Genomic DNA, 49368 nt, shown 5'->3' on the forward strand with positions numbered 1-49368 from the left:
GATGGCGACGGCTTTCGCGCCGAAATCGTCAATCGCGGCGCGAAACCCGTCATTCCAAACAAATCCAACCGGGTAACCCTCCACAGCTTCAGCAAGCGCCTCTATAAAGGGCGCAATGTTATCGAGCGCTGTTTCTGCCGGCTCAAGGATTTCAGGCGTGTTGCTACTCGCTACGACAAACTTGCCAGAAACTTCTTGGCCGCCGTCCACCTCGCCGCTCTCGTCGCTTATTGGATCAATTGAGTCTGAACCCTAGAAGACTGGCTGACCAACGAGCTGATGCTTGCGATTGCACAAGAGAATAATTTGGCCGAGACGGCGTTTGTCAAGGCCCGATCCGATGGGGCGTGGGATCTGCGCTGGTTCGCTCCGGCTCACGAAGTCGACTTCTGCGGCCACGCCACTCTTGCGACAGCGCACGTGCTATTCACTGCAGCCGGAGCCGCCTCGCCTCTTATCTTTCACACCCGGGTCGGCGAATTGCGGGTGGCGCGCAGTTCGCTCGGTTATCGGCTCGACGTTCCGCGTTTGCAGCCAGAGCCGCTGGAGGAGGTTCCTGAAGAAATCAAAGGCATTTTCGAGGCCGCTCCCATCCGGCTCTTCCGCAACTTTGAGAACATCTTCGCCGACCTAGGCAATGCGGACGCCGTGATTCGCTTCATCCCCGATCTGACCGGTATTGCCCGCCTTGGGACGGTCGGCCTAGTCGTGACCGGGCGGGCATCCGACGGCGGGCGGGCGGATTTCTTTTCACGCTATTTCGCCCCCGGTGCTGGCATTCCTGAGGATCCCGTCACCGGGTCAATCCATGCTACGCTCGTTCCGTACTGGGCCAAGCAATTAGGGCGCGAAAGGCTCACCGCCTATCAGGCATCGGCACGCGGCGGCTGGATCGATTGCGAACTCGCTGCAGACCGGGTGTTTCTAGGAGGCAATGCCGTGACTTTTATGGAGGCCAATATTTCTCTGCCTGGCGATTTCAACAAGTAGTGCGGCCAGCGGCAGATTTGTCCCTGAACGCGTGGGGCGGCCGAAGCCGGCCCAGGATCACAGCGGCAGTCACTGCAAGCGCTGCCAACTCCGGTTGTGTGGCCCATCCCGACCGTGAGCGCAGCGTTTCATCTGGGCAGCGGAGAACGGCATGCAGGGAGCGCGTTTAAGGCCGGCATCTCCATCTGCTCGGTCGCGGAGTACAGTCGATCCGCATCGTGCCGGAGTTAGAGAGAGCCGAGCTACGGGATCGACAGCTGGATTTTTAGCCACGACAGGTAGGCCGCGTGATTGAAGTGATCAGGAGTGCGCTTAAAGCCCCCAAAAGCGGCTTGGCGGCCATACCTCGGGGCGAGGGTGAGGAGCGACACGCTCGACATCGCTACAGGTGCAAGGCCGAACTTGAGCGTTTCGCGCAGTTCGTCACGAGCCGCGTCGCCTACGGCGTGAACAAGCCGGTCATGGTCAGCTAGCGCCTGTCGCGCCCATGCAGGAATGTTTTCGCCTCGGCCGAAAACCCATGGAAGCCCGATTGGTGCCGAAGCACGATCGCGACACCAAAATGCTTCTCAATCTGCTGGACCCGCCTGAGACAGCGCCGGCTGGCTGATCAGTAATCCCTTTGCCGCCCTGCCAAAATGCCGCTCCCTCGCTAAAACGAGGAGATAGTGCAAATGCTTGATCTGAAGGTTTGTCTTCAATACCCATGTCGCCCCTAAGTAGCTCAAACGGCTAAACTAACCGCAACTCCAACGAACAAGGCTTCTGCCTGAATAGTAGCGCGGAGATCTCACCCGACCAGCGATTACCGAACGCGCAAGTAGGGTGATCCTACTGTCACGCTCGACCTTCTCCGCCCGCGCGGTCGTCGATGTAGCGCCGAAGCGCCGCGGCGGCGTTCAACATGTGCGCGCGCATTCGGCGAGCGGCCGTATCGCCATCGCCCTCTGCAATCGCCTGCATGATAGAATCATGCTCGTCCCGGGACTTGCGGATACGATCGCCCTGCCGCAATTGCGTGCGGCGGAAGGCGCTGAGACGCGCACGGACCTCCTGCGCCTGCTCGGCCATGAACGCGTTGTGCGTTGCGCTATAGATGCCTTCGTGGAACAGCCGGTTAAACGCATCGTAGGCATCCACGTCGTTGGCGTCGACCATTGCCAGCGAGCTGTCGTGGAGCTCGATCAGATCGCTGCGCTCCAGCGGTGTCATGCGATAGGTCGCGAGCCTGACGCACATGGCTTCCACCTCTGCGCTGGTCTCAAACATGTCCATGATGCGTTCGGGTGTCATCCGTGCCACGACGAGCCCGCGACGGCCCCGCACCTCGACGAGCCCGCTGACGACAAGCTGCCGGAGGGCTTCCCGCACCGGCGTGCGGGAAGCCCCAAAGCGATCGGCAAGCTGCTGCTCTTCCAGCGCCGAACCGGCAGCCAGCGCACCGGAGGCAATCTCGTCGGTGAGCGCATTACGGATGCGATCGGAGAGAAGGCCGCTATCTTCTTCTGCCTCAGCCGCAACTTTAAACAGACCTGCCATTCAGCTTCCTATGATTGCGCGCACCGTGAAGTAGAGAATGGACGGTGCGACGAGGCATCCCAACCCGGTATGAAACGTTGCTGTTAATGCGCCGTAAGGCACTAGACGCCGATCTGTTGCCGCCAGGCCTCCGGAAACGCCGCTGACCGTACCCATCAAGCCGCCAAACACCATTGCGCTGCGCGGATTGTTGAGGCCGATCATCTTCGCAACAAAGGGCGTACCGATCATCACGATCACCGCCTTGAATACACCGGTCGCGATCGAGAGCGCAATGACCGGCGATGAGGCGCCAATCGCCGCTCCCGTGACCGGTCCGACGATGTAGGTGACCGCGCCGGCGCCGATCGTCGTCAGCGATTCGGCGTCAGTGTAGCCAAAGGCTGCGGCGACGAGAACGCCCAGAATGAACGGAACGACCGTCCCCAATCCGAGCGCGACCGCACCGATCAGTCCGGCCTTGCGCGCATGGACGACGTCGACCTCGAAGGCGGTGGCGACGATGGCGAAATCCCGCAGCATCGCGCCTCCCATCAGTCCGATCCCGGTTAGCGCCGGCAGGTCGGCGAGGCCCTTTTCACCGCCGGTGGCGAGGCCTCCGAAAAACGCGAGCAACAGCCCGAGCATGATCGCGATCGCCGAGGCGTGAATGCGCCCGAAGGTGAGATATTTCGAGATCGCTCCGGAGATCCACATCAGGATGCCCACCGCGGCGAACGCCGTGATCAGCGAGTTTGCGGCAAGAACGTGGGATATCATGGTCATCCGATCCTCCCGGACTTGAAGTGGGGCACATTCGCCTCGATCGCCTCGCGCGCCTCGATCTCGTCCATCGTCTCGACACGGCCGCTGACTCGACTGATCAAAGCGACCTGGGCGAAACACACCGCCACCGCGCCGATCCCCGCAATGACAACGATGGGGCCGCCTTTTGCCGCAGCGACGACGTTCTGCTGCGCGGCCATGGCGACCACGATGGGAATATAGAAGCTGCCCCAGAACTCGACGCCCGTCTTCAGCCCGTGGCTGAGGAGACCGTGGCGTAGCAGCCATAGCCGGGCGGCGATCAAGAACATCATCGCAATGCCGACGCCGCCGACATTGGCCTTCACACCGAGGACGACGCCGAGCAGGTCGCCGAGCAGGACCCCGAGCAGCGTGCAGATCGCGAGCAGAGCTACGCCGGAAATGGTCACGGGCGCCTCCTGGCTGTGAACGGGGCGCTGACCCCCAGAGATCGAAGCTGTGTATGCACTCGCATCGAAAATTCCCTCCTGTGTATGCGACTGTCTATCGCTTAGCATCGTGCGTATACATTAATTGACATTGGAAGGCAATACGCATACACTCTGACTCATGGAAGCCAACCTCGCATGCCAAGGAGCCGAAATGAGTAGTTGGGGTATGCAAAAGGCCGCCCTGGGAGAGCGCTTGGCGGCCGGCCGGAAGCACGCGAAGGGAAAGGTCGTCCCGATCCCGAGCCTGCCCGCATTTTTGAATGCGGTGATCCGGTCAGGAGACCGGGTGTGCCTGGAGGGTGACAATCAGAAGCAGGCTGACATCCTCGCCTCGGCGCTCGCGAACCTTGACCCCGAAGACGTCCGTGACCTCCACATGGTCCAGTCCGGGGTGGTCCTGCCATCCCACCTCGACATCTTCGACAAGGGCATCGCTCGGCGGCTCGACTTCTCCTATTCAGGTCCGCAGTCGGCGCGGATCGCGCGGATGCTATTCGGGGGAAAGATCGAGCTCGGTGCCGTCCATACCTATCTCGAGTTGTTCGCCCGCTACTTCATCGATCTGACGCCGAACGTCGCCTTGATCGCGGCCGTCAGCGCCGACAGGGACGGCAACCTCTATACGGGGCCAAATACCGAGGACACTCCGACCGTCGTCGAGGCGACGAGCTACAAGAACGGCCTCGTCGTGGCGCAGGTCACGGAGATCGTCGACAAGGTGCCGCGCGTCGACATTCCCGGCGACCTCGTGCATTTCGTGGTCGAAGCCGGCCGCCCCTTCTATGTCGAGCCGCTCTTCACCCGCGATCCCGCCGCCATCACCGAGACCCAGATCCTGACGGCGATGCTCGCCATCAAGGGCATCTATGCGCCCTACGGCGTGCGCCGGCTCAATCACGGCATCGGCTTCAACACCGCCGCAATCGAGCTCTTGCTGCCGACTTACGGCGAGAAGCTTGGCCTCAAGGGCAAGGTCTGCACCCATTTCGCGCTCAACCCGCATCCGACGATGATTCCGGCGATCGAATCCGGCTGGGTCGAGCAGATCCACTGCTTCGGATCGGAGGTCGGCATGGAGGATTATGTTGCGGCGCGCTCCGATATCTTCTTCACGGGTCCCGACGGCTCGCTGCGATCCAACCGCGCCTTCTGTCAGACGGCGGGCCTCTATGCCTGCGACATGTTCATTGGATCGACGTTGCAGATCGACCTCGAAGGCCACAGCTCGACGGTGACGACGAGCCGCATCGCGGGATTCGGCGGCGCGCCCAACATGGGCTCCGATCCGCGCGGGCGCCGTCACCCGAGCGAACCCTGGCTCAAAGCGGGTGCCGAGGCCGACCCCGCCTCCAATGCTGCCCTGCGCCGAGGCCGCAAGCTCGTGGTGCAGATCGGTGAGACATTCGGTGACGGCAATGTCCCGCTCTTCGTCGAGCAACTCGATGCGCTAGAGCTGGCGCGCAAGCTCGACCTCGATCTGGCACCGGTGATGGTCTACTCCGACGACGTCACCCACATCGTCACCGAGGAAGGCATCGCCAACCTGCTGATGTGCCGCAGCAAGGACGAGCGCGAGCAGGCGATCCGCGGCGTTGCCGGCTACACCGACATCGGGCGCGCGCGCGATGCAAAGCTCGTGGAGCAGCTCCGGCAACGCGGCGTGATCCGCCGTCCCGAGGATCTCGGCATCGATCCGCTTGACGCCGACCGGCGCCTGCTGGCGGCCCGCTCGATCAAGGACCTCATGCTGGCTTCCGGCGGTCTCTACCGCCCGCCCAGCCGCTTCCGCAACTGGTGAGGAGTTTCGCATGGAAAAGCTCAGCTTCAGACTGACTGCACCGAACCGCGCCGGCGGCACCCGCGCGCAGGCGATCGTCGGCGTGGTCGCCTCCGGCAATCTCGAAGTGCTGCTGGAACGGACCTCGCTGGCCGACAGCTGCACGATCGACATCGCAACCGCAGCTCACGGCTTTGGCCCCGTGTGGGACGCCGTGGTCCGCGATTTCGTCGCCCGCCGCTCTGCCGGGGGCTTGCGCATCTCCATCAATGACGGCGGAGCCCGACCTGACACGGTCGCGCTGCGGCTCGCGCAAGGCATCCGCAAGATCGAGGAGCCGGAACGATGACGGTGGCCACAGTCAATACGGTTTCGCTGAGCTGGTATGAGGCGAGCGCCCGGCAACGCATAGAAGCGCTGGTCGATGCCGGCAGCTTTGCCGAATTCATCGGTCCCGAGCAGCGCGAGATGAGCCCGCATCTGGCGATCTTCGACCTGCCGGAGCAGTTCGACGACGGCATCGTCATCGGCCGCGGTCGCCTGGATGGCTCGCCGGTGTTCGTCGCCGCACAGGAAGGACGCTTCATGGGCGGCGCCTTCGGTGAGGTCCACGGCGCCAAGCTCAACGGCCTCCTGCGCGCAGCTCGCACGCTCAAGCAAGATCTGCTGATCCTGTTCGACACCGGCGGCGTGCGGCTCCAGGAGGCCAATGCCGGCGAGCTTGCGATCGCCGAGATCATGCGCGCGATCATCGAGGCACGCCGCGGCGGCATCCACGTCGTCGGCCTGATCGGGGGGCGCGCCGGCTGCTATGGCGGCGGCAGCCTGATCGCGGGCACCTGCTCGCGGCTGATCATCTCCGAACAGGGGCGGCTCAGCGTCAGCGGCCCCGAGGTGATCGAAACCAACAAGGGGATCGAGGAATTCGACTCGCGCGACCGCGCGCTGGTCTGGCGCACGATGGGCGGCAAGCACCGCTATCTCATCGGCGGTGCCGATATCTTCGTCGACGACGAAGCGACGGCGTTTCGCGAGGCGGCCATTGACGCGATCAAAATAGCCAGACGATGCGACGCCGAGATTCTCGAGGCCGAGCAGAAGCGCCTCGAACGACGGCTGCAGCGCTTTGGCGAGGCTGAGGACGCCGTCGATATCTGGGAGACGCTCGGCATCGGGCAGCCGACCGAGATTCCCGCACTTCCGACCGGCGCATTTCTTCGCGCGGCAGCCAACAGGGAGAATGCCGATGACGCTCGATGACATCCTGGCCGGCCTATTCCCGAACGGCCGCAAGATCAAAACGACCGGCGCGATGATCGCGGGGGAGGCGACGCTGCCTGACGGCGGACCAATCCACGTGCTCGGCATCACGCAGGGGCAGCCGCTCGGCGTGGACGAAGCCATCGTGCTCGCGGGGCGGCTGGTCGAGATCGTCCAAACGAAGGACCGTGCGCCGATCCTGTTCCTGGTGGATTCCGCCAGCCAGCGCATGAGCAAGCGCGACGAACTGCTGGGCCTCAGCGAATATCTGTCGCATCTCGCCAAGGCCCTGCTGCTGGCGGAAGCCGAAGGACACCGCACCGTCGGCCTGCTCTATGGCGGCAGCGCCGCCGGCGCATTCATCGCCACCGCGCTTGCGGCCGGCACGCTGGTGGCGCTGCCCGGCGCGCATCCCGCGGTGATGGATCTGCCGTCGATGGCCCGGGTCACCAAGCTTCCGATCGACGTCTTGAAAGCCAAGGCCGAAGCCACGCCGGTGTTCGCGCCCGGGCTCGACAACATGGTGCAGACTGGCGGCATTCACGCCGTCTGGGATGAACATGCGCCGCTGGCGCCGCAGCTTGCGTCCGTGCTGCAACGACCGCACGGACAGGACGATCGCGGCCAGATCGGTGCCCAACGTGGCGGCCGGCGGAAAGCGGCCGAACTCGCCGAGCGCGTTGTCGTCTCAGCCACTTCACATCAAGGAGCGCCAAATGGGTGAAGCTCTCGCGCGCCACAGCATGGTCAAGGTCACAGCCGCCGGCTGGACGGCCGTGATGAAGCGTTATCCGGAACTCGCCAGCGAGCCGATCGTCGCAGGCTGGGCGCACGTCGGCCGTCCTCTCGTCGTTCGCCGACCGGCTTGCAGCGATACTGCAGGCCTCGTTCCGCTCGGACTGCCGCTGCCGCCGAGCCATGGTAAACGTCGTATTGCGGTCTCGCTGGCCGCAGCCGATATCGTCGCGTTCGCTCAGCCTCCGTTGCTGGCCGACGCCGTGGCCGCGGCGCCGCCCGCTTGGCGCGAGACGATCGAGAAACTCGTCCAACTCCTGCCGGAGACCCGCGCCTATGGCAGCCTTGCGTGGCAGCACCTCACCGGCCTGCCCTATCTTTCGGAGGGCTCGGACCTCGATCTGCTGTGGCCTCTCTCGTCGGCCGACAAGACAGGAATTCTGTTGTCCGACATCGCGCGGATCGCAAAGCAGTCGCCGATGCGGCTGGACGGTGAGATCACAGGTCCCGCCGGCGGGGTTCAATGGCGCGAACTGACCGGCACTGACGAAGACGAAGTGCTTGTGAAGAGCCCGGCAGGAGTGACCACCACGACTCGCGCGGCCTTCCTCACAGGTCATGTCTCATGACCATTGCGCTCAGATGGCAATCACAGCCGGGCGGCGCGCTTGATGCCGAGCAGCTCGGTCATCTTGCTTCGCTATGCCTGAAGCTGGAAGTAAAAACCTATCCGAAGCCCGGGCTTGTCAGCCATGTCGACAACGGTGCGCATCGCGACATGGACGCCGGGCTGTTGTGCCTGAGCGCTGAGACCTTGATGCCTTTCTTCAGCGATCTCGCCCTCGCGGGCGCCGCAGGTGCGGGCATGAACCGGCTGCGCGCCATCGGGGTTGCCGCGGAGCGCGCGATGATGGCTGCGACCTCCGGCGTCAACACCCATCGCGGCGCGATTTTCGGACTTGGCCTGCTCTGCGCCGCGGCCGGCTATCGGAGTGCCGTCGGCATTCGCAAATCTCTTGGCCGGCTGGTTTCGGAGCGTTGGGGCGAGGACATCCTATCTGGCCCGGTATCGCTGCGCAGCCACGGCGCTGTGGCCGCGCGGCGCTATGGCGCCGGGGGCGCCAGGGGGGAAGCCGCCGACGGTTTCCCGTCTGTCTACGACATCGCCCTACCCGCGCTGCAGGCAGCGCGCGAGCTTGCACCTCATGACGAGGAAGCCGCTCGCGTTCAGACGTGCATGAGCTTGATTACTAGCGTCACCGACACCAACCTCCTGCATCGAGGCGGGCTCGAGGGACTGTGCTTCGCGCAAGCCAGCGCGTCAGCGTTCCTTTCCGCCGGCGGTGTTGGATCACCGGAATGGCGCAGGCGTGCCGCCGACATTCACCAAGCGTTCCTGACCCGCAATCTCAGTCCCGGCGGCTCCGCAGACCTGCTGGCCATGGCGCTATTCGTCGATGGGATAGATCGCGGATGTTAGCACTGCTCTGCGGCGGACAAGGTGCGCTTTCGGGCAAGATCTTTGATCTTGTCGCGGACCAGCCTGCCGCGGAGTCAATCTTCGCCGCGGCGACGGCTTGGCTCGGTGAGGACCCGCGGGAATTCGTTCGGACGCGCACCCCCGAGCAACTGTCCGAGAATTATGCCAGCCAGATCCTGACCGTCACATCGGCTCTCGCGACCCACGCCTGCATCGCTGACCTGTTGGCCGAAGAGACCGCTGTCACCGGGTATAGCGTCGGCGAGATGGCGGCCTGGAGTATCGCGGGAATCTGGACTGCCGAAGAAGCGTTGCGGCTCACCAATATTCGTGCCCGGCTGATGGAGAACGCAGCGGGGCCCACCGGTCGCCTGGGTTACATCCGGGGGCTCGACCGGGCTACGATCGAACCTCTGCTTGCAAAGCACCGCTGCGAGATCGCGATCAGGAATCCGGACCTTCTTTTCGTGATCGGAGGCGTGGAGCGGGAGGTCATTGCGCTCTGCGACGAGGCTGCCCGGAAAGGAGTGCGAACGGGGCTTCTGGCCGTCAAAATCGCGTCGCATACGACAAGGCTCGCGCAGGCCTGCCAACCTCTGCAACAGGCACTCGATGTCAGCAGGGACGCGGCTGTCGCAAACCATCGCGTCTTACTTGCCGGCGGTGACGGCGAACGCATCTTCTCGGTCGCGGGCGCGACGGTGAAGCTGGCAAACCAGGTCGCCCATCCTATTGATTGGGCGGCAACCCTGGACGCGCTTACAGAGCTGGGCGTCACCGAGGTACTAGACCTCGGGCCCGGACACGCGCTGGCGGAGATGATGCTAGCATCTCAGCCGGACACGCGCTGCTACGCCGCCGACGGCTTTCGCACGATCGAGGGCCTACGTAACTGGGTTGCTGCCGTATAGCAGGAGATCCGGAAGCGAGCCACGCTTGCGTGCGTTGCAAAGCAGGCCGGATCCACATGGGCCCGAACAGGACTACCAACCGATCGTCGCACGGGTACGGTACCTCCGACAGAAGATCCTGGTTGTTTTCTGCCCACCTCATCGCCTCAGCCCCCAGAGCACGATGCAAGAGCTGGCCAGCATCAGGATGCCAACCCACACGAAGCCGGTCGTCACCAGCATCTCTTGCCAGGCCGGCGCACCTCGACCCGCGGCTGTGATGGGTGAGAGTGCGGCTGTGCCGGTCACAGCGGCGAGCGTTGTCGTCGCCCAATTGCCGTATGTCCCCGCCACCAGCGCTGCAAACGTGCCGCGCTCAAGCGCGGCGGATAGTCCAACCTGCGTCCAACAGCACCCCAGCCCCAAAGGAAAGTCCCGTTCATGACGCCCTAGAGGTGCGCCGCAAGCCCACCCTCCTGTTCGAGAAGCTTTGTTCGGCCAAGCTGGTCAGCAACCCCAATAGGAACAGAACCATCCCGTGCCACAGCAGCCAACGTCCGATTGTCTGCACGCTTCGCCGTCTGCGATTTCGGGTTCCGGTATTTAACCTGCAGCCCCGACATCAAGCTTAATTCGCGACTTAGGTTGCCCCGGCCTCCGGCGACGCTAGGCTGAACACCGGACATTGCCCCCGTCCGGGTCCATCAATGGCGAAGTCGGCGCGCCATCACATTCGGCGCGTCGGTTTCGCGTTTTTGCTATGGATAGCGCGAGCCCCGTTTTGACGAATGATCCGGATGATCACCCGCTCGATTTAGTCGAGAGACGAGGACAGATCACGGCGTTGCGCTCGCAACACTCTGACAATCGTCTCGTCACATCGCGATTGAACCGCTTCCTCGTCGAGATTCTTAGAGCCACAAGATGCGGCGCACACTCGACATCTTCGGTCTGAATCCGCTCGGATGCTGCGAGCTGTCGAGGAAATGGTCTCACGCGGCCGATCCACGAAGCGGCCGAACGTAGTTAGGCCGCGGTTCAAGTAACACTAACGCAGGGACGATCTTGCGTCGATCGGGCCCAGCGCCCATGCTGGATGCAGTCGCGAAGTGGTCCGCGTCTCGCGTAACGGCGCCTTCGCGGCGAGGGGTCGCCGCAGTCACAAGCGACGGCCCCGCCCATGATCAGCTCTAGTGACCGCGCCGCACTGCTCGGGGCACAAACGGCAGTCTCGGAGAAAACGACTTCGCGATCGCGAGAACTGCGGCTTCGTCAGTTTCGAGTGCGATCTTCTGGGCGAGCATCACATCGCCAACTGCCAACGCCCGTTCGGGGAGGAAGCACCACCCCACCTTAGGCTCCAGTTGTTCATCCAGCTCCAAAACATTACTCATCGTGCCCTGATAAATTCGGTATCGACGGCCAGTAAGAGAACCAGCGACTTCAAAAAAGCCATTGGCATCAAATTGCGCGCGCTGTTCCGGAGATAACCATTCCCGCAAAAGACGACGTGCACGCGCTTCCGGGCCATTTTGCTCGTTGAAGCTCCGATAAAGGGCACGCAGGGCACGTAGACGCGCGCCCTGGGCGACGTTACGTCCGAACAAAAACATCTTTGATGCTGGACGGTTCTAACCGCCGACTAAGTGCGGATAGAACAGCGTTTCATCCGCTGTTGGATCAAATGACCGTATCAGCTTGAGATCGCCGGCCGGCGTCCGAGTGGCAGCGGTAAATCCCTGGGCGGTGAACTTCTTGAAGCGCCGCTCAGCCTCGGCGAGCCCCTTCGGGTCCTTTCGCTCAAAGAAATGTCTGCTGTCGCCTGTGCTGTCCATTACGATCTGGGTAGCCATGGAAGAGAACTCCGCGATCCCTAGCCTCTGATGAAAAACAAACCTCGCCCCGGTGAATAGTGTTCCTGCTCTCGGCAAATTTCGTTCTGCCGTCTTTTTAGTCGGGATCGTCTGGCTCGCTGAAATCGATGAGAACCTGATCCGCGACCTGAGGGCGGCACAACGGGCGAAGCTGGTCGCAAAGCGGAAGCCGGCTTATGAGGCGGTGCATCCGAGACGAAGAAGGGCGACGACCGCAGATCAATCCGCCAAATTGGCGGTCCGGGCAGCTTCGCAAGGGACACGGCAGAAAAGAGCGGGACACCGCTTCGTACGGTCGAACGGATAGTACGCGCACTCGGAAGCTACGTCCCGATCTCGGACCATGTTTCAACAAGTTGCGTACCAACCGTCAGGAAATGGAACGAGGAGCGAGGGGCCGTCCTCGTTGTTATCGTTTGCAGCTTCGGGCCTGCCGGTTGCTAGAGGCTCGGCGGCGAGCTCTTCCACCTCAACGGCACTCGCCGCGTGACGCCCGGCGCACCTTAAATCGCTTTGCATGAACAAAACTCCCCACCGGGGTACGATCAAATATGGAGCGTCTTCAAAGATTTCGATCAAAAGGTTACGACGACAAAATATCAGGTCTCCTTCCCAAGCGATAGGAGCGCGACCCTGTCCTTTCCGCATCCTTATCGTGCAGCGCCATCGGCGTTGCAGTGCACCAAGAGTCGCCCCTCATCGTTTGAGCAATGGGCGCGAGTCGCAACGGCGAAGCTCGCTCGCCACAGTCACGTCCATCTCAGACAGCGCACACAGAATGTGGAAAGCCGCCCCCGTGATGCTTTGCGGCGGGAGGTGATCGGCCGTCACGACGTCGTCATGGAGCAGCTCGTAGGTAAGGTCATCTTCGTTCTCGAGCCCACTGTTTCGCGAGCACGTAGCACTTTTGAGCCTAGGCCAGAACCGGGGCACGTCTGCATGTCGTTCTCCTCAACCGCCTCAGCATTGCGCTCGACAGCCTGTGCGACCAGGTCCATCGCGCCGCGCTCTTCATCGGGCGAGCGCGACCATTTTCGGCCGGATCACGATCGGCCGCGGCTCGACGATTGGGGGCAACGTCTGGGTGACCGAAGATGCGCCGCCAAACAGCTTCGTGACGCAGGCTACGGCCCGCAACAACGGGGCTAGGCCGCTACGGGCGCCTTCCAGCGCATCAAGCGACGTTCCAGCGCCTCGAGGATCGCGTTGAAGACGAGGCCGATCACGGTGATGCCGAGGATGCCGAAATACATCTGCGGGATCAGGAAACTGTACTGGCTGTTGATGATGAGATAGCCGAGCCCGGACTTGGCACCGACCATCTCGGAAGCGACCAACACCAGCATCGCGGAAGCGCTTGCCAGCCGAATGCCGACGAAGATGGTTGGCAGCGACGCCGGCAGGATCACCTTGCGGAACAATTGGCCTGGCGTCGCGCCCATCGTCCGCGCCGACTTGACCAGCAGCGGATCGACCTGCCGCACGGCCGCGATGGTGTTGAGCAGCAGCGGCCAGGCGCAGCTATAGACCACCATCGTGACCTTCGAGAGCTCGCCGATGCCGAGCAACAGGATGAACACCGGCAGCAGCGCCAGCGGCGCCGTGTTGCGCGCGATCTCAATGGTCTGGTTCAGCAGATCGCCAAGCCGGGCGTACCATCCCGTCAGCAGGCCGAGCGGCACCATCAGAACGACCGCGATCAGGAATCCGCTCAGCGCCCGCAGCAGGCTCGCACCGACGTCCTCATAGAGTTCACCGTTCTGCGCGAGCTGCCAGCCCGCGGCGATCACCTCGGAGAACGGCGGCAGGAACGTCACGTCGATCAGACCCAACCGCGGCGCCGTCTCCCAGACTGTCAGGAACAGCACCAGCAGCAGCGATCGCTGCCCGATGACACCGAACCATCGCGCGAAGCCGCCCGTGGCCCCGGTAAGCGCACCGACGCGTTGTGCGGCCCGGTGCTTCGGACTTCCCTCGGCCAGCTCCAGCAGCGTCAGCACCTCCAGATTAGACATGAGCCAATTCCTTCGCCTTTGCGACGCTCTCGCCGTCCGCTGCGGGGCCCTGAGCTCCTTGCGCCTTCAACACCTCGTCGCGCAGCAAGGACCAGACCTCATGCCGCACACGCCCGAACTGAGGCAACGAGCGGACGTCCTCGGTTTCGCTATGCAGTTCGTCGGGAATATCGACGATCTGCTTGATGCGGCCGGGACGCGAAGTCATCACCGCCACGCGCTGGCCGAGGACGACGGCTTCGTCGATGCCATGCGTGATGAACAGGATGGTCTTTCCGGTGCTGCGCCAGATCCGCAACAGCTCGCCTTGCAGCGTCTCGCGCGTCTGCGCGTCGAGCGCCGCGAACGGCTCGTCCATCAGCAGCACCCCGGGATCGTAGGCGAGGCTTCGCGCGATCGCGACGCGCTGCTTCATGCCGCCCGAGAGCTCGTGCGGATAGCGGTCGGCAAAGCCGGACAGCCCGACCAGATCGAGATAGTGCAGCGCCTTCTCCCGCCGCGCCCTGGCCTTCAGGCCGGCGATGTCGAGTCCGAACTCGACATTCTGCGCGGCCGTCCGCCAAGGAAACAGCGCGTATTGCTGGAACACGATGCCCCGGTCGCGCGCCGGTCCGTTGATGGCCTTGCCGTCGAGCAGGATCCGCCCGCTGCTCGGCAGCGAAAGGCCGCCGAGCAGGTCCAGCAAGGTCGACTTGCCGCAGCCGCTCGGCCCGACCAGCGCAAGGAACTCGCCGGGCCGGACATCCAGCGTGATGTCGTCCAGCGCGGTGAAGCGTTGCGCCGGCCCGCCATCCTTGCCCCGGACCAGGAAGTCCTTCCGTACATGCTCGAATCTGATCTTGGTCGTAGTCATTTCGCCTCCGCGGTCTTGCCGGGGCGGAAATAGTTGAACTCGTTGGTGTAGAGATCAGACGGCTTGAGCTGGTCCGGCTTCAAGAGACCATCCTTGACCAGCCAGTCGACCCACACCTGCAGCTCGGCATCACCGATCACGCCGCCCTTGGTCGCAACACCCGTGCTCTTCCAGTACTTGATCGGTGTGGCGTCCTCGTTCCGCTTGCGATCGGCGATGATGCGCTCGAAACGGGCGCGGACTTCCTCCGGCGGCGTCGTCTGCGCCCAGGTGATGGCACGCGACACGCCCTCGACCAGCCTGCGCGAGGTGTTGGGATTGTCCTTGATGAACTTGTCCCTCAGCACGTAGGACCCGCCGGTGAAGTTTCCGAAGATGTCGGTATCGGCAAACAGCCTGCGGATGCCGCCGCGTTCGAGCGCCTTGTCGCGCAACACGCCGTTGAGCGTGGCCACCTCGACCTGTCCCTGCCGCAACACCTGCTCGCCGGTGACGGGCGGGATCGCGACCAGCGTCACCTGCTTCGCATCCGCCGGCGTAAGGCCGTTACGAGCCAAGTATTCGCGCAGCACGAATTCGAGATGTGCACCGAGCGTGTTGACCGCGACCTTCTTGCCGATCAGGTCCCGCGCGGTCTTGATCGGGCTGTCATCCTTCACGTAATAGCCGTTGTAGGTGTTGTCGTCCGAGCCGTAATAGCCGACCACCGCCTTGATCGGCGCCTTGGCCGCGATCAGCTTGATGATCGCGCCATAGAACGCGCCGCCGATGTCGATATCGCCGGTCACCACCGTCTGGATGTCCTGCGGACCGCTGATGGTGTTGCCGATCCATTTCAGCTTGAGCGGCGCGAGATAGCCGAGGTCATCGGCCAGCTCGATAAACGTGACTTGGCCGGCCCAGCCTTGATAGCGGACCTCGGTCCTTTCGAGCTGCGGCTCGGCCATGGCGCTGCCGACGAGCCCTATCAGCCCGAGGGCGGCGAGGCCAAGTTGCCGCCCTCTTGCACGCAGACCGGCAACCAGGCGACGCAACGCAGAGATAGCGATTTCCATTGTATTCACTCCTCGCTCGTTTCAGGCGGCCTTCGCCTGTGGCTTGGTCGACTTGACGCGGGTGACGCTGTTGCGGCCATCGATGCTGACCGGCACTTCGCCGTCGATGGTGGCGCGCCGGACGACGCGGTGCTGGTCGCCGTAATCGTTGACGGCGTAGTGCTGGGTAGCGCGATTGTCCCAGATCACCACATCACCCTGCTGCCAGCTCCAGCGCACCGTATTCTCGGGCGCAGTGATGTGGGACTGGAACAGGTCGAATAGCTTCTGGCTGTCGTATTTCGACAGGCCGACGAAGCGCTGGACGAAATTGCCAAGCACCAGCGTCCGTTCTCCGGTCTCGGGATGGACGCGAACGACGGGATGCTCGGTCTCGTAGATCGTGCCGGTGAAGACCTCCTCGAAGTGCTTCCTGTCGGCCTCGCTCGCGCGGGTCTTGACGGCGTAGTCATAGGCGTTGCTGTGCACCGCCCAGAGTTCGTCCGCGAGCTTGCGCAGCGGCGCCGGCAGATCGAGATAGGATGCCGCGGTGTTTGACCAGATCGTATCGCCGCCGAACTCGGGGATCACGACGCCGCGCAGCACGGAGATCTTCGGATAGGCGTCGACGAAGGTAACATCGGTGTGCCACTGGTCGGCGCGGCCGCCGCCGCGTCCGGAATCGAGTTCCAGGATCGACGCCGTTCCCTTGGTCGCGCCGACCGTCGGGTGCGGAACCAGTTTGCCGAGCCTCACGGCAAAACTCTCCTGCCCCGCGTCGTCGAGATGGTTCTGGTCGCGGAAGAAGACGACCTTGTGCTCGAGCAGAACCTGGTTGATCGCCGCGATCGTCCGGTCCGGGAGATCGCCCGAGAGCTTGATGTTCCTGATCTCCGCGCCGATACGTGCCGACCGCTTGACGATATCCGCGCGCGGAATGACGTTGTCGATGGTGATTGCGTCCGTCATGTCATTTTCCCCAAGATCGCGATCCCGTTTGGACAAGGCTCCGCCGTTCGCCGATCGCTGATGCGATGGCGGAGTAAATACACAGCTGATGGTCGTGATCGATCCTCTTGCAGTATCGCCGTCTGCTCTGGCGGCAATCGGGTCTGGCGGGATCTTCCCCGAGAGACGGCATCAATGCAGCCTCTCGCTCAGTCACAGGATGCTAACTCAAGACTTTCGGAAATAGCTTCCAAAGTTGGGCGAAGGTGGAAAATAGTTGCACGCACTCGCACGACGTATCCGATTGATATCTGCGCTTTCTGCTATTCAGCCGCGACGACGCTCTGCGTGCGCCACACCGCAGGCGCATAAAGTGCAGGTTCGAAATCGTCGGCGATCGGCGCATTGATGCGGGCCTCATGCGAGGCAAGATCGTCCAGAAAGAGATCCCTGCTGATTTGCGCGATGACGGCCGGGATATCACGCTTGAAGCTCGGGACGTCTCCAATTGGCAAGCCGAAGCTCACGAAGGCCGCAGGGTTGAAGACGTGGATGTTACGGAGATAGGGCGCGCGGCCGGGTGCCTTCTCGAGGAATTCGTGCCCCGACCCGAGATAGGGATGTGCGCTCAGGGTTTCGTCCTGCTCGTCCGCAGAAGGCGAAAAGCGGTCGCGCCACAACAGGATGTTGTCGGAGAAGGCGGCCAGCTCCGGTGTTTTTGCGAGATCGACCCGATAACCCGTACCGGCGATCACGAAACCGAATGCGATATTGCCATCCGGCGTGGTCGCAAGCAGCCGCCGCTCGAACGGCTTGGCCGACGTCCACGGCGCCGACAGATGAAGGTGGAAATTCGGGAACTTGACGGCGCGCGCGACCGCATCAGGCGGTGGCGTGGATCCGGCACGGCGGAAACGGATGGCCTGGTGCCAGCGAAGAGCGTCCGGCAACGATCCGTAATTGTCGCAAGCTCCCGGATAGCCGCGCGTCCTGATCACCGGCTCCGAGGCAAGCCTGTCGCGCCGCGCGAAGAGATGCACCTCCCTCGCCCCGGCTTCGAGCGCCACCGCCGTCGCGTCGAATGCGGAGGCCGCGCTGCCCAGCACCGCGACTAACCTGTCGCGCAGTTTCTCGAAATCGATCGCTTCCAGCGTATGAGCGTAAAGCTCCTTTGGCAGATTGCGCGAGAGCACGTCGGGAACGGACGGACCGCCGTTACTGGGGAAGCCACCGGCAAGAATGATCTTGCGGGCCGTTTCCGTTCGCGCTTCGCCGGCCAGGTTGAGATGAAGCCGCAAATGATCAGCGGTCGGCTCGACACGGAGAAGCCGCGTCCGGCAGCGCACGTTGATGCGAAGCGTGCTGCGATATCAGTCGAGGTAGGCGGCCCAATCCACCCGGGCAATGCGATCGATCGCTTCATACGCGGCGGCGCTGTGGCGGGCTTCATACCAGGCCTGGAAACTCAGCCCTGTCAAACCGAGTTCGGGCCCAGGCAACCCTTTCGGCGTACGCAGCTTGTTCATGCGCGCGCTGCTCAACCAGGGGCCGGACGAAGCAGCGTCGCCGGCGGCATCGATCAGGGTGACCTTGCCGATGCCGGCACGACGCAACGCAAAGGCGAACGCGCTTCCGGATTGCCCGCCGCCGATGATGGCGACGCTGTGATCGATCCCCTGACGGTCAGGGATCCAGTTCTGCGGATCGGGTCCAATCAGGCGCAAGGTCTCGCGCGCCGCAGTGTCGACAACGGACTGAAACATGTTCGCACCTCGAGGTTTCAGCATCAAATGCGGTCAAATCGTAGAAGCGAACGATACTCAGTCAATGAAATGGAATCGGCTTTGTTTTTCAACCCGCACAACGAGCCAATCGCCGGGCTTCGGCGTGTTGAAAGATTTGCGTAGTGTCGTGGAGCGAGCCAGAGACCGGGGTGAGACGCTCGGCATGCGCTGGGGCATCCAATTGAGACGATCGGTTTGCAACATCATCTCTTCCAGGGATGCGCGCCGCTAGATTCATGCTCGCATCACACCGAACAACGCAATTCAATTTCATCGACATTCCTCGTTCCGACAACATAAACTTCGTCCAATCAAGCTGTCTCGACGGCCCGTTGGAGATTTGAGAAGCACGATGTCGACCTCCGGCGTCATCAGCCTTGAACGAGACACACCCGAGCTTGCTCGCACCTATGAGCAGGCCGGCATCCTCCAGTTTCATCACGGTAAATTCCTCGTCGGCCCGCTCGCATTGAAGGCCGGGAATCACGTGCTCGATATCGGTGCCGGTACGGGCCGCCTTACCGAATTCGTCGCACAACTTGTCGGGCCTGACGGCCGTGTGACCGGCATCGATCCTCTCGAGAACCGCATTGCCATCGCGCGTCTCCGCGCGTCGAAGACGTTGACATTCGCGATCGGCCGCGCCGAAGACCTTTCGCGCTTTGAACCTGCGGAATTCGATGCCGTCTATCTCAACAGCGTGTTCCATTGGATCTCAGACAAGCGGCGAGCCCTGCACGAAATTCACCGCGTTCTCAAGCCGGGCGGCCGGATCGGGTTGAACGTTCAGGACCCGACCAAACCTCACGAGTCCCGCACTTTGCTTCGGCAGGCGACCGAACAGGCTGGGTTCGCCGAGAGGAGTGGTGAAGCGCACCGGGTGCTCGGAGCCACCGACGACGAGCTCAAAATGCTCTTCGTTGAGGCCGGTCTCGTCGATTACCGAAGCGACCTGCGTTCACTGGTCGATTTGCATGACGACGTGAGTTCGGCGCTCGGATGGTCCGAGGCTAGTGCATTCGGTAACTTCCTGGGCGGCTTTTCCACAGCGGAACGGGAAGCGATCGAGCGCGCCTTTGCTGGCTTGGTCGAGGCGAAGCGTACCCCGGAGGGCCTCCGCCTGGAGCGATATCTGCGCTTCGCGTTCGCTCGAAAGCCGGAGCCACGGGATTCCTCTCCGGGTCTTTAATCGTTCAAGTCTCACCATTGGCCATCGCATCGGAACAAACGAACCATGAGCAACCAACGCCAGCTTCTTCTCAATCTCTTCATCTATCCGGGCGGCCATCACGAAGCGGCGTGGCGCTATAAGGGATCTGAACCAGACCGCATCCTCGACATCACCCATTATCAGGAGCTGGCGCAACGGGCCGAGGCGAGCAAATTCGACGCCATCTTCTTTGCCGACGGGCCGGCGCTGGCCGACAATGTTCGGTACGCCCAGCGCCTTCGTTTCGAACCAATCACCTGGCTCGCAGCGATTGCCGCCGTCACCAGCCGTATCGGGCTGATCGCGACGGCGTCAACGACCTATACCGAGCCGTACAATCTGGCACGGCTGTTTGCGTCTCTCGACCATCTCAGCCGGGGTCGCGCCGGCTGGAACATCGTCACCACCGGTGCGCAGCAGGCCGCACAGAACTTTGGGTTGCCTGAACATCCCCCTCACCACGAGCGCTATGAGCGCGCCCGCGAATATCTCGACGTGATCTCCCGGCTGTGGGATAGCTGGGAGGATGACGCGCTCGTCAACGATCCGGCTTCTGGCATCTTCGCCGACACCAGCAAGATCCACACGCTCGACCATATCGGCAAGCATTTTCGCGTTCGTGGCCCGCTGAACATCTCGCGGGCGCCGCAGGGACGGCCGGTCTACGTACAGGCCGGCTCCTCCGACGACGGCCGCGCGTTCGCCGCCCGGTTCGCGGAGGCAATTTTCACGGCGCATCAGACACTGGAGTCGGCGACGGCGTTCTATGCCGACATCAAGCGCCAGGCCCGCACCTTCGATCGCAGTCCCGACGAGATCAAGATCCTGCCCGGCATCAGCCCCTTCATCGGCAGCACGCAGGCTGAAGCCGATCGACTTCAGGACGAATTCAACGAGCTGATCCAGCCCGAATTCTCCCTGACGCAGCTGCGTCAGATGATAGGCCTCGACCTCACCGGCTACGATCTCGATAGCCCGGTTCCCTGGGATCTCATCGACACAGCGAGCGCGCGCGGAGTCGCGAGCCGCTTCAAGCTCGTGGTCGATATCGTCGACCGCGAGAAGCCGACCATTCGCCAGCTGGTGCAGCGCCTCGCCGGCGCGCGCGGCCACTGGGTCATTGCCGGCACGCCCGAAAAGATCGCGGACAACATGCAGACCTGGTTCGAGCGCGGCGCAGCCGATGGCTTCAACGTGATGCCGCCATGGCTGTCCGGCGGCTTCGATACCTTCGCCGAGCAGGTCATCCCGATCCTGCGCAAGCGCGGCCTGTTCCGCGAGGACTACACCGGCACGACCTTGCGCGAGCACTACGGACTCGCGCGGCCGGCCAGCGTCTACTCCAGCGCAGTCAAGGCGATTGCCTGAGACTGTTTCCGCACCCACATCCAGACTCGCGAACAGTAAGCAGGCATGAAGACGGCGTTCTTTCTCCTCTCCAGCCTTTTGGCCATTTTCCTCCTCGCCGCCGGGTCCTATGTCGATTTCTCAACAGGTGCTGAAGCCAACAACGCCGTGTTCAAGTCCGAGATCGACTCCATCCTGATTCGTACAGTCGTGTCGGCCTTCTTGCTATTAACGATCGGGCTGGCCAACTATTTCATTCTAAATCGACGCGACCGATAATAAGGTCCGGTTCTACGCGAAGGGCGGCCGACCGCGTCAACCGACGCAATCCCAAGGACCGAGTGTTGGAGAGTCGGCAGAAATGGGCGGTCGTTCGCCAAGGGCTAGTAAGTTCAGGTTGCGGGAGCAAACACGGTTTCTTGCGATTGATCGACAGTATAGTTCCGCGACGGATTGCGTGGCGTAAATGTCTTCCGCTCGCCGGTCGCAACGTCAGGCGACAGAAACGACGTTTACTGGGTGCCGGACGAGGATTTCGCGCAGAGCTTGAAGGACATGCTGAGGCAGATGCGGGTTGCTGCGGGATCCCCCTCGCCGACCGCTGACGCGGCGCGTGGACAGCCTCCCGATCATCGGCGCCCATCCCAAGCACGGGGCAAACGCATTTGAGCGTGGCATAGAGGCGGTCACCAATGCAGTCGAGTTTCAGCGCCCTTACGTTTGTTGGTGGACGTGATCGCTGATGAAGCTGCTTGACCAGCATCAGCTACGTTGGGCTGCGATGACGCAACCGAAACCATTGAGCGTTCTGCGCACCGACCGCTCTACACCACCGAATGAGTGCCGAAGGGCTCGGTCGCGATCTTCGCTAGAAGCGAAGATAGCGACCAGCAACCGACTGTCAAAGCACGCGCAAGGCGCCGTGGTTGATGGCGCCCGAATGATTCTCTCTGTCATGCGGAGCTCTTCATTCGGCAAAGTCGTTATTGGCGGACCAAAGAGTGCGGACCAAGAGAATGGATCGAGCTCTCAATCGAAGAAGGCAGGTCTGTTCGCGTCAGCTGCGAATGCGAAGGCTGCTTCAACGTCACTCTCGATAGTTCTACCTCGCGACAGCGGAGGTAGCCGATCTTTCGGGAAAAAGATCGCCTCGCTCGTCTCCAATCTGGGCCGGGCCTCACCGCCTGAGAGCCTATCGCAAAGAAAGAAAACTTTGTAGAAATCCCGGACATCAGGCGAATAGGAAGTGCCGGCCTTGTGTCGGACCCCGTAGAGGCGACGAACAGACACTTTCAATTCAGCCTCTTCGTACAACTCCTTTGCGATATTTTGGGCAGCAGAAAGGCCAACGTCTGCAAAGCCGCCAGGCAAGGCCCAAAGACCATCGCTCTTCTCACGGACCAGAAGGACCTTGTTCTCTTCTACGATCGCTCCGCGCACATCGACTTTCGGTGTCGCATAGCCCTTCGCGAAATCAGAGATGAGCCCTTCTATCCTCTCGATGGGAACACTTCCCAAGTTGGCGAGCATTTCATTGGCTATAGAGGCAATCTCCTCGTAACGTTCTCGATCAAATTGGTCTCGGGCAAAATGGAGCCCGCTAGAGGCAATAGCTTGCAAGCGTTTCCCATACGTCAGCCACTGAGGCTCCATAGCGCACTCCGTCGTCGTTCCGCTGATATCATACCAAACGGCGCATGGAGACGAAAGCTTATGCTTTGGAATTCGGCCCGAGTCAGAGCGCAGACAGCCATAAATGACCAATCCCGAGTCGCCGCGCATTCCAGCGAAGTCGCTCCCGCAAAAACGGATTGCGAGGCAGGGTCTTGAATGCCCAGCGCGGCGATCATCGGACAACGAAGGGCGGAATTCGCCGCGACGCGGCCTCCTGAAGATCGGGATCTCCTGCCCCAGCTTCTGTGTACGGGTCCTGTGACGGCCCCTGGTACGTCATTTTGAGCTGAGCGCGCTTGTGCGGCGTGAGCGATGTTATGAGGTCGCAAGTTCCAGCGCACGAGTCCGCAGATGCGCTTGGCGCGATGTCCTGGAGATCGGCCTGCATCAGAGGCCCGTGTCGATGCTTGTGCCGGTCGCCTCCATACCGGGCGTCCTTGCAAATCGCCGGACTCGAGGCTACGCGGCGGCGACTAATTAAAAACTAGCTCCGCTGTGGCAGGGTGGCCGGTGCGAAGAGCGAATTGGGGTTTAAGGCGCAGCAAAGCAGGCAAGCTGACATCGACTGCTTCGATGATGACAAATGTGTTCCTGGCGAAGCACCGATTGTTCGAGCGGTCGAAATGAGTTTCGTTCGTGCGATCGGAAGAGGTGAGACGATGGTCTAGGTTGTTCGTGGCGGCACGTCGTGCGGCTTGGGAGGAAGGCTCGATCATGATGTTTCGAAATCGCGCCGGCCTGCAGATAGAGATGATATCTGAGGACCAAGTGCTCTGCACTCTGCTCTATCGTGCCATTTCCATGAGGACAATCTCGATCGGATCTCCGCCAAGCCCATGAGAGAAGTAGCCCTTCTGGATGGCCCTGAAGCCATGACGTTCATAGAACCGTTGCGCGTTCAAGGTTGACTCGATCTTGATTGGTCCTGGGTGTTCCTTTGCCGCGGCTTCAAGACCAGCTTTGAGCAATCGCTCACCAATTCCGCGGCCTGATGCCTTCGGCAAAACGAAAAGGCGGGTCACCTCGCCAGGAACTGAGTCGACGAACCCCAATACCTCTCCGTTCTGCTCGGCTATGATCGTGGTGCCCGCAGCGATGACATCCTCGTAATATTTGGCAGTACGTTCTCCCATCCACCCCTCCAGTTGCTCGGGCTTGTAATGGGTGATTGCCAGTCCTTGAACCGATTGTGCCGTCACGTCATAGAGCGCCTGGGCATCGCCAGTGCAAGCCGCGCGCAATACCGTTTCGCCATCAACTTTGGTGCCGCTCATTGGTGATTCCTTCGCAACCATTCACCAAAACTTATCTCAGATTGTGGCCCCAGCATTCCCGCAAAATTGCAGCGGGATGAGCCAAATCGTGATCTGTAGCGGGTCGCGTGCACCGAATCGCTGCATCCTGACGCCGCGCATTTGCACGCCCTGCCGGGTGAGAAGATGTACGCGTCATGCCAACGTGAAATATCTCCACTTCGAAGGGGCCAAGCTGCGAGACGTCATACTCGCCGAGCTCGCCGGGGTGGGGTAGATCGACGCAAAAGCATCAAATAAGCCGCTTTTCGAAACAACAGCGCCGGTTGTAGCGAAAAAACTCCTGGAGGGCTTGTATGATGCGGGGCTTACGCAACGTGGTGCTCGAATATCCTGACCAGCTTGAGATCACACAGGATGTGGAGAGGTGCTGGGGCCGTGGCAGCTTGGCCGTCGTCCCCGGGTATTCAGGCATGGCCATCGGCTGGCCCTTATCCTGAGTTGCATGACGGCTTTGAACACATCACGATGAACTGAATGGCCAGGATCATGAGCTTATCCCCTCCTGATACACGAACAAAGCTAACCCTTGCCGCTCTGATGATCGCTGCGTTCGCCATTGGCCTAGATACGTTTGTCATCATCGGGGCACTAGAAGTGATTTCTCGTGACCTCAACATTTCAACCGGAGCGGCGGGATGGATCATCTCAATCTACGCACTCTCCTACGCGGTTTTTGCGCCGCTGAATGCCTGGATGTTCCGGGCCCTAAGCCGCCGCAATGTCCAGATCCTATCCGTTTCAATCTTCATCATCGGCAACGTGATCTGTGCGATCGCTCCGAACTTTGCAACCATGGCTGCAGCTCGCGTCATTTCAGCCTACGGCGCAGCCATGTTCACCCCGGCGGCCACCGCATTGGCAACCGAGCTCCTGCCGCCCGGTCGCAAAGGGTCGGCATTGTCCCTTATCTTCGGTGGTATGACCGTTTCACAAGTTGCGGGTGTTCCGGCGACTAGCTGGATCGCTGATGCCATCGGCTGGCGGTTCGCATTCGGTTTCGTGGCAGTTGCGGGGCTCCTGGCATTGCTGATCTTCGCCCCTATGATGTCCGGTGTCTCTGCAAAGGCGCCGGAGCGCGGAAACGGCCCGGCTTCGAAAGACTTCCCCAGGGCCATCTACGGTGTTCTTTCGGTTACCCTATTCGTGGTCATTTCCGAGTTCGTTGTTTACTCCTATGTGAGCGTCATTATCACCGGTTCTCTGCTTACAGGCGTGCCGCTGCTCTCAGCCGCGCTCTTTGCGTACGGTTTCGGAGCTGTGACAGGAAACGCAGCGTGCGGCTTTCTAACCGATCGCTTCGGCCCCTACAAAGTTCTCATTGCGGTGATCGGCGCACAACTAATCGTTCTCGTAGCTCTGGTTGGATTCGGGCATCATGGTGCCTTAACCGTGCTCATCGCATTTCTTTGGGGCAACGCGAGTTACATGTATCTCGTTCCGATCCAGCACCGGCTTCTCGATCTAGCCGGGGAGAGGTCGAAGCTAGTTTTGGCAATGAACAGCTCGACCACCTTCGCAGGAATAGCCATCGGGGCCGTTCTCGGCGGTATCCTCGTCGAAACTAGCGGGGTCGCATCCCTTGCTGCAGGGTCGATCCTGATTGGCCTCATCGGCTTCGGACTGGCTGTTGCCTTTATGAGTGAAGTTGCAGCTGCAGAAGCTGCCACTCCGGCAGTCCGTGGGTTCGACTAAGGCATACGACCCTATGACCAGACCTCATAGAGCAACGGCATCCATCACTTGGCAGCTCGACGATCCTTCACCGCGCCCAAAGTAAGAATGCGCTGGCCTGGTCGCGCTGGCCCGCACCGCGGCGGCTGGCAGCAGGCTAGGAAGTGCAGTAACGTACGTGGTTCTTGAGATTGTTGGCCGAAGACCCGCCGGCCTCGATGGCCACATGGGCCAATACTGATTTACTGCGCTCGAGTCAGAAATGCTTTCAATGCCGAGGTGGCGTACTGAGATTGATCGAATTCGTTCAATCAGACCGGGCTGTTAGGGCCCAGTGACTCGGAAAGCCTGAAAATGTTTCAGCCAGAGACCCGGTGTCAAGCTGGAAAGTATGGTTGCATAGAAAGGAGGCGCGAACTTGGAAACTCCATCCGAATTGAACGAACTGCGGAGCAGCATCGACAATCTCGATGCGGCCCTTATCCACATTCTCGCGGAACGTTTCAGGTGCACTCGGCAGGTCGGAAAACTAAAAGTGCGACTTCAATTGCCTTCGGCAGATCCAGCTCGTGAGGAACGCCAAGTAGAAAGACTACGCACGCTCGCACAGGCAGCTAGCCTTGCCCAGAGTTTGCCGAGAAGTTCCTATCATTCATTTTCAAAGAAGTGATCCTGCATCACGACCTTACTCGTGGAGCAAACGCCGACGTGTAAAAATGCTCGACCACGCGCGTTCTCGTCGGAGCCGGTGATCTTCAACCTGGCTGAACAGGTATGCGCTCGATCAGTGTAGGTCGTCTTAGCATGGAGGATCACGCTCGAGCCAGAAGCCCGGCCCGCTAAACCACACATTCTCTGAGTCGTTAAATCGCGGCTCACCTACGTGCAACGCGCGAATTGGAAGGTTGCGAAGCGGCAACCGGTCGATCGCGTTATGTGGACGTCTTGCAGCGTCCTCATCGCGTCCACCCGTGCAAGGATAAATAGAGACGGCACCAATGGAAGAGGCCTCGAAGTGGTCTCGACGCCGTACCACAATGGAGAAGAAAGCCTTTCCAGGTATCGTCCGTCATAGGCATCAGAAGCCGGTCACCTTCGACAAGGCGATCAAGCCAGACACGGGATGGGTGAGTGGCTCCGGCGAACACGATGGCGATATCAAGCTCGCCGACATCTACCGCCCGGCCGTCGCCCGAGACGACATCGACCTGGGGCCAGCTCTCGAGGTTCACTCGGGCCCGCGACGCCAACTCTGTGTCGGTTTCGATCGCCGTCACACGACCAGCGGGTCCGACAATCTCGGCCAGCACCGCCGAATAGTATCCGGTGCCGGCACCGACCTGAAGTACCTGCTCGCCGGCGGCGATGTTAAGATGGTCAAAATTGCGGGCCCAGAAGCTGGGCATCCCATTGTCGGTGAGAACCGTGTGGATTCTGTAGGGGACCGCGGCGATCAGAGCTTCGAGGAAGGCCGAGGCGGAGGTCCTTTCCGCCTTCTTGACCAGTTGCACGAAGGCGAACTTACTGGTGCGATCGATGGGGAAGTAGAGGTAGAGCTTGGCTTCAGCGGTCTGGAGCTCAGCAATGTCGATGTGGAAATAATCGGATAAGCCTTGAACTGTTTCTTCGAAGGCTTGCTGCCTTCGACCTCCGGCAATCGGCTAATCCCATGACGCTGGAGGTAGCGATGCAGAGATGACCTCGTCAGATGCGGGATGGATGGTTGGCTGCAGCGCATAGAGGCAATCGTCCAGTGGCAGCAGCGCATGCCGCCGGAAGGCGACGATGATCGCCTCCGCCTTGATGCAAAGGACAGTGGACTTGGCTTCTTTGGGGGCTGTCGAGCGATCGACGACGGTCTCGCGCTGCTTCCCCTTCGCGACAGTCTTCTGGTTGATAGTAGCGCTTCGCGAGCGCTCTCAAGCTCTCGTGACTATTTTGTATTGCTCGACGGACGGCCTCCGTCGTGGTGGCGCAGCCGTGTAAAACTTGACCAATAGCGCATCCTTCAATCATGCGATAAGAATGCACCATCAAAGCTTGGGACCAACCACCTAGTCGCGCACCAGCTCGAAGGCGTCGCGTCGTTCGACCAGGGACTGCCCTTCTGCCGTCAGTCGCTTCAGCAAAGCAGGCGGTACCTCGCTGCCGTCCTGTTGTCATTGCGAGCGCTGCAAATTTTTGCGATCCAGCCGCACGATGGGCAGGCTGGCGAGAGGCAGCCTGAGTGTGCCACTTCAGCTACAAACTCCGATACCGCAAAGCTTGGTTCGGCGATCAATCGGGGATGGCAGATGAGTGATGGTGCACGATCTTCCACACGCCGTCCTCGCGACGTAATACGAAGGTGAACCGAGCCGGTGTCGACACCTCATGACCATTCCGCAGCTGTGAAAAGACATAATTTCCCACCACCAAAACAACGTTGTACGCCAACGTGACGGAATGCCATACGTCCATTTTTACGGTAGCGATGCCATGAAAGTAAGTGCCTATCTCTTTAGCGCCGATGCAGAGCTTAGCACTCGATGTACCCTGAAACAGCGCATCATCGGCGTATAGCACAACCAGACGTTCCGGCGCGTGCACATTGAAAGTTTGCTCCCAGAGCTCCAGGAACTCGCTGACGTCCGGCACCAAGGAGTTGTTGTTCACTACAGATTCCGTTTCGTTCGAAGACTCTGATAAGCTGGAATGCCGCTTCCGGTACGCCGTATATCACGGCTAACACCGGCTACTCGCAATCAAGCACCCGAGCCTGACGTTTCCTTATCCGATGCTGATGACAAGGCCCCGATTTGGTGGAGCCAGTAAAGCCTGGTGGTATCGCAGTTGTCGCCGAACAGTGGGGCGCTCGATGACTTTGAATGTCACACTACGGTGCGGCTGCGGGACGAACGGTACCGACATTTGGCGGATCGTCATTTGGGAAGCGGACGAAGGGTTCAACCTATCGCCGTCGGACGCTGGGCTTGCCGACCAGCGCCGAAGAACGCGTTCCGCCGCGCTTTCATCACCTCGTCGGCATCGGTTGAATGTCATTGCCTGTTCGAACCTCCGAGGAGCTCAAAAAAGCCGCCAGAGCATTGCATCCGGCCCGCCGCATCACTGCACCAGATTTCGACCGAAAGCGCTTCTTCGATAACCGGGAGCAAATCAAAGAGCCGAATGCTGTAGTCGAGCCCAAGCAAGGTCAGCTCCTGGTCTCACCGTTGAAGAATCAGAGCGTTGTCGGCGATCATTGTTCGGCCCGTAGTGCTTCGTTTCTTAGGGCGGATGTAGCGAAATTGTCCTGAACCATTTTAGCAGGTGACAATACGGACGTTGTTGGTTGCACCTATTTGCCCAAACGGCACGCCGGATACGACGATCATCAAATCACCTGCTTCAAGATAACCTTCGTTGCGCGCCACCGCTGCGGCTATCTGCGTCATCTCCTCGTCGGTGGCGGGGTCGTCTGAAACGATGCTGTGCACCCCCCACAGCAGGCACATGCGCCGCGCGACTTTCTCATCTGGAGTGAGAGCAAGAACCGGGACCGGGGGCCGCTTGCGCGCGATGCGCGCCGCCGTCGTGCCGCTTGCGGTGAAACCGATGATCGCCTTCGCATTGAGGGTCACCGCAAGGTCTGCACCAGCGGCGGCGACTGCATGCGGTGGGGACATCTCTTCGTCGGCTTGCGAGGCTTGGACCAGCGACCGATAGAGATGATGCCGTTCAGTACTTCTGATTACTTTGTCCATCATGACAACTGCCTCGATTGGATAGGCGCCGCTTGCCGACTCAGCCGACAGCATGACCGCGTCAGCTCCATCGTAGATGGCGGTAGCGACGTCTGAGGCTTCCGCGCGCGTCGCTGTCGGTGCAGCCACCATCGACTCCAACATCTGTGTTGCGACGATCACGGGCTTTCCGGTCAGCCGACAGGCGCGGATGAGTTCCTTCTGTCGGCCCGGCACCTCCTCGGGCGGGATTTCGACACCGAGATCACCGCGTGCGACCATAATGCCGTCTGACAGGAGAATGATATCGTCGATACGATCGAGCGCCATAGGCGTCTCGATCTTCGCTATCAGACCGGCACGCTCGCCGATCAGCCCGCGCGCCTCTAGGAGGTCTGAAGGCTTCTGGACGAACGACAGGGCGACCCAGTCGACCCCGAGGGCGAGGCCGAAGGCGAGGTCGCCGCGGTCCTTCTTCGTCAGAGGAGATATAGCAAGCAGCGAACCTGGCAGGTTTACCCCTTTGCGATCGCGGATAGCTCCACCGACGAGAACTGTCGCGATGATCTGCCCATCGCCCGGACTCTCAACGCGCAGGCGCACTCGGCCGTCGTCGACGAGAAGAGTCTGGCCGGGACGTGCGGCCGCGAATATTTCCGGATGAGGTAGTGGGATCGATTGCTTTCCGCCCGTAGCTCCGTCGAGCACAAATCGAACCTTCTCGTCGGCGCGTAGATCGAGCTTGCCGCCTTCGACGGCGCCGATGCGGATCTTCGGTCCTTGCAGATCCTGCAGGACGCCTATTGGCGTGCCGAAGTCCCGTTCGAGACTGCGGATCGAGTCATAGACCCGTGCGTGATCGTCCGGGCTCCCGTGACTGAAATTTAGTCGGAACGTATCTGCGCCTGAGAGATAGAGAGCACGCAATCGTTCTGGTGCAGCTGTCGCCGGACCAACGGTCGCAACGATTTTGGCGAGGCGCGAACGACGCATGTTGATTCCAGACGTAAGAGGATGAAACGCGTGTGAATAAAATGCGAAGGTCGGTCTTCGATGACGGCGTTCAGACACTCGCGTGATGGGCTCGCATCCCGCCGCCACAATGCACCTCCGCCGAAGGCGAAATTGATCGCCCCGGTTCAACGCGGTCCGGGAGGCATCCAGCAGAGGTTCGAACAGGAGAACGCCGCCAGAATGAAGACATGGTCCTTGCTTCCCAAAGCAGCAAAATCGACGGCACAAGATGACTGAATTGACCTCTTGTCGCGATACAGATGCCGTGAGACGCGATTTCACGTTGCGGATGCAGGCGCCTTCTGCACGCGATGAGCGGATGCCAGAATGTTCGAAACTGCCCGGTAAGCGAAGACTATGCCGGGGCCGATGGTGATGCCTGCTCCCGGATAAATTCCACGCATTGGTGAGGTCATATCATTGCCGCAGGCATAAAGACCCGGGATTGGCTCGCGTTCTGCGTCCAGAACCTTGCCGTAGCTATCGGTCGCCAAGCCAGCGGCTGTGCCGAGCGTTGCCGGAACGATCGGCAGCGCGATGAAGGGGCCACTCTGGATGGGCCCAAGATTTGGATTTTTCGTTCCTACCAACGGATCGCCAAGCGTGCGGTTGAACGCCGATTCACCGCGTTTGAAGAGCGGATCGACGCCAGCGGCGGCGTGCGCATTATGCTCCTCGACCGTCCTTTTGAGCTCGCCGGGATTCAGGCCGATTTGCATGGCGAGCTCCGGTATCGTTCGGCCCAGTTTGATGTAGCCGAGCCGCGCGTACTTCCGGATATTCAGCGTCCATGGCCAAGGCAGCAGATGTCCCATGCCCCTCAGCCGAACGAACTCGTGATCGCAGACGAAGTAGAACCGCTTGTCTGCGGGATATCCATTTCCAAACATCGCGAGGCAGATATCGTGGTATGAATTGGATTCGTTGACGAAGCGTTGCCCATTTGGGGCAACCGCGATGACGCCGGGTCGTCCGCGGTCGAGCCATCCGTAGGGGACAATTTGGGAGCCTGTCCCACTCCTGAACATCGAGACTGGAGTCCAGAACCCTGCAGAAGCGACATCCTTGTCGATTGCAGCTCCGAGCTTCGTGGCAAGGTTAATGCCATCGCCTGTAACATCGGCATGAGCCAGCGTGTCGTCATGCTGGTGTGGGCCGCTCAGCTCGGCTCTCAGCTGCGCGTTGCGGGCGAAGCCGCCGGTAGCGAGAATGACAGCGTGGGATGCGCGCACGCGGATCTCAGAATTGCCGCGCTTGACGATTGCCCCTGTGACGCGCCCGTCTTCCATGACGAGCTCAACGAGAGGAGACGCCGGCCATATTTCGACGCCTAACTTCCGCAAACTCACGAGCAGGCGCGCAATCAGGGCATTGCCTCCGCTGAACTCGGTGCCGCGCCTGTAGCTCAAGCGATCCCGCGCGTAGCGAGTCACGCGACGCAAGACATGCTTGAGGGAAGCAAACGATTGGAACGGATTCAGGAAGCTTCGGACTTCGCTGGAAGAAATCATCATCCCCCCGAGCACAACGCGAATGGGGTCGCCGATCAGATCGAAGTCGGAGCCGAGCAGCCTTGCATCGTAGGGTGCAGGGCTGAGTGCCCGGCCTTTGTCGACTCCGCCGACCTGGCTTGAGTGATAATCGGGCGCCGAGGCCAGCGTGAACTTGACCTCTGTCCCGGTCTCGAGAGCGGCAAGCGCAGTCGGCCCGTCCTCAAGATAGGCTTCGATGAAGTCTTGCCGATAGTAATTGCCAAGCTCATGCTCAAGATAAGTCCTGGCTTTTGGAAGCGAGTCATCGATTTTGGCGGAGCGCGCCTGAAGCGAACAGGGAACCCAGATCATGCCATTCGACAGCGACGTGGTCCCGCCGAGACGAGAAGACTTTTCGCAAACCGTCACGCGAAGGCCATTCTTTGCGGCGTAGAGTGCCGCCGAAAGGCCGGCTGCTCCGCTACCCACCACGAGCACCTCTGTTTCGAACGTTTGAGTAGCACCTATTGCTGGCAATGCCGCTGTCCTTTTTTCGCCTGATTGGTTGATCGGCTTGTCCATCTCCGCCTCGCTGCGGTGTTTCTTTGAACGTCAGTGATGTCGCGGAAGGGGAACGGCTTTGAACTCCTCTGCCGCCGCTTTGACCGAGCGTTCAATCGGTATTCGTTCGATTGAGGAGGCCCCGACAAAGCCGACACACTCGGTCGACCGATAGACCTCGAACGTGTGCTGGGGCTCCGCGACCGCCCCACCATGACAGAGCAGGATGACGTCCGAGCGGACCGCTTGCGCGGCCGCGTTGATCTCGTTGATGCGCCGGATCGCCTCCTGGATGGACTGGCCCTCCTCATGGCCCACGAGCCCGCCGCGCGTCGCGCCGACATGTGGGACGATGCAGTCGGCTCCGCTGCTTGCCATGGCTTTGGCATCTTCGGGGCTCGCAACGTAGGCAAGCGAGAAGATGTTCTTCTTGCGGGCAGTCGCAATCATCTCGAGCTCGCGCTCGAAGCCAAGTCCAACGCGACCGCGGCGGTCACGCCATTTCTCTCCCATCGTGGAGATGGTGGGATAGTTGATCACACCGGAGAATCCGACGGCTAGGAAATTGTCGAGAAGATCGTCGAGATCGAGCCGCAGGGGATCCCAGGCCTCGACGCCGCCTATGACGGGGACGGAAGACACGACGTTGCGGATTTCTGCCGCAAGCTCCAGCGTACGCGCGTTGGAGTCACCGATACGACTGGTGGGGAGCCCCATGAGCCGCGAGAGCCCAGTAGAGTAGACCACCAGCATATCCGCCCCTCCGAGTGCGGCGCATTTTGCGACGAGGCCGCAGCTGCTCGCCGCGGCAAGGATCGCTTTTCGCTCCGCGACCTGACCTGCAAGCCGCGAGAGAATGTCGGTTCGCTCAAACATCCGCACGGGACGAGCCTCCTTGACCTAGTTGTTTGAGGAGCCACGTCACGGCGGCCTCGGCAAATTCGGGGTCGTTGATGTGACAGTCCAGCTCGCAAACAACGATCTCTGGCCGGAGATTGTCCTTAACTGCCTGGAGCCATGCCCCATCGGCATCGGCATCGCGAAAGACGCCACCCTCTCGGTCGTAATCGGACACGCCTTTGGCTGGCCAAAGCACGGCTGCCGGCCCGCGTGCTTGCGAGAGCCGCTCGGCCGTAACCCGGCCGATTTTTGCGCTCTCCGCAGGCGTGGTTCGCATCAGTGTCGTGTACGGTGTATGTGAATAGAATTGGCGGCCGCGAAATTGATCGGGAACGCTGGCCGGTGGACCAAAATTGACCATGTCGATCGCGCCGGGCGCGATGATTTGTGGGATTGAGCGGCGCGAGGCCGCCTTGAGCCGATCGGGCCCGGCGCTGGCCGTGCCTCCCATGAGTTCATCGGCCAATTCCGTTGTGGTCAGATCGAGCACGGCATCGAATTCGCCGGCAGCAATCAGCTGCTCCATTTTGCGACCGCCAGCACCGTTGGCGGGAAAAACGATCGCGTCTGCGCCGGCCTCTGCAAGACGTGCCACGCATTGAGTTGCCGCGGGCGTCGTCACACCGAAGGCCGTGATCGCAACAATCTTTCTTTCGCACCCATGCTTGGCCGGCACATAGCGCATGGCCGCAATGGCTCGGCCTGCATTCTCCAGCACCCTTGCCGTGAACGCGTTAATGCCGAAGAAATCGACCAAGGTCGGATAGAGCATGATGTCGTTGTGAATCGCGAGTGCGGCCAGGAGCGCTGGTCTTGCACTGGTCACCAGCAGCTTGGGGAAGCCGTAAGGCAAATCAGACACGACCTCGCCGAAAACAGCGCTTCCCTTGCCTCCTGCAATGGCCACAATCGCGCTGATTGCGTCCGAGGCGAGCAGGCCAGCCACCTTTATGCGGGTAGCTGCGGCAATCTCTTTCAGGAGCTCGGCGGGCGAGGCTGAGCGCGCGCGGCTCGCGTCAGTTGCGTGGGCGGCCTTCACCTCATTATTCGAGGTCCCGATATCGATCAGGATGGTCTTTCGGCCGCATGTTTGGATGATGTCCGAGAGGAAGGATGCTTCGGGGCCTTTGGTGTCCAGCGTAGCCACGATTGCAACCGCGCCTGAGGCGCCGGCCGTAATCCCAGATCGATTACCATCCCGGACCGACCCCTGGTCGCCCGTGCAATGGTGAGACACGATCTTCCTCCCGGATCATTCTTAATAGCATGTGGTCTAAACCGAGCCGACGCTGGCCATAACATCGGCGAGGAGTGTGATTGGGTAAGATTGGGTAGATGCCCTGAAACGGCGGCCTATAGGAAGACTGCCGGCCTCCCCTCGGCTTTTCTCAAAAGCGCGTCCTTCTGGAAATTGATGTAGCGTGTCTGTGGGCTCGACCAAGCAATCCTGCTGTGTCACAGCCCTGGAACGAATCCCTCATCGAGGTTGCGTTGCGCTTGCAGGGGCGCCAGTTCGCCTCCATGCCACCGCAGGTGGAGTGCATTCGGCAAAGGCCGCCGCGCCCTACGAATTGGACGTGAGGACCTCCGTCCTCAGCAACAAACCGCCGGGCCCGTGGTGGGCCTATTCGTGCTGCACGCCGGCGCAATGCCCGCCCCCCTGCGAAGGTCACACGTTTGTGGGACGTCATCGACTGCGCCGAGACACTCTGTGGCGGTGCGATTGAGCGGGCCTATGTCGACAGGGGCACTGCGGTCACGACGCACAAAATCCACCTTCGCGTCTTCATTTCCGGGAGAAGCGCGGCGTCTTCGGTGTCATGAGGCGAGAGCTGCGCCGCCGCTTCCCCATCACAAAAGCCGAACGTGACCTCGGCCACGTACCTCAAGTGCAGCGCCGACGATGCCGCAAATGTCATCCTCTCAGCCGTTGACAACAACGTGCCGCCGCATCCTCGCTGACAACAACGCTTGAGCGGCCTGTTCGCCGACTGCTATGGCGAACCCTCGCCTGCTCCGCCAAGCTCACTTAGCGAGTGAGTTAACTATCTCGGACTGGCGCTAGAAACTAAGGTGCGAGGTACCGCAGAAGTTCCGGATTGCCGCGGACATCGCCTGCCGCGCCGTGCAGCGCGATGCGGCCGCGATCGAGTACGTACGCGTGGCTCGCCACGCGCAAAGCGAGATCCAGGTGCTGCTCGACGATGATCACCGCGATCTCGTTGGTGAGCGCAGTCAGGCGTTCAGTAATCTCCTCGATCACGCCGATCCAAACTCCCTCGGTCGGCTCATCCAGCAGCAGCAGCTTTGGGTTTCCCAGTAGCGCACGCCCGATCGCTAGCATCTTACGCTCGCCGCCCGAAAGAGTGCCAGCTGCCTGATCCAAGCGGTGGCCGAGCTTGGGAAAGATCGTCAGGACCCGATCAATCGCCGAAGCGTCGGTGTTGGAGAGCGATCCCACTGCGAGATTATCACGTACCGAGAGGCGTGCGAACACCGAGTGCTCTTGCGGCACATAGCCGATACCGGCGCGCACACGCTGCTCGGTCCGGAGGCGATTGAAATCGTGGCCATCAAAGAAAACCTCGCCTCTCCAGCTTGGTAGCTCGCCGACGATGGCCTTCATCAGCGTAGTCTTGCCTGCACCATTCCGGCCAAGCACGGCGACACCGCCGCGCCTGGGAATGCCGAGGGTAATGTCAAACAGCACCTGGCTGCGGCCATAACCCGCGTCAAGATGCCTTATGTCGAGGAACTGTTGTTTAAGCACGGCGTAAGTAGATCTCCTGGACACGTTTGTTGGCCTGGATCTCCGCGACGCTTCCTGTCGCAAGCACCTTGCCTTGGTCGAGGACGGTGAGGCGGTCGCAGATATCGCGGATGAAATCGAGATCGTGCTCTACGATAACGAGAGAGCAATGCTCCTTGATTGGTCGCAAGAGTTCGCCGGTGACGCGGCGCTCCTCCAGACTCATGCCTCCGGTGGGCTCGTCCAACAGCAGCAGCCGGGGCTTGCCCGCGAGCGCCATCGCAATCTCCAGCCATTGTTGCTGACCATGAGAAAGCGCTGCTGCGGCATCAAACGCACGATCAGCAAGACGAAACTGGGTGAGCATCATCATGACTTGGTCGTGCAACTGTCTGCGGCTGCGCGAGAACACAAGATCAAGAAGCGAGCAGTGCCCCTGCAGCGCGAGCAAGATATTGTCGTAGAGGGTGAGGGTTGGCAGCACCGATGTGATTTGGAACTTCAGGCTCATGCCAGCCCGAGCGCGCTCGGTGGGCGTGAATGCGGTGATATCAGTGTTGATGAAGCTGACCTTGCCTTGGGTCGGCACCTCCGCCCCGGCAATGCACTTCATCAGCGTGCTTTTGCCCGAGCCGTTCGGCCCGATCAAACCGTGGAACTCGTTCTCGCCGACCGTGAGAGCCGCGCCATCGAGTGCCGTAAGCTTGCCAAAGATCTTTCCAATGCCTGCGGCTTCAAGAAGCGGCATGATGCTGCGCCCTCTTCTTGTTTTGCGCTTTCGCGGTGAAGCCACCCACGCGCTCGCGCTCCGTCAACACTATGCTGATAAGCCCGAGCGGCCGGAAAAGGATCACGAGTAGCAGGAGCAGGCCCAGAATGATCGGCCAGATGTCGCGGTAATTGTCCGACAGCCAGAAGGAGAGGCCTTCGACAATGGCCGTACCGATCACCGCGCCGATCAGCGTGCCGGAGCCGCCGAACAGCACGTAGAGCACGACCTGCGTGGAGACCACAACGCCGATCATATTGGGCCACACAAAACCCTCGTGGAAGGCATAGAGGCTACCGGCCAGGCCTGCGATGGCGCCGCTGATCGCGAACACTATGGCCTTCAGATGCTGTGTCTTATAGCCGAAGAAAGCGATGCGCTGCTCGTTCTCGCGGAGTCCTGCGAGCGCGAGACCGAACTGCGAGCGCACCAGGAAGCGGCATGCTAAGTAGACAATGACGAGAAGCCCCAGTGCGAGATAGTAAAAGATTGGCCCTTCCGAGAGTTCGTAGGAGCCGAGCGTCATCGGCGGAATCGAGGGAATGCCGTTCTGGCCGCCAAGATAGTACCAGCCTCGCGCGAGACGATCGGCGGCATAGGCGCCGGTGAGCGTACCGAGCGAAACGAAGATCACGCTGGCTGGATGCCGGCCGAGTAGGAGGAAACCACCGAGCAGCAGCGCGAAGACGAGGCCGATTAGTGTGCCCGCCGGCAGCACTAAAAGGATTGAGGTGATGTCGAGATCGCGTGCAAGCAGCGCGACGCCATAGCCTGCCGAGCCGAAGAAGAGGGCCTGCCCGAAACTCATGATCCCGGCATACCCCCACACCAGATCGAACGAGAGAGCGAAGAGCGCCAGGATCACGACGCGAGTCGCAAACACCGTAAGATAGTCGTGCAGCATCACCGGAAGGACTAGTGCTCCAATCAGCACTAGCCCTTCGATGATGAGCAGGACCCGTCGCGCAGGGCCAACTTGCCCTGCAAAGGCGGTTTCCGCCATTTCAGCCGTCGCACAATTCACTTCTAATGTGGGCACCGATGGCCTCTCTACCGCGCTCATCGCTTCCGCCGCGACTCGTCAGCATTCCCTGGGATCAACAAGCCCATTGCTACGTTCCACGATTTCAAACTTCCCGCTTTTGCACACCGCCGTGTACATGTTCATCTTACAGTGCCGCTTGCCCGGCACCATCTCGGCGGGTCCGCCCGGACCTTCCGCGATCTTGGCGTGATCGAGCGTCGCAGCCACCGACTCGCGATCGACCTTCCCGGCTTCCTTGACCGCGGCCTCCCAAAGTTTCAGACCGCGATAGGTGCTGGGCGCGGCACTGCTCGCGGCAAACAGGGAATCTCCAGGATACTCCTTTTCATAGGCCGCCTGAATTCTGGCGGAGACGGGATCATCTTTGGCGACTGCTTTGTAATAGTCGAGGCAACTCGCAAGCCCTTCCATCTCATTGACCGGATGGAGGCTAAGATAATTCTCATCCTCATTCACGGCAGCAAGCCGTCCGCCGTTCTTGAGATAGCCCGCTTCATAGAGCTGCTTGAATAAGGGGCCGACACCGGGTGGAATGACAGTGTTGAAGACAGTGTCGACCTTGTTAGAGATAATCCCGTGGACAGTAGCGGAGAAATCGACCTGGTCGAGAGGATAATACTCCTCGAACACGACCTCGCCGCCATTTGCTTCAATCAACTTACGGGCGTATGCATTCAGATTACGCGGCCAGATATAGTTAGAACCTGGAAGGGCAAACCTCTTGCCGCCGTTTTTGATCAGCCAAGGGATAAATGTGTCGCATTGCTGCGCCGGTGTGGCGCCGGTGCAGAACAGGTATGGTGTGCATTCCTGACCTTCATAGAATTGTGGATAAATATAGAGTGTCTTGCCCCGTGATACGATTACGTCCTTGATCGCGTTGCGCATCGAGCTCGCGAGGCCGCCGAGGACCATGTCCACCTTGTCGCGCTGGATCAGCTTGCGCACATTGCCCACCGCCACCGATTCATTAGAGGCGGTGTCTTCGATATAAAGCTCGAGCGGCCGGCCCAAAAGTCCGCCGGAATTGTTGATTTCCTTGATCACCATTCTGGCGACGTTGGCATCCGCCTTTCCGGCAAAGCCGATTGGGCCGGTGAGATCGATCGCGATGCCGACCTTGATGGGGCCTTCGGCCGCATTGGCCCAGTCGGGGCGGATCACCCAACTGCTGGCTCCTGTGGCGATCGCACCAGCCGTGAAAGCGAAGTTCGAAAGGAAACGACGACGTGTGAGTTGGACGCGATCAGCAATCATATGACTACACTCCCCTTTGCGCGATGAGGCCTTGCGGGCGGAACTTGATGAAACAGATGGCAAGCACGAAGACGAGCACGTCGGCGACTACCGGTGCCACTGCCCAAGGTAGCGCCGCGGTAAGAGCGCCGATTACGCCGGCCCCTGCCACCGGTCCGATGAAGGAGCCGACGCCACCGACCATGACGGCAACAAATCCCTGGATCAGAAAACGAATTCCGAGATCGGCAAATAGATCGAAAACCGGCACGATAAGCGCGCCGGCGAGCCCCGCTAACGCTGCGCCGAAAGCAAAGGTGGCGCCATAGATGAACGTCGTCGAAACGCCAGAGGCGCGCGCCAGCGCTGGATTTTCCAGCGTCGCCCGAACGCGCAGGCCGAAGCTCGTGCGCGACAGGAGCAGATAGCAGGCCCCCATCACCAAACCCGTGATCACGAGTATCGCGAAGCGCCAGGCCGAGATGTGCATAGTGGCGATAGCGATAGATCCGCCAATCGGCTCCGGAACCGTCAGATAGAAGCCGCCAATCAGGCCCCGCACCGTTTCTCGGATGATAAGACCGAGGGCATAGGTGCCGAGCATCGCCACGATCGGTGCCGCATAGAAGCGGCGGATAATGAGTGCTTCGAGTACAAAACCCAGCAATCCGACGAGGATCGGTGCGGCCGCCATACCGACCCAAACGGGGAGACCATGGCTATAGGCGAGATACGTAATATAGGCACCGAGCAACACGAACTCGCCTTGGGCAAAATTGAAGATGCCCATCATGCTCGCTATCACTCCGAGGCCCAGTACGATCAGGACCATGATCGCGCCGAAGCTCAGAATGTCGAATGCCGCCATGAATGCGTTAGTCATATGTTGCGATCCACCCGGACGCCATCGCAGCCCGTCTCACATCTTCTTCCAGTCGCCCATCTGTTCGAAAGCATGGGCGGCGCGGTAGACGGTGGATTCCTCGAAGTAACGACCGACCAGCATCAGGCCCACTGGTAGGCCGTCGACCATTCCGCAGGGCAGTGACATGGCTGGATGATGCGTAATGTCGAATGGCGCGGTATTGGTGAACATCTCGATCGCGCGAGTGAAATAGTCTTCGCGACTGGCGCCGGCAGGCGGCAGCGGCGTTGCCTTCATCGGCGTCGTCGGCATGAGTAGAAGGTCATAGGTCTCCAGAGCCTTGTCGTATGTTGCAGCGAGGCGGCGGGAAATATTGACGGCCTTGCCGTAAAACCTGGAACCAAAAGTGTTGTTGATGTAAGTGCCGAGCAACAGGAACAGCTTGTTCGTCTCGGACAACGAGTCTGCCTGCCGCCGCCACCCGCGATGGAAATCCATCAGTGAGGTCGGGTAGAGATCGCCTCGGCTGAGACCATAGCCGTCGCCGAACATCATGGTCTGGACGGCGCCCTCGGTTCCGATCGGGGTCCAGATCGCCGCCCCCAGGAGATGCATCGGAATGGAGACGGTCTCAACAGTCGCACCAAGATCTTTAAAGCGCTTGGCTGCCTCGCGCACGCTTTCATTGACCGCAGCCTCCGCGGACGGCTGCTCGAAACCTTCCTTAAGGATGCCAATCTTCATCCCTTTGATGCCTGCACCCAAGGCCTTGGTGTATTCGTCAACCTTTGGTGCCTTGATGCGCGAATCGTAGCCGTCGTCACCGGCGATCACCTCGAGCAGCAGCGCGTTATCGGCCACTGTTGCCGTGATCGGTCCGGTGTGATCAATAAAGACCTCGATCGGCATGATGCCCGTGTAGGGAACGAGACCCCAGGTCGGCTTCATACCGTATGTGCCGCAGAACGAGGATGGCATGCGGATCGAGCCGCCCTGGTCGCCCCCGATCGCCATGTCGACCTCGCCCAGCGCGACCACAACCCCGCTTCCCGAGGAAGAACCGCCGGCCGAATAGCCCATCCTGTGTGGATTATGCACCGGACCGGTCGCATTGGTGTGGCTGCCACCCGAGAGACAGAAGGCCTCGCAGTGAACCTTGCCGGCAATCTCGGCACCAGCATCGAGCATGCGCGTAACGATGGTGGCGTCGAAGTCGGGTACGTAGCCTTCGAGGGTGGCCGAGCCATTCATCATGGGCACCCCGGCCAGCATGATGTTGTCCTTCAGGGCCACCGTCTTGCCCTTGAGCTTGCCGCTCGCCGCGCCCTTCACCGTCGACTTGCGGTACCAGGCGTTGCGCGGGTTCTCCTCCGGTGACGGCCGATAGCCCGGAGTGCGTGGATATTTGACCACCGGCAATTCGTCGGGCATTGCAGCGACGAGATTGTACGCTTCGAGCGAGCCCTGCATCAGGCCTAGGAACGAGGCAACGTCCTCATCGGTCAGTGAGAGACCACACTGTTCGGCGATGCTACGAAGCTGGGTTGGCGTGGGAAGGGCGACTGACATGAGGCTCTCCTAAGAAATTTCATCCCGGCATTTGGACGTGCCGCCCATCGATTATTCTACGATGGCCACTTACTCGCCACATACTGCGGAGCAAGTGCATTCGCCCAAAGTGGGCGCGCAACGTGATCTGGGTAATATTGGGTAAAACGGCTTCGGGTGCTGAATGCATTTGGGTGCGCAGCCCCTGCCGAGCCGCCAAACCTTGCCACTTCCTGTCGCGGTTAACGCGAGCAGCTCGTTTTTGACGAAGCGGCGCGGCGACACAAGCAAACCAGCGTCGTCAGCTTAGAGTTGCAATGTGGCAGCGATCTGACAGAGCAACGCAATGCATTAGCGGCTTAGTTTCCGCAGGGAAACATCCAGCTACTTCACCTTGGAGATGTGCTCCAAACATTTAATGGCCAGACGTTGAAAGCTGCAACGTATCGATTCAATTCCCTTCGGCGCGCCGCCAAGTACGGGGGGCCGTGCCAGTGCTGCGCTTAAATTCGCGACTGAAGTGATAGACGTCGCAGAAACCGCAGCGTTCGGCGATAGCATCGAGCCCCGCGTCAGTTTCCAAAAGTAACTTTTGCGCCATCAAAATACGCTCTCGGATCAGCCAGCGCCGCGGACTGATCTGTAGATACCTTTGGAATAGCCGCCGCGTTTGTGCGGCACTGAGACCGGTGACGGAGGCCAGTTCCTCGGCATGCCAGGATCGCGCTGGAGCCTGCCGCATCTTTGAGACGATGGCGCGCAATGGGGCTGGAAGACGAGACTCACCGTGCGGAGGTGAAGGCGCTGCTATGAGGTGCAGCAGTTCTGCCACAAGGTGATTGAGGGCCATATCGACGTTATCATCTCGAGCGCGCAAAACACCAAACAGCTCTTCGAACCACCGGTCGATGTTGTTCGGCGCCAATATTGTTGCGAGGGTTGCACCACCGCCGAACACCTTTCGCCGAATGGCTGCACAGTTTGGTCCGTCGATCCGTACCCATAGAACGGTCCAGGGATCGCTCTCGTCGGGCCAGTGCGCATGCGGTGTCTCGTTGGCGATCCACATCAATTGATTGCGCCCAACGCTCAATGTCCTTCCCTCGCTCGATACGAAGCCATGACCCGCTGTGCAGTAGAGAATGTCCTGGCCCGGATAGCTATCTCGCGCGATGTGATGGTCAGGGGCAGTGATGACTTTACCAGCCCTCAGCACCGTAAAGGCGCAGCGAGTCCAGGCGACATCAGGAAGGACATACTGATGGCTCTCAGGGAAAAATGTGCGCTGCAGTATTTTTACCATGCGCGTTTTATATAAGTCAGAGCGTGCTTTGTCCATTTCTACGCACGAGCTGCACATCTATGCTCGCTCACAACGACTAATAAGCAAACTCGCCGATGGGCCATCCTGGATGCACGTTTTGTCTCCTTGGGCGGCTGCTGCGAGTATTTAGGGAGGAGCTGGTGTCAATACTCAGCGCCCGCGAACAGCGCCTTCACGCTGAGCGCCGCACTTTCCTTATGCCGATATCGTGGAGGCAATCCACACAAGCGCGAGCCTTAAGCACCTTCAAGGGAGGAATCGATGGGTAAACCGAAAATCACCGTCGTAGGCAGCTTCGCGGTGGGACTTACCATTAGGGCTCCGAACATTCCCGTCTTCGGCGTCACAATGCTCGGCAGCAGTTTCGATATGGGGCCTGGCGGAAAGGGCTCAAACCAGGCGGTTGCGACCGCGCGGCTGGGGGCGGACTCCTCGCTGGTGGCCATCATCGGCAAAGACAAGTTCGCCGATATCGCAACCGATCTGTTCAAAGCCGAGGGCGTTGGTACGGCGCATGTCAAGCAAATCGCTGAGAGTCCGACGGCGGTGGGCTTCATCATTCTCAACGAGCGCGGTGAGAACTTCATCATCATGGACTATGGCGCAACCAACGCTATGGACCCGGCTTATGTAGATCGCGCCGAGAGCCGCATCCGGGAGAGCGACGTCGTCATGGCGGTGCTCGAACCCCCGGTCGAGGTAGCAATGCGAGCCATGGAGCTGGGCCGAAAACACGGCAAGAAAACTGTCCTTAATCCAGCTCCCGCCGCGCCGCTTCCTGATGAGATTTTCCCGCTAGTCGATTACCTGACGCCGAACGAGAGCGAACTTCGTATTCTGCTCGGTCTACGGCCGGACGATCCGCGCCCTTCGCGCGAGCTAGTGGAGATGCTGCGCAAGCGCGGCGCCGCCAATGTCATCGTAACCCTTGGCGACCGCGGCGTGCTCATTGTGACCGACACGATCGATACAGCCATCCCAGCCGCCGAGGTCGACGTCGTGGACACGACTGGCGCTGGCGACGCGTTTAATTCCGGCTTCGCCGTGGCTCTGGCCGAAGGTCGGGATGTGATCGAAGCGGCGCGGTTCGGGGTTTGCTGCGGCGCCCTGGTCTGCACCAAGCTCGGGGTCATTCCTGGCATGGCAACACGTAGAGCAGTCGACGAGATGTATCGTACAAGTTTCGCGTCGGCTTGAAAGGATTCAGAATGAGCCTGAACCATATGCTTCCAGATGCCGACTTGGCCTGCTCTGTCGTCAAGAGAGGCATGAGCGAGGAGAGGATCGGCTGTGAGCCACCATATCCAAACCCGCCGCACTTCGTTTGGCATGGTCTCGCTGTCGCTGCAGGGCATCCGCATATCGAACCATGTGCACAGTGATGGCCGGCGGCTTGACGACTTTGTACATGGACACTCGACCGAAGGACGACACGCAGTTGATAGGTAGCGAGGCGACCCTCCGAAATTCCTTGACAGGCGCCGGTTCGACGCGCCGGACCTTTGGCAATAACTTTGAGAGCTCGTGAGCAAGATGCCGCGGATTTACGATTGGGCCGCGCGCGAAGCTGAGCGCACGGTGACCGTAGCCGATCTGTGCGCGGCCCGAGACTCGGGCAAGCGCTACACTCAAGTCACCGCTGAGACGGCGGACGAGGCAGCAGCTGCGGAGGAAGCTGGTGTCCAGATGCTGGTTGCCCGCGCCCGCAACGTGGAGGCCGTGCGCAAGGGTTCGAAACGGCTTTTCGTCACCGCGGCACTGGGCTTTGCCGATGCCGTAACCCGGGACGATATCCTACGCACCGCATTGAAGGCGCTGACCGACGGCGCCGATGCGGTGATCACGGCACGCGGCATGGCGACCGTCTCTATGCTCGCGGCCGAAGATATTCCGGTCGTGGGTCACCTGGGACTCGTTCCAAGGAAATCGACCTGGGTCGGAAAGCTTCGCGCTTTCGGCAAGAATGCCGACGAAGCCTTGACGCTTTTTCACCGCTTCCGCCGCCTCGAAGAGGCAGGCGCTTTTGCAGTCGAATGCGAGGTTATCCCCGCCAGAGTCATGGCAGAGATCCGTCGGCGAACCGGACTGGTGACGGTTTCGCTTGGCTCCGGACCTGATGCGGACGTGATCTTTCTCTTCACCGAGGACATATGTGGTGGCGAAGGCCGGCGGCCCCGGCACGCCCGGACCTATGGGAACCTGCAAGCGCTGCAAGAGCGTGTCAAGGAAGAGCGTGTGAAAGCCCTCAGTGCATTTCGCGCTGACGTCAGTGCGAATGCGTTTCCGGGGCCGCAGGAAACCTCGATTATCGACGACGACGAATTCGCCGCGTTTATGTCAAGGCTGAAGCAAGAGGGCGTTTGAGTTTTGATCTGAGTCTCGTGCGGGCGATAACCGCGATGATGTCTCGGCGCCTGAGAATCTGGCCGCATAGGCGAGCTTCTCTCTTCAAAACGTTGATGGAGTAGCAAATATGGATGACATCTTATACGGGGCGCGCGACAAACGCGGGAATTGGACACCGAACAAGAGGCCCGAACGCGCGCCGATTTTTGTCTGGCCAGTGCAACCGAAGAAAGTTATTCGTTGGTTGCCGGGGTACTTCTTGCCCTGGAATACCCTCTATTTCGTGATCTCGCTTGTATCGTGGATCTATCTGACACCCGCGCTTGATACAATGCGGGAATTCCGCGCTGACTGGATTTTGCTCATTCTGCTGCGCAACGCTGGGCTAACGCTCCTAGTCTATGGCAGCTTTCACTTCATCCTCTATATCCAACGGCGCCAGGAAACCAACTTCAAGTATAATGCAAAGTGGCCCGACACCGACAATACGGCCTTTATGTTCGGAAGCCAGACGGCTGAGAACGTGTTTTGGACCATGTGTAGCGCGGTGCCAGTATGGACCGCATACGAGGCGGCCACCTGGTGGCTCTACGCTAACAGCTATCTGCCGTACGTCGATTTCGGACAGCACCCGGTGTACTGCGCCATCCTCGTGTTGGTGATGCCGGTCTGGCGCGAGTTGCACTTCTATCTGATTCACCGGCTCATTCATATCGGGCCGCTGTACCACATCGTACACAAAGTACACCACAAGAACGTAAACCCGGGGCCGTGGTCGGGCTTGTCAATGTCTCCCCTTGAACACATCGCCTATTTTTCCGGCGTGCTGATCCATTTCGTCGTGCCCTCCCACCCGGTGCATGCAATGTTTCAGCTCATGCACGCAGGGTTGTCCGCCGCGAAGTCTCACACCGGTTTCGACCGGGTGGTGGTGGACGATGCGAAGGCCGTCAACACGGACAACTTCTATCACTACCTCCACCACAAGTATTTCGAAGTGAACTACGGTGAGCGTCGCATCCCGCTCGACGAGTGGTTCGGCACAGCTCACGACGGTTCTCCGGAAGCGGACGAGAGGATGTACAAACGCATAAAGGCCAAGAAGTGGGCGCGCGGCAGTTAGCTCTGATGTTGCGGAATGTCCGTCCGGCTCTCTTCTTACGAGCACTGCGCACGCGCGGGAGCCTCCCGTCCGCCCGCCAAGGACATCTGCGCCGGTCGCGGATTTGCCAAGGCATCGGTGCAATTGTTGCGATATAGATTTAGAGGGATACGGAATGACCAGCCAAGGAGAATGGGTTTCCGCCTGTGCTACCAATGCATTGATGCCCGAAGAGACCCTTCGCTTCGATCATGGTAGCCGCACGTTTGTTATTGTTTGCTCTCCCGAGGGAGACTACTTCGCGATCGATGGCCATTGCTCCCACGAGAAAGTCCACCTAGCGGATGGCATCGTCGACGGCGGAATCATTGAGTGTCCCAAGCACTTCGGGACCTTCGACTACCGAACGGGCGAGTCGCGTGCTTTGCCCGCATGCGTCGACTTGCGCAGTTACGAGGTGAAGGTCGAGAACGACACCGTCTTCATCAAGCTCTAAACGGAGCCAAAGGGCGGAATGCAGGGCAATGTCGAAGCAGAGCTTGCTTATACTACAGTCCCTTTGGGCGATGGAACGGCGCCAGCCCGACGGGGTCGAACGTTCCATCGATCAGAACATAGCGATGATCCAAGAAGCCGGGTTCGACGGCATTAGCACCTCGTGCACTGATCCTGCGCGCGTCGCCCTGATTGCACGTGCCCTAGACGGCTCGGGACTTGCAGTCGAGGGTATGTGCTTCCCGCAGACGATCGATCACCTGAAAGCTGCCATTGACCTTGCTCGGCGCCTCGACGTCGTGCATCTCGACGTCCAGCCTGACATTCGCCCGCGCCGTGTCGCCGACTGTGTCCCGCTGCTGGAAGGCTGGATCAGGGTGGCGCAAGATGCGAACATGCCGATCTACTTCGAGACGCATCGCAATAGGATGACGACAGATCTCCTGTTTACACTCGAGTTGATGGATCAGGTTCCCGAGATGCGGATGCTTGCTGATCTCTCGCACGTCCTATTGGGCCGCGAGTTTTGGTATCCGATCTCGGACGAAGACGAAGCGCAGGTGCGGCAGGTGCTCGACCGCACCTGGGCATTTCATGGCCGCGTTGCATCGCGCGAGCAGATACAGGTTGAGATCACGTTCCCTCAGCACAAAATCTGGTTGGATCTGTTTCTCTATTGGTGGAAGTATGGATTCAAGAGCTGGCAAAAGGCGCGCTGGTGCGGATGCCCGTCTCGCTTTCGTCTGCGAACTTGGTCCGCAGCCTTATGCAATTACCGACCGACAAGGCAACGACAGCACAGATCGTTGGAAGGAAGCTCTCTTACTCAAATCCCTCGTGCGCAACGTGTTCGAGAGTCTGGCAAACGATGCGCCGCCTTCAACTGGCGATCGGGTGGCCACTTGAGTGCAAAATCCACAATAGTGATTGTCGGCGCGGGCGAAGCCGGCACAGCCGCCGCCATCGCCCTGCGCGAACGTGGATGGCGGGGCAGACTGGCCTTAGTAGGCAACGAAACTATACTGCCATATGAGCGCCCGCCTCTATCCAAGGCGCTCCTGCTCGACGAAATGAACCCTGGACCCAAGCTGATTGTGACGTCACAACGCCTTGCCGAGTTGGAAATAGAGTATCTCCAGGGAAGCGAAGCGGTCTCAATTGATCGCGCGGCCAACATGGTTACGCTCTCAAACGGCTCAGCGATAGCGTATCACCGTCTCCTACTGGCCACGGGAGGCCGACCTCGGAAACTGAGCGTTCCGATCGCCGAAGGAGCCGAGGTGGCGACACTACGGACGTACGAGGACGCCACGCGCATCCGCCATGTCATTGGTCAAGGATGCGACGTGATCGTGATCGGAGGCGGCTTCATCGGGCTTGAGGTTGCCGCGAGCGCCGTCTCGAGAGGTGCTTCGGTGACCGTACTCGAGGCAGGATCGCGGCTACTTACGCGGGCAGTGCCAGCTTCTATGGCCGAGTTGATCAAAGCCAAGCACGAACGTTCTGGCGTGCGCATCGAGATAGCCGCGATCGTCGAACGCATCGATAGGAGCGAAGGCCGTTCCAAAGTGGTAATGGCCGACGGTCGCTCGCGTGACGCCGATCTCGTGATCGTTGGGGTCGGCGCGACGCCGAATGTCGGCCTTGCGCAAGCGGCGGGACTAGCAATCGAGGACGGTATCGCTCTGGACGAGACGCTCGCGACTTCAGATCCGCACGTTTTCGCGGCGGGTGACTGCTGTTCGTTTCCTCACCGCCTCTACGAAAAGCGAATCAGGCTGGAGGCCTGGCGCAATGCCCAGCGGCAAGGTGCGGCGGCGGCGGCGAACATGTTGGGCGAGAACCGTCCTTACGAGGACGTTCCTTGGTTTTGGTCGGATCAGTACGACGAGACACTGCAAATCGTGGGCCTCGTTCCGGAAGGAGGAATTCCCATAATCAGAGATTTTGGTGCGAGGGCTCAGATCTTGTTTTACCTCGCAGCAGATGGACGCCTGGTGGCCGCATGCGGATTCGGGAGCCTAGGTGTCGTAGCGAGAGAAATTCGTGCCGCCGAAATCATGATCGCGAGGCGGCTTAGACCTCCAGTAGACGCGCTCGCAAGCCCCGAGATGAACATGAAGAAACTAATGGGTTAGAATAGAATTCAGTATCCGAGACCGCCTCAGCGCCGATCCTGATTGCAGCCGGAGAACTGGCGTTAATCCGATGCCTATGCTGCTCGCCGCTCGGGCGCGCTACGCGGCTGGCTTATGTGGTCCTCAATGACGCTGGAGCTATACGAGCGCGGGGTAGAACGGCTGGATGCTGATGGCTGTGCTCCCTGCGCCAATCAGCTTGCGCTCGACGTCGCGCCAGGATCCATCCCCGGCCGACTTTGGGGGGGCGCCGCGGCCACGGTCGAATGGTCCTAGATACGAGGACCGAAAACCTGCCCGGAGTGCCCGCCGAGGGCCTCGTCTAGGACTGCGACTATCGATCACAAACGTAAGCGCTTAGCCGCAACCCTATTGAGGCTGGCTTGACGTTTTGCGGAATCGCCACGGCATGAGGTCTTCGATGCGGCTATGGGGATGGCCGTCGAT

At 60.4% G+C, this 49368-nt stretch carries 46 protein-coding genes and 4 pseudogenes; 22 read left to right on the top strand and 28 right to left on the bottom strand.

Annotation, left to right across the window (positions count from 1 at the left end; genetic code table 11):
- Positions 1 to 243, top strand: a 243-nt coding sequence (locus IVB50_RS29590; protein WP_247296352.1) for a transposase, incomplete at its 5' end; no start/stop codon positions are given.
- A 21-nt stretch (positions 244 to 264) separates the two neighbouring features.
- Positions 265 to 990: a PhzF family phenazine biosynthesis protein gene (locus IVB50_RS29595; RefSeq protein WP_256465357.1), complete on the top strand. Its 726-nt coding sequence runs from the start codon at positions 265 to 267 to the stop codon at positions 988 to 990.
- Between the two features lie 569 nt (positions 991 to 1559).
- Here the strand turns inward: IVB50_RS29595 and IVB50_RS42485 are convergent.
- From IVB50_RS42485 to madL, 4 genes are all read right to left on the bottom strand, one after another.
- Positions 1560 to 1718, bottom strand: coding sequence for a LysR family transcriptional regulator (locus tag IVB50_RS42485; RefSeq protein WP_345946754.1), 159 nt, complete (start codon positions 1716 to 1718; stop codon positions 1560 to 1562).
- Positions 1719 to 1827: 109 nt separating this feature from the next.
- Positions 1828 to 2529, bottom strand: a complete 702-nt coding sequence (locus IVB50_RS29600) for a GntR family transcriptional regulator (RefSeq protein ID WP_247298853.1) — start codon at positions 2527 to 2529, stop codon at positions 1828 to 1830.
- The gene (gene madM / locus IVB50_RS29605) at positions 2530 to 3294 is read right to left on the bottom strand and encodes a malonate transporter subunit MadM (protein WP_247298855.1); all 765 of its coding nucleotides are present in this window, start codon (positions 3292 to 3294) and stop codon (positions 2530 to 2532) included.
- Positions 3291 to 3725, bottom strand: coding sequence for a malonate transporter subunit MadL (gene madL / locus IVB50_RS29610; RefSeq protein WP_247298857.1), 435 nt, complete (start codon positions 3723 to 3725; stop codon positions 3291 to 3293). Before madL ends, madM begins: the two co-directional genes overlap by 4 nt.
- Positions 3726 to 3918: 193 nt before the next feature.
- Between madL and mdcA the strand changes: the two genes are divergently transcribed.
- From mdcA to IVB50_RS29645, 7 genes are read left to right on the top strand one after another with little or no spacing between them, the layout of a single operon-like run.
- A complete protein-coding gene (gene mdcA / locus IVB50_RS29615; protein ID WP_247298859.1) occupies positions 3919 to 5565 on the top strand; it encodes a malonate decarboxylase subunit alpha in 1647 nt (548 codons plus the stop codon).
- 10 nt (positions 5566 to 5575) lie between these two features.
- The gene (mdcC, locus tag IVB50_RS29620) at positions 5576 to 5893 is read left to right on the top strand and encodes a malonate decarboxylase acyl carrier protein (protein WP_247298861.1); all 318 of its coding nucleotides are present in this window, start codon (positions 5576 to 5578) and stop codon (positions 5891 to 5893) included.
- Positions 5890 to 6804 carry a biotin-independent malonate decarboxylase subunit beta gene (locus IVB50_RS29625; protein ID WP_247298863.1) on the top strand — a complete coding sequence of 305 codons (915 nt, stop codon included), beginning with the start codon at positions 5890 to 5892 and terminating at the stop codon, positions 6802 to 6804. The genes mdcC and IVB50_RS29625 overlap by 4 nt, the downstream gene beginning before the upstream one ends.
- The gene (gene mdcE / locus IVB50_RS29630) at positions 6791 to 7528 is read left to right on the top strand and encodes a biotin-independent malonate decarboxylase subunit gamma (protein ID WP_247298865.1); all 738 of its coding nucleotides are present in this window, start codon (positions 6791 to 6793) and stop codon (positions 7526 to 7528) included. Before IVB50_RS29625 ends, mdcE begins: the two co-directional genes overlap by 14 nt.
- Entirely contained in the window at positions 7521 to 8168 is a 648-nt protein-coding gene (gene mdcG / locus IVB50_RS29635) for a malonate decarboxylase holo-[acyl-carrier-protein] synthase (RefSeq protein WP_247298867.1), read from the top strand. The genes mdcE and mdcG overlap by 8 nt, the downstream gene beginning before the upstream one ends.
- Complete coding sequence (mdcB, locus tag IVB50_RS29640; protein WP_247298869.1) at positions 8165 to 9019, top strand: triphosphoribosyl-dephospho-CoA synthase MdcB; 855 nt, start codon at positions 8165 to 8167, stop codon at positions 9017 to 9019. Before mdcG ends, mdcB begins: the two co-directional genes overlap by 4 nt.
- The gene (locus tag IVB50_RS29645) at positions 9013 to 9930 is read left to right on the top strand and encodes an acyltransferase domain-containing protein (protein ID WP_247298871.1); all 918 of its coding nucleotides are present in this window, start codon (positions 9013 to 9015) and stop codon (positions 9928 to 9930) included. The genes mdcB and IVB50_RS29645 overlap by 7 nt, the downstream gene beginning before the upstream one ends.
- A 1169-nt stretch (positions 9931 to 11099) precedes the next feature.
- Here the strand turns inward: IVB50_RS29645 and IVB50_RS29650 are convergent.
- The gene (locus IVB50_RS29650) at positions 11100 to 11522 is read right to left on the bottom strand and encodes a hypothetical protein (protein ID WP_247298874.1); all 423 of its coding nucleotides are present in this window, start codon (positions 11520 to 11522) and stop codon (positions 11100 to 11102) included.
- Between the two features lie 18 nt (positions 11523 to 11540).
- Complete coding sequence (locus tag IVB50_RS29655; RefSeq protein WP_247298876.1) at positions 11541 to 11762, bottom strand: hypothetical protein; 222 nt, start codon at positions 11760 to 11762, stop codon at positions 11541 to 11543.
- Between the two features lie 1039 nt (positions 11763 to 12801).
- Between IVB50_RS29655 and IVB50_RS29660 the strand changes: the two are divergent.
- A pseudogene (locus IVB50_RS29660) lies at positions 12802 to 12993 on the top strand (hypothetical protein); the annotation flags it as partial.
- On the opposite strand, the gene IVB50_RS29665 reads toward IVB50_RS29660, so the two are convergent.
- The 6 genes from IVB50_RS29665 to IVB50_RS29690 all read right to left on the bottom strand — a co-directional run bounded on the left by IVB50_RS29665 (position 12929) and on the right by IVB50_RS29690 (position 18357).
- Positions 12929 to 13798: an ABC transporter permease gene (locus tag IVB50_RS29665; protein ID WP_247298877.1), complete on the bottom strand. Its 870-nt coding sequence runs from the start codon at positions 13796 to 13798 to the stop codon at positions 12929 to 12931. The pseudogene IVB50_RS29660 and the gene IVB50_RS29665 sit on opposite strands and share 65 nt — an antisense overlap.
- Positions 13791 to 14651 carry an ABC transporter ATP-binding protein gene (locus IVB50_RS29670; RefSeq protein ID WP_247298879.1) on the bottom strand — a complete coding sequence of 287 codons (861 nt, stop codon included), beginning with the start codon at positions 14649 to 14651 and terminating at the stop codon, positions 13791 to 13793. The genes IVB50_RS29665 and IVB50_RS29670 overlap by 8 nt, the downstream gene beginning before the upstream one ends.
- Positions 14648 to 15706: an ABC transporter substrate-binding protein gene (locus IVB50_RS29675; protein WP_247298882.1), complete on the bottom strand. Its 1059-nt coding sequence runs from the start codon at positions 15704 to 15706 to the stop codon at positions 14648 to 14650. Before IVB50_RS29675 ends, IVB50_RS29670 begins: the two co-directional genes overlap by 4 nt.
- 21 nt (positions 15707 to 15727) lie before the next feature.
- Positions 15728 to 16654: a TauD/TfdA family dioxygenase gene (locus IVB50_RS29680; RefSeq protein ID WP_247298883.1), complete on the bottom strand. Its 927-nt coding sequence runs from the start codon at positions 16652 to 16654 to the stop codon at positions 15728 to 15730.
- A gap of 302 nt (positions 16655 to 16956) precedes the next feature.
- The gene (locus IVB50_RS29685) at positions 16957 to 17931 is read right to left on the bottom strand and encodes a hypothetical protein (RefSeq protein WP_247298885.1); all 975 of its coding nucleotides are present in this window, start codon (positions 17929 to 17931) and stop codon (positions 16957 to 16959) included.
- 72 nt (positions 17932 to 18003) lie between these two features.
- Complete coding sequence (locus IVB50_RS29690; RefSeq protein ID WP_247298887.1) at positions 18004 to 18357, bottom strand: FAD-dependent oxidoreductase; 354 nt, start codon at positions 18355 to 18357, stop codon at positions 18004 to 18006.
- Between the two features lie 412 nt (positions 18358 to 18769).
- Here IVB50_RS29690 and IVB50_RS29695 point away from each other — a divergent pair, with 412 nt between their 5' ends.
- From IVB50_RS29695 to IVB50_RS29705, 3 genes are read left to right on the top strand one after another with little or no spacing between them, the layout of a single operon-like run.
- Entirely contained in the window at positions 18770 to 19606 is an 837-nt protein-coding gene (locus tag IVB50_RS29695; protein ID WP_247298889.1) for a class I SAM-dependent methyltransferase, read from the top strand.
- 45 nt (positions 19607 to 19651) lie between these two features.
- The gene (locus IVB50_RS29700) at positions 19652 to 20995 is read left to right on the top strand and encodes an LLM class flavin-dependent oxidoreductase (RefSeq protein ID WP_247298891.1); all 1344 of its coding nucleotides are present in this window, start codon (positions 19652 to 19654) and stop codon (positions 20993 to 20995) included.
- Positions 20996 to 21040: 45 nt separating this feature from the next.
- Positions 21041 to 21253, top strand: coding sequence for a hypothetical protein (locus IVB50_RS29705; RefSeq protein ID WP_247298893.1), 213 nt, complete (start codon positions 21041 to 21043; stop codon positions 21251 to 21253).
- Positions 21254 to 22003: 750 nt separating this feature from the next.
- Here IVB50_RS29705 and IVB50_RS29710 read toward each other — a convergent pair.
- Both IVB50_RS29710 and IVB50_RS29715 read right to left on the bottom strand, forming a co-directional pair.
- The gene (locus IVB50_RS29710; protein WP_247298895.1) at positions 22004 to 22627 is read right to left on the bottom strand and encodes an NUDIX hydrolase; all 624 of its coding nucleotides are present in this window, start codon (positions 22625 to 22627) and stop codon (positions 22004 to 22006) included.
- An 806-nt stretch (positions 22628 to 23433) separates the two neighbouring features.
- On the bottom strand, positions 23434 to 23922 hold the full coding sequence (locus tag IVB50_RS29715; RefSeq protein WP_247298897.1) for a GNAT family N-acetyltransferase: 489 nt from the start codon (positions 23920 to 23922) through the stop codon (positions 23434 to 23436).
- A gap of 516 nt (positions 23923 to 24438) precedes the next feature.
- Between IVB50_RS29715 and IVB50_RS29720 the strand changes: the two genes are divergently transcribed.
- Positions 24439 to 25656, top strand: coding sequence for an MFS transporter (locus tag IVB50_RS29720; RefSeq protein ID WP_247298899.1), 1218 nt, complete (start codon positions 24439 to 24441; stop codon positions 25654 to 25656).
- Between the two features lie 397 nt (positions 25657 to 26053).
- Positions 26054 to 26349, top strand: a pseudogene (locus IVB50_RS29725) (chorismate mutase).
- A 242-nt stretch (positions 26350 to 26591) separates the two neighbouring features.
- Here IVB50_RS29725 and IVB50_RS29730 read toward each other — a convergent pair.
- The 3 genes and pseudogenes from IVB50_RS29730 to IVB50_RS29740 form a co-directional block, all read right to left on the bottom strand.
- Positions 26592 to 27041 carry an rRNA adenine N-6-methyltransferase family protein gene (locus IVB50_RS29730; protein WP_247298925.1) on the bottom strand — a complete coding sequence of 150 codons (450 nt, stop codon included), beginning with the start codon at positions 27039 to 27041 and terminating at the stop codon, positions 26592 to 26594.
- Positions 27039 to 27633 (bottom strand): annotated as a pseudogene (locus IVB50_RS29735) (IS481 family transposase); the annotation flags it as partial. The pseudogene IVB50_RS29735 and the gene IVB50_RS29730, both read right to left, overlap by 3 nt.
- A 279-nt stretch (positions 27634 to 27912) precedes the next feature.
- On the bottom strand, positions 27913 to 28290 hold the full coding sequence (locus IVB50_RS29740; protein WP_247298901.1) for a nuclear transport factor 2 family protein: 378 nt from the start codon (positions 28288 to 28290) through the stop codon (positions 27913 to 27915).
- Between the two features lie 380 nt (positions 28291 to 28670).
- Between IVB50_RS29740 and IVB50_RS29745 the strand changes: the two genes are divergently transcribed.
- On the top strand, positions 28671 to 28931 hold the full coding sequence (locus tag IVB50_RS29745) for a hypothetical protein (RefSeq protein WP_247298903.1): 261 nt from the start codon (positions 28671 to 28673) through the stop codon (positions 28929 to 28931).
- Positions 28932 to 28937: 6 nt separating this feature from the next.
- On the opposite strand, the gene pyk is transcribed toward IVB50_RS29745, so the two are convergent.
- The 11 genes from pyk to IVB50_RS29800 all read right to left on the bottom strand — a co-directional run bounded on the left by pyk (position 28938) and on the right by IVB50_RS29800 (position 42855).
- Positions 28938 to 30350: a pyruvate kinase gene (pyk, locus tag IVB50_RS29750; RefSeq protein WP_247298905.1), complete on the bottom strand. Its 1413-nt coding sequence runs from the start codon at positions 30348 to 30350 to the stop codon at positions 28938 to 28940.
- Positions 30351 to 30649: 299 nt separating this feature from the next.
- Positions 30650 to 32425: an FAD-dependent oxidoreductase gene (locus IVB50_RS29755; RefSeq protein ID WP_247285604.1), complete on the bottom strand. Its 1776-nt coding sequence runs from the start codon at positions 32423 to 32425 to the stop codon at positions 30650 to 30652.
- Between the two features lie 30 nt (positions 32426 to 32455).
- The gene (locus tag IVB50_RS29760; RefSeq protein WP_247298927.1) at positions 32456 to 33280 is read right to left on the bottom strand and encodes a phosphoenolpyruvate hydrolase family protein; all 825 of its coding nucleotides are present in this window, start codon (positions 33278 to 33280) and stop codon (positions 32456 to 32458) included.
- Positions 33273 to 34451: a Tm-1-like ATP-binding domain-containing protein gene (locus IVB50_RS29765; protein WP_247298906.1), complete on the bottom strand. Its 1179-nt coding sequence runs from the start codon at positions 34449 to 34451 to the stop codon at positions 33273 to 33275. Before IVB50_RS29765 ends, IVB50_RS29760 begins: the two co-directional genes overlap by 8 nt.
- 921 nt (positions 34452 to 35372) lie before the next feature.
- The gene (locus tag IVB50_RS29770) at positions 35373 to 36074 is read right to left on the bottom strand and encodes an ABC transporter ATP-binding protein (protein WP_247298908.1); all 702 of its coding nucleotides are present in this window, start codon (positions 36072 to 36074) and stop codon (positions 35373 to 35375) included.
- A complete protein-coding gene (locus tag IVB50_RS29775; RefSeq protein ID WP_247298910.1) occupies positions 36067 to 36801 on the bottom strand; it encodes an ABC transporter ATP-binding protein in 735 nt (244 codons plus the stop codon). The genes IVB50_RS29770 and IVB50_RS29775 overlap by 8 nt, the downstream gene beginning before the upstream one ends.
- On the bottom strand, positions 36788 to 37825 hold the full coding sequence (locus tag IVB50_RS29780) for a branched-chain amino acid ABC transporter permease (RefSeq protein ID WP_247298912.1): 1038 nt from the start codon (positions 37823 to 37825) through the stop codon (positions 36788 to 36790). The genes IVB50_RS29775 and IVB50_RS29780 overlap by 14 nt, the downstream gene beginning before the upstream one ends.
- A gap of 78 nt (positions 37826 to 37903) precedes the next feature.
- On the bottom strand, positions 37904 to 39124 hold the full coding sequence (locus tag IVB50_RS29785; protein ID WP_247298914.1) for a substrate-binding protein: 1221 nt from the start codon (positions 39122 to 39124) through the stop codon (positions 37904 to 37906).
- A gap of 4 nt (positions 39125 to 39128) precedes the next feature.
- Complete coding sequence (locus IVB50_RS29790) at positions 39129 to 39986, bottom strand: branched-chain amino acid ABC transporter permease (protein WP_026233434.1); 858 nt, start codon at positions 39984 to 39986, stop codon at positions 39129 to 39131.
- Between the two features lie 36 nt (positions 39987 to 40022).
- Positions 40023 to 41537 carry an amidase gene (locus tag IVB50_RS29795; protein WP_247298915.1) on the bottom strand — a complete coding sequence of 505 codons (1515 nt, stop codon included), beginning with the start codon at positions 41535 to 41537 and terminating at the stop codon, positions 40023 to 40025.
- Positions 41538 to 41967: 430 nt separating this feature from the next.
- Entirely contained in the window at positions 41968 to 42855 is an 888-nt protein-coding gene (locus IVB50_RS29800; protein WP_247298918.1) for an AraC family transcriptional regulator, read from the bottom strand.
- Between the two features lie 246 nt (positions 42856 to 43101).
- Here IVB50_RS29800 and IVB50_RS29805 point away from each other — a divergent pair, with 246 nt between their 5' ends.
- The 6 genes and pseudogenes from IVB50_RS29805 to IVB50_RS29830 all read left to right on the top strand — a co-directional run bounded on the left by IVB50_RS29805 (position 43102) and on the right by IVB50_RS29830 (position 48921).
- Complete coding sequence (locus IVB50_RS29805; protein WP_247298919.1) at positions 43102 to 44037, top strand: ribokinase; 936 nt, start codon at positions 43102 to 43104, stop codon at positions 44035 to 44037.
- Between the two features lie 336 nt (positions 44038 to 44373).
- The gene (locus IVB50_RS29810; RefSeq protein WP_247298928.1) at positions 44374 to 45204 is read left to right on the top strand and encodes a 3-methyl-2-oxobutanoate hydroxymethyltransferase; all 831 of its coding nucleotides are present in this window, start codon (positions 44374 to 44376) and stop codon (positions 45202 to 45204) included.
- A 109-nt stretch (positions 45205 to 45313) separates the two neighbouring features.
- Entirely contained in the window at positions 45314 to 46309 is a 996-nt protein-coding gene (locus IVB50_RS29815) for a sterol desaturase family protein (RefSeq protein ID WP_247298921.1), read from the top strand.
- 154 nt (positions 46310 to 46463) lie between these two features.
- Entirely contained in the window at positions 46464 to 46784 is a 321-nt protein-coding gene (locus tag IVB50_RS29820; RefSeq protein WP_247298923.1) for a Rieske 2Fe-2S domain-containing protein, read from the top strand.
- 28 nt (positions 46785 to 46812) lie between these two features.
- Positions 46813 to 47689: pseudogene (locus tag IVB50_RS29825) on the top strand (sugar phosphate isomerase/epimerase).
- A 17-nt stretch (positions 47690 to 47706) separates the two neighbouring features.
- Complete coding sequence (locus tag IVB50_RS29830) at positions 47707 to 48921, top strand: FAD-dependent oxidoreductase (RefSeq protein ID WP_247298930.1); 1215 nt, start codon at positions 47707 to 47709, stop codon at positions 48919 to 48921.
- Positions 48922 to 49368 lie beyond the last annotated feature (447 nt).

The organism is Bradyrhizobium sp. 87, assembly GCF_023073015.1.
GTDB lineage: Bacteria > Pseudomonadota > Alphaproteobacteria > Rhizobiales > Xanthobacteraceae > Bradyrhizobium > Bradyrhizobium canariense_D.

Excerpts from the sequence above, each read along its gene's own strand:
- IVB50_RS29600 (WP_247298853.1), bottom strand. The coding sequence starts at position 2,529 with ATGGCAGGTCTGTTTAAAGTTGCGGCTGAGGCAGAAGAAGATAGCGGC.
- madM (WP_247298855.1), bottom strand. The coding sequence starts at position 3,294 with ATGACCATGATATCCCACGTTCTTGCCGCAAACTCGCTGATCACGGCG.
- mdcA (WP_247298859.1), top strand. The coding sequence starts at position 3,919 with ATGAGTAGTTGGGGTATGCAAAAGGCCGCCCTGGGAGAGCGCTTGGCG.
- mdcC (WP_247298861.1), top strand. The coding sequence starts at position 5,576 with ATGGAAAAGCTCAGCTTCAGACTGACTGCACCGAACCGCGCCGGCGGC.
- IVB50_RS29625 (WP_247298863.1), top strand. The coding sequence starts at position 5,890 with ATGACGGTGGCCACAGTCAATACGGTTTCGCTGAGCTGGTATGAGGCG.
- mdcE (WP_247298865.1), top strand. The coding sequence starts at position 6,791 with ATGACGCTCGATGACATCCTGGCCGGCCTATTCCCGAACGGCCGCAAG.
- mdcG (WP_247298867.1), top strand. The coding sequence starts at position 7,521 with ATGGGTGAAGCTCTCGCGCGCCACAGCATGGTCAAGGTCACAGCCGCC.
- mdcB (WP_247298869.1), top strand. The coding sequence starts at position 8,165 with ATGACCATTGCGCTCAGATGGCAATCACAGCCGGGCGGCGCGCTTGAT.
- IVB50_RS29645 (WP_247298871.1), top strand. The coding sequence starts at position 9,013 with ATGTTAGCACTGCTCTGCGGCGGACAAGGTGCGCTTTCGGGCAAGATC.
- IVB50_RS29650 (WP_247298874.1), bottom strand. The coding sequence starts at position 11,522 with ATGTTTTTGTTCGGACGTAACGTCGCCCAGGGCGCGCGTCTACGTGCC.
- IVB50_RS29655 (WP_247298876.1), bottom strand. The coding sequence starts at position 11,762 with ATGGCTACCCAGATCGTAATGGACAGCACAGGCGACAGCAGACATTTC.
- IVB50_RS29665 (WP_247298877.1), bottom strand. The coding sequence starts at position 13,798 with ATGTCTAATCTGGAGGTGCTGACGCTGCTGGAGCTGGCCGAGGGAAGT.
- IVB50_RS29670 (WP_247298879.1), bottom strand. The coding sequence starts at position 14,651 with ATGACTACGACCAAGATCAGATTCGAGCATGTACGGAAGGACTTCCTG.
- IVB50_RS29675 (WP_247298882.1), bottom strand. The coding sequence starts at position 15,706 with ATGGAAATCGCTATCTCTGCGTTGCGTCGCCTGGTTGCCGGTCTGCGT.
- IVB50_RS29680 (WP_247298883.1), bottom strand. The coding sequence starts at position 16,654 with ATGACGGACGCAATCACCATCGACAACGTCATTCCGCGCGCGGATATC.
- IVB50_RS29695 (WP_247298889.1), top strand. The coding sequence starts at position 18,770 with ATGTCGACCTCCGGCGTCATCAGCCTTGAACGAGACACACCCGAGCTT.
- IVB50_RS29700 (WP_247298891.1), top strand. The coding sequence starts at position 19,652 with ATGAGCAACCAACGCCAGCTTCTTCTCAATCTCTTCATCTATCCGGGC.
- IVB50_RS29705 (WP_247298893.1), top strand. The coding sequence starts at position 21,041 with ATGAAGACGGCGTTCTTTCTCCTCTCCAGCCTTTTGGCCATTTTCCTC.
- IVB50_RS29710 (WP_247298895.1), bottom strand. The coding sequence starts at position 22,627 with ATGGAGCCTCAGTGGCTGACGTATGGGAAACGCTTGCAAGCTATTGCC.
- IVB50_RS29715 (WP_247298897.1), bottom strand. The coding sequence starts at position 23,922 with ATGAGCGGCACCAAAGTTGATGGCGAAACGGTATTGCGCGCGGCTTGC.
- IVB50_RS29720 (WP_247298899.1), top strand. The coding sequence starts at position 24,439 with ATGGCCAGGATCATGAGCTTATCCCCTCCTGATACACGAACAAAGCTA.
- IVB50_RS29730 (WP_247298925.1), bottom strand. The coding sequence starts at position 27,041 with ATGCCCAGCTTCTGGGCCCGCAATTTTGACCATCTTAACATCGCCGCC.
- IVB50_RS29745 (WP_247298903.1), top strand. The coding sequence starts at position 28,671 with ATGTCATTGCCTGTTCGAACCTCCGAGGAGCTCAAAAAAGCCGCCAGA.
- pyk (WP_247298905.1), bottom strand. The coding sequence starts at position 30,350 with ATGCGTCGTTCGCGCCTCGCCAAAATCGTTGCGACCGTTGGTCCGGCG.
- IVB50_RS29755 (WP_247285604.1), bottom strand. The coding sequence starts at position 32,425 with ATGGACAAGCCGATCAACCAATCAGGCGAAAAAAGGACAGCGGCATTG.
- IVB50_RS29760 (WP_247298927.1), bottom strand. The coding sequence starts at position 33,280 with ATGTTTGAGCGAACCGACATTCTCTCGCGGCTTGCAGGTCAGGTCGCG.
- IVB50_RS29775 (WP_247298910.1), bottom strand. The coding sequence starts at position 36,801 with ATGCCGCTTCTTGAAGCCGCAGGCATTGGAAAGATCTTTGGCAAGCTT.
- IVB50_RS29780 (WP_247298912.1), bottom strand. The coding sequence starts at position 37,825 with ATGGCGGAAACCGCCTTTGCAGGGCAAGTTGGCCCTGCGCGACGGGTC.
- IVB50_RS29785 (WP_247298914.1), bottom strand. The coding sequence starts at position 39,124 with ATGATTGCTGATCGCGTCCAACTCACACGTCGTCGTTTCCTTTCGAAC.
- IVB50_RS29790 (WP_026233434.1), bottom strand. The coding sequence starts at position 39,986 with ATGACTAACGCATTCATGGCGGCATTCGACATTCTGAGCTTCGGCGCG.
- IVB50_RS29795 (WP_247298915.1), bottom strand. The coding sequence starts at position 41,537 with ATGTCAGTCGCCCTTCCCACGCCAACCCAGCTTCGTAGCATCGCCGAA.
- IVB50_RS29800 (WP_247298918.1), bottom strand. The coding sequence starts at position 42,855 with ATGGACAAAGCACGCTCTGACTTATATAAAACGCGCATGGTAAAAATA.
- IVB50_RS29805 (WP_247298919.1), top strand. The coding sequence starts at position 43,102 with ATGGGTAAACCGAAAATCACCGTCGTAGGCAGCTTCGCGGTGGGACTT.
- IVB50_RS29810 (WP_247298928.1), top strand. The coding sequence starts at position 44,374 with ATGCCGCGGATTTACGATTGGGCCGCGCGCGAAGCTGAGCGCACGGTG.
- IVB50_RS29815 (WP_247298921.1), top strand. The coding sequence starts at position 45,314 with ATGGATGACATCTTATACGGGGCGCGCGACAAACGCGGGAATTGGACA.
- IVB50_RS29820 (WP_247298923.1), top strand. The coding sequence starts at position 46,464 with ATGACCAGCCAAGGAGAATGGGTTTCCGCCTGTGCTACCAATGCATTG.